The organism is Prosthecobacter gellanilyticus (genome assembly GCF_007992435.1).
GTDB lineage: Bacteria > Verrucomicrobiota > Verrucomicrobiia > Verrucomicrobiales > Verrucomicrobiaceae > Prosthecobacter > Prosthecobacter gellanilyticus.
In genome coordinates, this window is sequence record NZ_BKAG01000001.1 from 284540 (window position 1) to 342210 (window position 57671).

Genomic DNA, 57671 nt, shown 5'->3' on the forward strand with positions numbered 1-57671 from the left:
AAGCTGAACGCCTTTACCATTGGCAGCCGGTTGCAGTGTGTCGACAGCCACACGGACGATCTCCGTGAGATTAACGGCTCGAATCGTAAGCCGAAGTTTGCCGCTCACGATGCGACTCATGTCCAAGATATCTTCAATGATCTGGGTTTGGGCGCGCGCATTTCGGGAGATGATTTCCAAGCCCTCTGTAAGTTCTCCCGATGGATCTGGAATCATCTGAAGGAGTTGTGTCCAACCGACGATGGCATTGAGGGGAGTGCGAAGTTCGTGTGATAGCGTGGCAAGGAACTCATCCTTCATGCGGCTGGCCTGCTCAGCCTCCATTCGCGCCGCTCGTTCTGCATCAAGGAGGGACTGCCTATCAGACAACGCCTGCTCTAGTAGTGCCTGGCTCTTCTCCAATGCCTGCCTTGCCAAGACACGGCTGGTGACATCGACAGCATGATCATACACGCCATAGGGGTGACCTTCGGGATCGCATACTTGAAGATAGGTGAAGTCGAAATAGCGGTCTTCGACGGAATCCGTGCCTTCACGCGTAAAGCGTGCTAGCATTTCCGTGCCTGTGAAGGGATTTCCGCTGTGGAGGACTTGCCTCAGCATTTCATCAAATTCTTGACCTGCCAGTTCGGGCACCGCCTCTAAAAGAGACTTGCCCACCAGCGTCCTCTGGCCAAACCATCTTTGATACTCCGGATTAACGCGCTCGAAGATGAGATCGTCGCCACGCCACAACGCCATGGCGGCAGGAGACTCCCGAAAAATCAGTTCAAGTTGATGGCGCTGAAAAGCCAGCTCATCTTCCGCCTTTTTCTTCCCGGTGATGTCGATGACAGTGCCGTCAAAGCTGGCGAGATGCCTGTCCGTTCCATGGCCTTCATACGCCGCCCTACCCCGCGCAGTGACCCAGTGAACTGATCCATCGGCATGTACCACCCTGTACTCACAGGCATAGGGCTGGGGATCCAAGGGATCAATGGCGGCGGCAACTTTGTTACGCACCAGTTGACGGTCGTCTGGATGGATGATGGCAAAAGCCTGCTCATAACTCAGGATGTCATCCGCCACCCCAAAAATGGCGCGGAAGCGCTCGTCGGACTCGAGCGCAAGGGTCCGAAGATCAATGTTGAATGCACCAATACCTGCAGCATCGAGGGCAGCCTTGCGCTGACGCTCACTGGTGACGATAGCCTCACGCGCGAGCACTGCTTCGGTCACATCTACTCCATGCACGAACACACCATTAATATTCCCGTCGGGAGCCCGGAGAGCTTGGTAAACAAAGTTAACGAAGCGTTGTCTGTCATCACCCAAATGTTCAGGTCCGAGCAGGGCAGGCACCTCTGTCCCGCTGATCGGCCTGCCAGTTGAGTAGACTTCGTCCAGCATTTCAAAAAAACCTTGTCCAACAACTTCAGGCAAGGCTTCCCGAACTCGAAGACCGATCAGATTGCGCCGACCGACCAGACGATAGTAGCCGTCATTGGCCAGTTCGAATATGTGGTCTGGGCCGCGCAGAATGCAGATAAACGCAGGTGCCTGCTCTACGACGGCCGCCAGATTCGCCTTCTCGGTTTCGATGGTGCGGATGAATTGCTCACGCTCTTTCGCCACCTGCCTGCGATTTGTCACATCACCGAACACGCCGTATATTCGCTCGGGCATGCCATCTGCACCCATCGCAATGTTTCCCATGCTAATGACGGTGCGAATTTCTCCATTGGGATGGCAGACGTCATATTCAACCTCCAGTCTTTGTCTGCGCTTTTGTAGGACCTTTGTCACCTCGTCGCGGACGGTTTGCATCATGGATGGCACAATGCGCCCGAAAACATCCGTTGAAGAGATGGGCTGTTCTGCGTCAAAGCCAAACAACTCGCGGCTGTGGATATCCATTGTTACCTGATCAGACAACATGTCCCAGTCAAAGGTGCCCATGTCTGCTAATGTAAGGGCAGAGCCCAGACGGGCCTCATTGCGGAAACTTGCCTCCGCCAACATTTTCTGGTCGTGGATGTCAGTGAGAGTTCCATACCATCGGCTTCCCGAGCCACCTGCGTCTGAAACAGGCAGGCCGCGATTGATAAACCATCGGTAACTTCCATCGTGTCCACGTCGCAGCCGCACCTCATGTTCGAATTGTTTTCCAGTCATCAGCGCTCGCTCCCATGCTTCGCTCATGCGCAGTACATCCTCTTTATGGAAAGGAAGTTCGTGGCCGGGCTGCCTCGCCGCCAGTTCCGATGGCAGGCCAGTGTACTCTAGCCACTTGCCATTGTAGTAATCAATCACACCGTCCGCTCCCGCCGTCCAGACGATCTGAGGCATGGAATCGGCCATTTGTCGGAATCTAAGTTCGCTGGCTTGGACCTCACGCAGCGCCCTGGCTCGCCTTACTTCGGCCGCTGTACGGTCCGCCACTTGCTGGACCAGCGAAATCTCGCCCTGTGTCCAGTCTCGTGCGCCACACTGATGAACAACAAAAAGCATGCAGAACTTACCTTCGATAAGAACGGGAACATCGATGGCAGCAAGCGCCCCGATTTCTGTAAGAGCGTTCAACTCCGCACCAGCCGGATACTCGGCAGAGGCATCGCGGCGCACATGCGTGCGGCCTAACCGGTAGTCAGCAAGCAGACGCTCACCGTAATCTGAGAGTCTGTGAGTTGTCGCTTGCAGCTTGGGCATCCCCTCAGTCTCCCATGTTTGCGGGACAGAAACGGTTTCACCGTCTGGTGATGCTTCGGCTACCAAAACACGGGACACCCCCAGGTGCTCTCCCAGCATCTTTTCGACTATTCCAATAATTTCTTCAGGGGATGAGCGACCCAGAACCGCTTGAGTCAGACGATTCAGGAATGAAAGAGTTTCGGCTTCGCTGTGAGAAACGTTTGCGGCACGCATCTCGTGCAAGGAGTCGGCAAGGGGCATACGCGAAACAGATTAGAGATATCTGACGTCAAAATAAAGCATATCATCGCCAAATGTACAGGGATGATCCTGCGCTACGCTGCGTGCACTCTTCGCAATCCATCTTCCGCACTTGGCACGAGCAGAATCGGCACCAGAAGCGATATCCAAACAAACGATGCGCTTCTATACTTCATTTATGGGCTATTTTGCAGCGTTGTGCACGTCTTGCACTACTCTGCCGCGTAAGCCCCTCACCCCCGCTGCTCGTGTCGATCTTCAACGGTACATGGGACCCTGGCGGGTGATTGCGTGCATGGATAACAAGCTGGAGCGTGACTTTGTGGACGCTGTCGAGACCTACACGTTAAAGGGAGATAGCCGGGTTGATGTTCACTTCGCCTGGCGTGAAAAGAGCTTCGACGCTCCGGTTAAGACCCACGATTTCTCAGGTCGTGTGCGATCTGATGGGAGCAACGCACGGTGGAAGATGCGGCTCTTTCCCTTATTCAGCGCGAGCTACGTTATTCTTCATATTGCGCCTGATTATTCGCGGGTCGCTATCGCACATCCCTCGCGCAAATTTGGATGGGTGCTTGCGCGCGAGCGCACGCTTCCCGAAAACCAGTATCAAGAACTGATGGAGGTCTTCAAGCGGGCAGGATATGACACGTCCAAGTTTATCCGTGTGCCCCAGGTCGCGAAGGCACCTGAAGATCCTTCACAGCAGCGAAAGTAGCGTGACTGATAAAGGCTTGAGACTGAGGCCGCACGGCAGTTGCGCCCGACGCCGGAGTTGGAGAACCTGCTGCTCATCGTGATGAGCGGCTATAGGTAGCGCGGATTATCAAGAGACCGCCAGGCAGGCTGGGTTTGATGAATATCTCGTTAAACCCCATCGGTCTTGAGAAGTTATGCATCATCCTAAGACAGCGCTTTTGAAGCCCCCTCAACGAATGAGATGGCGCAAATCATTGCCAGGGAACGCTAACTCTTGTGACTTCGGGGCTTTCCAACTCTTAAGACCTCCAGCGTATAGCCTCGCCCATTTTCAAATGGTTTCACTTCACCTGTGATCTGCACGACGGGATAGCGGATAGTGTTCAGCCCGTGCATACGGTAGGCGGCAGCGAAAATCTCGCACTCCACTATACCGCTGCGGTCGCAGATGGAGATGAACTTCATGGGCTGACCGTTCTGCTGCGTGTGGTGGCGGCTTACAATGATGAGGCCGCACACCGTCACCCGCTGGCCATGGTAGCGGTGCAGGTCGGCAATGGGACAATACGTGTGCCAGGCAATCTGCGCATGAAGGTCGAGGGGATGGCCGGTGACGGTGTAGCCGAATAGTTCTAGCTCATCGTGGAGCTTCTGCTGGGGGGTGGGTTCTTCTCGGAAGGTAGCACGAATGTCGGCTTCGGTGGCACCGTGGAAAAGCCACTGGGCCCCTGTATGGGCATCGCGTGAGGCATGGAGACAACGCCAGAACTGCTCTGTCCGATTGCTGCCAAGGCTGTCGAATGCAGCAGCGCGAATCAGGTTCAAGGCTTCAGGCCCTTCCGGGCGCACGCGTTCGCAGAAATCACGCACGCTGTTGAAGGGGGCACGGGCCCTTTCACCCCGGCAGCGCGTCAGCGTGGCCTCAGAGAGGTCTTTGATGCAGCGAAGGGGCACGCGTATAGCTTTCCCCAGCGGAAGACCTGGCGTGCCGGTGGGGCTTTCGGAACGCGCGACGGTGAAAGCATCGCTGAGGTGGTTTACGTCGGGAGGAAGAAAGCCGATGCCGATGCGGCGGCACTCCAACGTGTAGACCAGCGGCGAGTAGAAGCCCTTCCCGTTCGTGAGCACTCCGGCCATGAACTCAGCAGGATGGTAGTGTTTAGCATAAGCTCCCTGATAAGCCTCGACTCCGTAGGCTGTAGAGTGAGCCCGGCAGAATGCATAGCCCTGAAAGCCCGCCACAAGATCCCAAACCTTGGCAATGGTCGTTTCCTCGTGAGCACGAGCGATAGCGGCAGCGATGAACTCGTGACGGACTTCCTCGACCTTCTTCATATCCTGCTTCACCAGGGCACGGCGGAGGACATCGGCCCGGCCTGGCGGCAGTCCGGCAAAGGCCTCGCAGATTTGCAGGATGTGCTCCTCATAGGCCACGACGCCAAAGGTGGAGCGCAAAACAGTGGTAAGGCTTTCGTGCGTGTAGTCCACGGGTTCGAGACCTTGCGCACGCCGAGCGAACTGAGCTTTCTTGAGACCATTGGCTGCGCCAGGACGAATGACTGAAACAATGGCGATGAGACGGTCAATATCACGCACGTCTGCCATGCAGGCGAGGCTTGTCATGGCTGGGCTTTCGATATGATGAACGCCGCGTGCATTACCAGTGGCGATCATGTTCCAGACACCAGGATCACTCCACGGCTCGACTTCGCCTGCTCGTGGTGGGTTTTCTGTGTCACCCGCGAGACCGACTTCAAGAGAGTGGAGATTCAAAGCCGGGACCAATGCCTGCGTGTCTCGCAGCACAGCGAGGCCTCCTTGCGCGAGGATGTCGAGCTTGATCAGCCCCACGGCCTCGACGGCGTCCATGTCAAAGTGTGTCGTCTGCCAGCCTTTGGTGCTGATGAAGGTGGGGGTGAGGCTGTGGATGGGATCACGGGACAGCACGACGCCGCAGGGATGCATCTTCGCGTAGCGTGGGAAGCCGTCGAGCATTTCGGCCATGAGCAGCGCCGTGCGCAGCGGCTCTTCTTTCCAGGTGGTGTTATCGCACTCGCGAGACATTGCGACGGCATCGGCGGCGTGGCGCGCATCCGTCCATGGCATGTGTTCGGTTAGGCGGCGGATCTCGTTCTCGGCAACACCGAGCACCTTGGCGACATCACCAAAGGCGGAACGTGCCTGGAAGGTGTTGAAGCCTCCAACGATGGCGGCGTGCTCAGGGCCGTAGCGGTCGAGCAACAGTCGCACAACGTCGTCTTTACGATCGTGCGCGAAATCAATGTCGATGTCCGGGAGCTTTTGCAGGGCCATGCGATCACGATTCAGGAAGCGCTTGAAATACAGCTCGAACCGGATGGGGCACACGTTGCTGATGCCAAGAGCGTAGCAAACGAGTGAGTCGGCAGCGCTACCACGAGTGATCCAACCAATGCCAAGCTCGGCGCATTCCTGAAGCAGATGCCAGACGGTGAGAAAATATTCCTCATAACCAACTTCGCCGATGATGGATAGTTCTTCGGATAACTGCGCCTCGTGCAACTTTGCCTTGCGGCCATAGCGCTGGCGTAAGCCCTCCTGCGAGAGACGCCGGAGCATCGCAGCAGGTGTAGAACCATCTGTCGGCGTATAGCGTGGGAAGCGCAGGGTTTTGAAGTCGAAGGTGAACTCGCACCTCTCGACAATGTCCTCGGCAGGCTGCCCCTCGCGGAAGAGAAAACTGCCCTTCCTTTTTTGCGGGTGCGGCTCATGCAGGAGAGTGAGCGTCTTCATGCTCTGGAGAATGTCGAAGAACACCTTATCTTCGCCGGAGCGATATCGAACCTCGGGCTGTGAAGCGGCAGGAACAAATATCAGCCCCTCCTGACGTTCGTAGAGCAGTGGATGGGTTATCTTCGGGGCTGACAACAAGTGACATAGGTTTGCGTAGCCACATTGATTCTGCACATACGCGAGCAGCTGCTTTTGATCACAGCGGAGCTCAGCGCCGATGATGGGCTTGATTCCGGCAGCGGTGGCCGCCTGGAAGAACGGGACAGCAGCGTGTAGATTTGAGTCGGTGATGGCAACCGCAGGCATGTCGAGCTCCACGGCTGCCTCAATGATGGCAGGAATCGTGAGCGTGGAGTCGAGGAAGCTAAAACAACTCTTCACGTTGAGTGCAGACGCTGCTTTTGGGGTGCTCTGGGGGATGAAGATCAGCGACTCGCCGGGACGTTCGCGAAGAACACGATTCGTCACTGTGGCATGATCGGCAGTTTGCCGGGGTTTGGGCAAGGTCTGGCGGGGAGCGTTCTTCTGCTGGGTCAGCCATAAATCATGGCCACGCATAATGCTGCGCTGGGAACTGCGCAGGTCGTCAATGACAAGCGCCAGCGTGTGCAGTCTCTCGCGCTTTACGTCGGAGGTCTCCAGCGGAAGCATGGCGCTAAATCCCGCTTCGTAGATTTTAGTGTAACGAAGGCCAATGAGGCGCACGCTTACCCGCCGCTCCCAGGCTCGCTTGAGCAGGGGAGTAAGCAAGGGGTAGAGATCATGTTCCAGGTCGGTGGGTTCATCGAGGCTGGCGGAACGGGTCACCTCGTCCATGTCATTGTATCGCAGGCGCAAGGTGACCGTGCGAATACTCTTCCCATCCGAACGGACTCGGCGCATGAGCGCGTCGGCCATTGCCCGCAGCCTGGCTATGATGAACACGTTGTCGGTTGTGTCCTGATTGAAGGTTTCCTGCTCGCCATAACTTTTCGCCTCGGGTGCATCACACACTACGGGCCGCTGGTCGTGCCCCAAAGCATACTCCCGCAGTGCAGGCGCGCCGTTCCCAACGAGCAATGAGAGTTCATCTGTGGGTGTGTGTGCGATGTGCTCAATGCGGCGTAACCCTGCCGTGTTGAGTTTGGCGGCGAGGGCAGGGCCTACCTGCGGCAGCCATTTGTTTTCCAGGGGCCAAAGAAACCCCTGCTCGAAACCTGGCGCTACTTCAATGTAGCAGTGGGGCTTGCGAAGCTTGCTGGCGATTTGAGAAACCAGCTTGTTCGAACCGACGCCCACGGAAACGGAGAGTTTCAGGCTTTGGGCGATCGCGTTCTGCATTCTGGCGGCCGCATCGCAGGCCTTTGTTTGGCGGGCGCCATGCAGATCCAGGTAGCATTCGTCAATCGAAGCCAGTTCCACGATCGGCGTGAAGTCATAGGCATACGAGAACATGAGCCGCGAGAAGCGCTCGTAGAGCTCAAAGTCGCAGGGGAGGACGATCAGGCCGGGGCAAAGCTTGCGGGCCTTGACCGTGGGCATGGGCGTGTAAATGCCCAGCTTCCGGGCTTCGTAGCTGGCAGAAGCGATGATGCCCCGACGTTCTCCCCCCACGGCCACGGGACGTCCCCGCAGCTTTTTATCCGCTGCCTGCTCCACGGAGGCGTAGAACGCGTCGGCGTCGAAATGCAGGATCATTTGCCATTACCTCTCTAAAAGCCTCAGCAAGGCGATAAGAACGCCCTGAATCACCAGTTCCTGCGCCGGTATCAGGTCGGGATATTGGGGGTTGGAGGCGCGCAGGTATGGCACGCCTCTCTGCACCACGAAACGCTTGAGGGTGGTTTCGCCGTCGATCAGCGCGGCGACGATATCGCCGTGCGTGGCATCCCGAAATTCCATGATGACGATATCGCCTTCAAAAATTCCCGCGTTTCGCATTGAATCGCCTCGCACCTTCAGGGCAAACGTCCGGGCATTGCTGGGGAGGCGCAGCGTGGCTGGATCGATATCAATGCAGGCCTCGATCCGGCTTTCCTGAAATTCAGGTTTACCTGCAATAATACTACCCAACAACGGCACTTGGTGTCGCAGCCACGAGCGGCCTTTGGAAACCCAAAGAAGATCCAAGGCGAGCAAAGGGCGGGCAGCAAACATCCTCCAAAATTGATGTTCTTTAGAACAGTTTCAAGTCCGTCTGTTCAGTTTTTGAGGTAGCATGGCCATCCTTGTCTCCGCCCCGCTCACCAAAAGCGCCTACAGGTCGAGCGATCGCCAAGGGATCAGCTTTCATTTTCGATCCGACTAGGCTTTTTCTTGGCGTAACATGTTGGTTTATATACATTTATGCTAAAAAAGCAAAATGGCAGACGAGCAAAAGTTCGTGCTGGCGTCCGCCCCGCTCCAACCCGTGCCCATGCGGTTTTTACGGTGACCTCAAGCGCGCCTGCCGCTGCACCACTCCCATCATCCAGCGCTATCGTCAGCGCATCAGCGGTCCGCTCCTGGATCGCATCGACCTGCATGTGGACGTGCCGCTGGTGGACTACAAGGCACTGGCGGACAGCCAGCCAGGAGAGTCTTCCGAGGCCATTCGTCTGCGTGTGGAGAAAGCGCGCGCCGTTCAGACAGAGCGCTTCAAAGGTCATAAAGGCATCCACACCAACAGCGGCATGACTCCACGCCTAACCAAAAAGTATTGTGAGCTGGATGCCGAGTGCGGAAGCTTGATGGAGCATGCCATGGGAGAGATCAGCTTTTCAGCGCGGGCCCATGACCGCATCCTGAAAGTTTCCCGCACCCTTGCCGATCTCAAAGGTCTTGAGCGAATTGATGCGGACAGCGTTCTGGAAGCTGTGAACTACCGTACGTTGGACCGGAATCTGTGGAGCTAGGCTATTCCGCAAGCATCCATAAACGCGGGCGTGGATGCTTCAAAGACCACCGGAAGCGCATGGCAGTGTTTCAGCTCTGACACACAAGACGCAGTTCGCTGGTTTGCGAGATGCCGGGCATTCGCGCCACAGGGTTGAAAGCCTGCCCAACCAGGTTGTCACATATTTCCGCCTAACAAATTATTTTGATTTGCGACTAATGAGGCCGTCCGCCGCTGTTCGTGTGTGATAAAGCATTCACTTCGAACAGTTGTGATTGAAGTGCGGGCGCTGCGGGAGAATGCGAGCGCTGACTTCTTTGAGTTTCGTGCAACGTTTCTGTGACAGTCATCATCTGCGTTTGAACGCATATCGTGATCTTCAAACGTCAGTTTCGTCACGCTTATGACGTGGCTGAGAAGTGATTGGGATGCTTTGGATCACATCTTCATATGATGTGTCTTTCCCCCCGAGATCTGTCTGCTGCTGGAGTTCGTCCGTGTCTTGTGCGCGGTATGATCCTGGCGTTTGTCATGGCAGTGTTGTCGCCTTGCCTGAATGCGCAGGTGACGATTCCGCAACCCTCCTTGCAGTTCGGCACCATGCTGGTGCGGCAGAATGACGAGCTCAACACAGCCACGTCTGTCACCTTGTTTCGCGGCCCGGGCGGCACATTGCGCTGGGAGCCCATCCCTTTCTCTTCGAGCCGCGGCGACTTTGCGATCAGCTTCCTCAACGCCAATGACTTCACCTCCGGCGCGCTGATCGCGTCGATCGCGCAGAACGGGCGTAACAACAACGCTTCCGGTGACACGATCGGGCAGTTCTATGCAACGGTGTCCGTGGCTACTCCGGCGGGAGATGATCCGCCCATCTCCTATTTCATGGCCACGGAGCGCGCGGCCCAGGGATCGGAGGTCAATATCGATATCTCGTTCGCCTACTTCCCTTATGATCAATACCTGAGCGGAACAGGCTGGATCTCGGACCGGGGCAATGGCCTGCCTCTGGACCGCTTCAACGGCAGCCCCAGCCTGGCGCTGGGTTCGAACCTGATCGACATTGGTTCGGGTGTGACTCTGCTGGATCTGCGCTCTGCCGATCCGACCGCCATTCCCGCGAATGGTGTGATCCTGGTGAATCACGCCAAGAACGAGGACAACTATGGCTCCTCTGCGGTGCAGGCAGACGGCACCTGGCGTCTTCACATTCGTGACAACGGCTCCAATGGCACAGGCACGGAGCAGGATCCCGTGACCTTTGTTTATGTGCCAGTCAGCAAGGTGGGCACAGACCGCGTGCAGGCACTGGGCCGTGTGAACAGCGACGCCTCCACAGACGTGAGAGGCGGCGACTTCACGATCACCAAAGGTGGCGTCGGCCAGTGGTACCTGACCATTCCTAATGGCAGCGCGGACACCGGCACTCTGATCGTGAGTGCTGAGGGCGGCGGCACGAACAACTTTGACAACATCGTGTCCTCGCAGTGGGATGCCATCAACAACCGCTGGGTGATCGAAAGCCGCGACATCGTCAGCACCACGGCCCTGCCGGTTCTGGAGAACGGCGCCACGGCGGCTGAAGACATGTTCAGCTTTGTGTTCTTTGGCGCGCCCATCCTGCCGGACATCATTGTGACCTCGCCGACGGAAGGCCAGAGCTTCACCAGCCCGGCTTCCTTCACCGTCACGGCCGATGCATCTGACTTCAATGGCAATGTGGCCCAGGTGGAGTTCTTCAGAAACAGTTTCTTCATTGGTTCAGACAACACCGAGCCCTACTCGGTGGAGCAGACAGGCCTGGATGGTGGCCGTTACCAGTATGTGGCTCGTGCCACGGACAATGACGGTCTGGCTCCCACGAGCACGCCGGTGACAGCGATCGTCCGTCTGAACCCCGTGCATCCACCCACTCACACGGCGCTTTTCTTTGACGGTCTGGTGGAGCATGCGGCGACTGCGCCGGTGCCGCAGCTGGGCCTTGGTGGTCCGCCTACCAAGTGTTTCACGCTTGAGTGCTGGTTCCGCAAGGAAGGTCCCGGAGCCACGGCAGGTTCCGGCTCCGGAGGCATCACGGTGCAGCCCTTGTTCTCCAAAGGCCGTGGTGAGTCGGACAACAACAACACCGATACTAACTTCTTGGTAGGCGTGACGACCGACGGCTTCCTGGCCGCGGACTTTGAAGCCTATCCTTCGACGGGAGTGCCAGGTGGAACCAACTATGCGGTCTATGGATCTCATGACCCGGTCGTGAATGGAAAGTGGTACCATGCCGCTGTCGCCTATGACGGCGTGGTGGGTGAGTGGAAGCTCTACCTGGACGGGAAGCTGGTCGCCACGCGCACCACGGCTCCTGGTGCCATGCCGCGTTACGATAGCAATCATGGCTTCGCCATTGGCGCGGCTCTCAACACAGCCGGCCTGCGCGCGGGTTCCTTCTTTGGAGCCATCGATGAGGTGCGTGCGTGGAACTATGCTCGCAGCAAGGAAGAAATCGTCTCCACCATGGAGTCCTCGGTGGTGTCCGCGTCTGGTTTGGTGGCCCGCTTTGGTCTCGATGAGGCCACCGGAACGACCATCACCAGTTCCGTGGGTGGTATCACCGGCCAGGTGCGCGGACCCGAGGACGGTGATGGCATCCCCATCGCTGGCTGGGCACCTCTGTGGGTGCCAGGCGCCCCGCTCACGAACCAGGCTCCGTCGCTGGTGCTGAACACACCGAAGGAAGGCCAGATTTTCCGCAGCGCCACGCCCATGCTCATCTCAGCATCCGCGAGCGATGTGGACGGCACCTTGACCAAGGTGGAGTTCTTTGACGGCACTACGAAGCTTGCGGAGTTCACCGCAGAACCCTATCGCTTCTTGTGGACGGGAGCATCATCGGGTGCGCATGTGATTCGCGCCGTGGCCACGGATGACAAAGGCGCTCTGGCTGTCCAGACAGCGAACATCACCGTGGGTGTGCTGCCTGATCTGCTGCTGACGGAACTGCATTCGAACCCTTCGGCCACGGCGCCGGCTGGTGCGGGTGACTACTGGGAGCTAACCAACTTTAGCGCAAACACGATCTCCCTCGATGGTTACACCTGGCATGACTCAGGCCGCAGCCGTGCCGCTGCGCTGGCCTGGGCGCTGCCTGCTGGCACCAGCATCGCAGCTGGCGAGTCCATCGTCTTTACCGGTGCGGATCCTGCGGTCTTCAGGGCTTGGTGGGGACTGCCGGGCACGGCACGTGTCATCCAGTCGCCAGGCTCTCCCGGCCTGGGGCAGAATGATGGTGTGGCGCTCTATGATGGCGCTGGCGCGGAGGTTTTCTACTTCAGCTATGCGTCAGGCGGTTTTACGCGCAGCAATGGTCTGCCCTCGCTCGGCGGTCACGCCGGCACTTCGGCAGGCGGTCTGGCCACGCAGGCTCTGGTCTGGGATCCGAATTCCGGCCGCGGCCTGCCGCGCTACATGGCAGCCAGCACAGGTGTAAGTGGCGGTGTTAACGCTCCTGGCGGAACGGATGTCGGCTCTCCTGGCGGCGCAGGTGGCACGGGTGCTGACCCGGCGACCTTGCTCGCCATTGATGTGGCACCGGCCTCCTTCAGTGAAGCTGGCGGCCCAACGGCTGCCGTGGGCACCGTTCGGCGCTATGGAGATGTCACGGGCGCATTGACCGTTCAGCTCGTGTCCGCGGATGTCTCGGAAACCACGGTTCCGGCCTCCGTGGTCATCGCCGCTGGGGAATCTTCCGCCACCTTTGATCTGGCCGCCGTCAACGATGTCCTCGCCGATGGCAACCAGCAGGTGCTGCTCGCCGCCGCAGGCCCGGGTGTGTCACTCGCCACCGTGGTGGTCACTGTTCAAGATGATGGCGATCTGCCAACACCCACACTGCTGCTCACGGAGATCCAGTCGAGCCAGTCTGCCGCACCCGGTGCTGCTGACTACTGGGAGCTGACCAACCATGGCAGCGCTCCAGTGAGCCTCGCGGGCTTCACTTGGGATGATGAGCGCCGCTCCTCGGTGACTGCCCAGGCATGGGCGTTCCCGGCCGGTGCCAGCATCGCCGCGGGCGAGTCCATCATCATCACCACAGCAGATCCTGCGGCCTTCCGTACTTGGTGGGGGCTTGATCCCAGCGTGCAGGTTTTGCAGACCGTGGGTGCACCTGACCTGGATCCGAACGGCGGTGTGGCTCTCTATGATGCCACGGGTCGGGAGCTGTTCTTCTTCAGCTATGCCGCGCAGGGTTTCTTGAAGCCAAACGGTACGGCTGCTGCCGGTGGTCACGCGGGTGTCTCCGGCGGTGGTGTGCAGACAGATGCGCTGGTCTGGGATGTTCCTTCTGGCATCGCGGCTCCGCGTTATGTGGCGGCCAAGGCAGGTGTGTATCAGGCCTTCCAGGCACCGGGTGCCACGGATGTTGGCTCGCCTGGCAAGGGTGCCCTCACCGTGCCGGTCTCTTTCACGCTGCAGCTCCTGCACTTCAGCGATGCCGAAGGCAGCCTGCTGACCTCGCAAACAGCACCGAATCTGGCGGCCCTGGTGGATGCTTTCGAGGACGACCACACGAACACACTGATTGTTAACGGTGGCGGCAGTTTCATCCCGGGTTCCTTCATGAGCGCCGGTGCAGATGCCCAGCTCAACGTCCTTCCTGCGATCGGTGCCACGGCTCCCGGACGCACGGAGATCGCCATCAACAATCTCATCGGTGTGGAGGCTTCCGCCATCGGTCACCATGAGTGGGACCTGGGTTCTGCCGTCTTCGCCAATGCCCTCCGCTCCTCCGGTGCCTGGACGGGAGCTCAATTCCCGCTCCTGGCTCTGAACCTGGACTTCAGCGGAGATGGTGAACTCGCCAGCCAGATCACCACCGTGCCACGGGACACGGATGACACTCCAGTGCCCGCAGCCACGACTCTCAAAGGTCGCTTGGTGCCCACCGCGGTGGTCGTGAAGGGTGGAGAGAAGATCGGCCTGGTCGGTGTGACCACGCAGTTGCTCGCTTCCTTGACCACGCTTGAAGGCACGACGGTCAGAGGCGGCAATGCCGTGAACCTCGACGTGCTGGCCGGACAGATTCAGCCCTATGTGAATGAGCTCGCTTCTGAAGGCATCAACAAGATCGTGCTTCTCTCCCACCTGCGTGATCTCGGCCTCGAGACCGCGCTGGCCAACAAGCTCGCAGGCGTGGACGTGATCGTGGCCGCCGGGTCAAACTCCCGGTTAGGCGATGGCAACGATGTGCCGGTGGAGTTTGACGGTCACGAAGCCAGCTTTGACGGTAGCTATCCGCGGGTCACGGAAGACCGGAATGGCACACCGCTGCTGATCGTGAGCACTGACAGCGAGCACACCTACCTCGGCCGTCTGGTGGTGGACTTTGATCTCGATGGAACCATCATCTCCCAGTCTCTGGCAGACCACGCCGCGGAAAGCGGTGCCTATGCCTCCACGGAGGCCAATGTGGCCGCAGCCTGGGGCGCGACGGAAGAGACTCTGGAGACCACGGCCTTTGCCGCAGGCACCAAGGGCGCGCAGGTGCGCGGAGTGACCGGCGCGGTGCAGGCGGTGATCGATGCCAAGGACAGCATCATTCATGGTTATACCGCCGTCTACCTGGAAGGCGCCGCTCCCTTCACACGCAACCAGGAAACGAACCTGGGCAATCTCGCAGCTGATGCCAGCCAGCAGGCGCTGCGCCAGATCCTGGGCGGCACGGAGCCGATTGTCTCACTGCGCAACGCGGCCAGCATCACGGGCCAGATTGGCGCGGTGGTGGACAAGGACGGACTGGTTCAGAAGCAGTCCACCCAGGGTAATCCAGCTCTCGACAAGCCGGTGGGGGGCATTTCCCAGCTCGACGTCGAAAACGCTCTGCGCGGCAATCAGCCCCTGATGGTGTTTGAAACCACGCCGGCGGGTCTGAAGGCCATTCTTGAGCACGGCGTGGCGCAGGGCGGCAATCAAGCACGTTACCCGCAGATCGGCGGTGTGCAGTTTGCCTGGGATCCGGATCTGCCGGTGGGATCCAGAGTGGTCTCGATCGCCCTGTTGAAGGAAGACGGCTCTTCCATCCCGGTTTATAAAACGGGTAATGTGGGCACAGGCCCGCTGAGCAGCGCGCCAGCCCTGATTCGTGTGGTGACGCTGAACGGTCTCGCCAACGGCGGCGAGGGCTATCCGATCAAGACACACGGCGACAACTTCCGCTACTTGCTGGCCAATGGCACGCTGAGCTCTGTGGTCAGCGAGGCCACCGACTTCACCGCGGCTCCGCAACTGCCTAACAATGCCGAGAGCGAGCAGGACGCGCTGGTGCACCACATTCAAAATCGTCATGGCAGCCTGGCCCTCGCGTATCGCTCGATCGATGTCAGCCAGGATCTCGACACTCGAAATCAAAACCTAAATCTCCGCTCCGACTCGGTGCCGCCTGTTCTGGGCCAGGACACAGATGGTGACGGCATGTCCGACCTCACTGAGATGATTCTCGGCAGCGATCCGAGGTCCCGCTTCCGCGTCGGTGAGCGCGTGGACATGAACTTCACGCTGTATCTCCTGCCTGGGCAGACTCTGAAGCTGGTCGGCAAGATCCCGGCAGGATTGAAGTTCGATATCAAGACGGGTCGCCTGACCGGCATCCTGACCGGACTCGAGGCCTTCTATGATCTGCAGGTGCAGATCCTGAGCGGCAAGACTGTCGTGAAGGCCATCAAGATCCCGATCGCGGTGGATGCCTTCCCATCTCGTTTGTTAGGCAATTACGAGGCCCTTCTGGAAAATGCTTCCGCGCAGCCTCTCGGCATCGTCCGCGTGGCGGTGACCAAGGCAGGCTCCTGGTCGGCGAACCTCGATGTGCTGGGCGCCGCACGCCGCACCGCGACGGGCACGTTTGTGCTGCAGCCTGGCAGCCGCAAAGTGACTTTGCCCATGCTCTTCAAGTCTGCCAAGAACGTTCCGCAGGTCGACTTGCAGGTCGTGCTCGACGTCGACACTCCGCTGATCACCGGCACCCATGCGGGCACGCCTTCTGGCAGCAATCTCCGCGGCATGCGTGTCGCCACTACCGGTGGCAGTGTTCCCGTCGCACGCCCGATGACAGCGGTGTTGGATGCAGGAGCTCAGGACGGCGTGGCCTATCCCGCCGGCTTTGGCTGGGCCAAGGGATCCGTGACCACTACCGGTGCCATCAACCTGGCAGGCGAGCTGGGTGACGGGCAGAAGGTGACCCTCTCCCTGCGTCTCGGTGTCACCGGCCAGTCGCTGGTCTGGGTGCAGCCCTATCTGAACAAAGTGGCCTCCTACTTCGGCGGTGTGCTGCCAGTTCCAAATCTCGGCCAGCCAGCTGCCTTGAGCCCGGCGGTTGTCACCGGTGCCTTCTGGTTCAAAGCCGCAGATGCCAAGGAGCTGAGTTATGATGCTGGCTTCGCGCTCCCGCTGCCGGTCAACGCGATCACGACCCCATTAGGTGTGATCAAAACCTCGGCCGACATGAGCACTGCCCTGGGTCTCACGGCTGACACGTTCAATGTGGAGATCGATGGCGGAGCTTTGAGCACCGAAGCGGGTTCCACTCACATCCTGCCAACGGCCCTCAAGCTTGCGACCACCTTCGCGCTGACGAACTCCCCACCTGCGGGAGTCACAACGGTGGCCTGGACGGGCAAGATCAACAAGGCGGATGGAGCCCTCACAGGCACGCTGAATCTGCCTGCGACCTCTCTGAACCTTGTGACCAAGTCCGCTGCTGTGAGCGGAGTCGTGCTCCGCGGTTTGTCTGACGGCACCGTCGGCGCCGGTCTCATCCGTGTGCCGGTCCCCGGTAAAAAGGGGCTGTTCCGCACCTCCTCCATTCTGCTCCAGCGCTGATCCCTTTCCTGCTGCCCACCTCTTTTTGATTCCCCCCGATGATGAAACTTCGTTCCCTCCCCCTGGCGCTGCTCAGCCTTGCCGCGCCGTGGCTCGCCTCCGCGCAGACCACCCAGGTCGGCACCATTCTGGCGAAGCAAAACGATGCGCTCAACAACGCCACCTCGGTGGTGTTGACACGCTCCGTGGGCAGCTCCGACTTTGTGACTGCGCTAGGCGGCAACCGTGGTGACTTCGACGTGACCTTTGGCAATGCCGAGGACCTCAACACCGGTGTCATGGTGACCTGCGTGTCGGAGAATGTCCGTGATAACACAGCATTTGGAGACACGATCGGCCGTTTCATTGGCACGTCCTGCATGGACATCTCAGGTCTTCGCTACTTCATTCCCGTCAATGACAGCCCCAGGCTGGGCGAGGTGAACGTCAATGTGGCGGCGGGCTTCTTTCCATATAATCGTTGGTTAGGTGGATTTGCCCGCAATGCGGCCGGAACCAACGGTGGCGTCACGGACCAGCTTCGCTCCAGCCCCGGCATTGTCCTGGGTACGCAGTTCCGCACCCTGGGCAGCGGTGTGTTCCTGCTCAATCTCAAGTCGCTCGGAGACTACACCGCGCAAAACGGCGTGCTGCTGGTCACCCACGGCAAGAACGAGGCGAACTATGCCACCTCCCGCGCCAACACCGACGGCACCTTCAACATGTTTGTGCGGGACAACGCCGCCACCGGCGCCGCCAACGAACAGGACCCCGTGGCCTTCGTCTATCTGCCAACCTCAGCGCTGAACACAGACGGTCTTGTGGCCCTCGGCCGGGTGAAGAGCAATGCCACGACTGCGGTCGTGGCCGGACCTGTCACCATCACGAAAGGCGGCACGGGCCAGTGGTACATCAAGGTCACCGGTCACAACCCTGACACGGGAACACTGATGGTTAGTCCTGAGGGTGGCGGCGCGAACAACTTCGACAACGTGGTCACCTATCAGTGGGATCCGGCCAACAGCCGGTACGTGGTGGAAAGCCGTGACATCGTTGATGACACGGCGCTGCCTGCGCTGCAGAACGGCGCGGCCACGGAGGACATGTTCAGCTTCGCCTTCTTCCGCGCACTGAAGGCTCCCACGGTGACCATCACCTCTCCGGTGAATGGTGACGCGCCTGTGGCTCCGGCCAGCTTCACCGTCAGTGCCACCGCTGCGGATGCGGACGGCATCGTTAGCAAAGTGGAGTTCCTGCTCAACGGCGTGGTCGTCGCGACTGACACCGAAGCTCCTTATGAGCTGCCGCAAAACGCGTTGCAGGCCGGCACCTATCGCTACATCGCCCGTGTGACGGATGACAACGGCATGGCTGTCTCCAGCACGCCGGTGCAGATCACGGTGAACATCGATCCCGCGGCCCCGATCGCGAACTCCGCGCTGTGGTTTGATGGCGTGAATGACTACGTCACCCTGGGTGCGGCACCTGAGCTGCGTGTGGCCGCTCCGCCCGCCAACGGATTCACCCTGGAGTGCTGGTTCCGCAAGGAAGGTGAAGGTGTGCTGGCCGCAGGTGCAGGCAACATGCTGCCGCTGATCAGCAAGGGTCGTGATCAGGCGGAGAACAGCAACGTGGACTACAACTATGTGCTCGGTCTGACCGCAGGCGGACTTCTGAAAGCACAGTTTGAAGCCTTCGCGGGCACGGGCATCACGGCGGGTGCAGACTTCAGCGCCACTGCCACTCACGCGCCTGTCACGGATAATCTGTGGCATCACGCTGCGGTGACCTACATCACCGCTCAGGGAGCCTGGGCCTTCTACCTCGATGGCGTGCCCGCTGGCACCGCCAGCAGCACCATTGGTGCCCTGCCCCGCCATGACAGCATCATGCCGGTCGGCATCGGCACGGCGCTCAACTCCACCGGTGTGCCCCAGGGCGCTTTCCCGGGCGTGATTGATGAGGTCCGCATCTGGAACTACGCCCGATCCGCCACGGATATCCTGAGCCAGCGTGATGCGGTGGTGCTGGACGCTGGTGGTCTTGTGGGCCGCCTGGGCCTCGATGAAGGTCGTGGTCTTCAGACTTCCAGCAGCGCAGGTCGCCAGACCAAGGGCACGCTGATCAACGGACCTGTGTGGGTTCCTGGCGCGCCTCTCACCAAGCAGGCCCCGCAGGTGGCCCTGACCCAGCCTCTTGCAGGTGATCGTTTTCTGCCAGGCACGAATGTGTTTCTGGCCGCCACCGCCGCTGCTGCCACGGGCAGCACCATCGCCAAGGTCGAGTTCTTCGACGGGATCACCAAACTTGGCGAAGCGGTTGCTGCGCCGTTCGTCTTCGATTGGGCTGGTGCAGCCACTGGCGCTCACTCCCTTACCGCCGTGGTCACGGATTCCGCTGGCTTGATCACCACCTCGGAAGCTGTGAGCATTCAGGTGGCTGTGGCGCCAACGCTGATCATTTCCGAAGTGCAGTCCAGCCAGTCTCTGACGGCACCGGTCGGCACCGCAGACTTCTGGGAGCTGACGAACGTGGGTGCCACTCCCGTGTCGCTGGCGGGCTATCGCTGGGATGACTCCCGCCGCAGCTATTCCGCTGCTGCTTCCTGGGCTGCTCCTGCCGGTGCTACCATCGCTGCCGGTGAGTCCGTGATCTTCACGAAGGCTGACCCAACCGCCTTCCGCAATTGGTGGGGCATCGCGCCTACGGTCCAGGTTTTCCAGAGCGTCGGCTCGCCCGAGCTGGATGCGAACGACAGCATCACTCTTTTCAACAACACCGGCACGGCGGTGACCACGCTGTCTTATGCGCAGGCTGGCTTCAATCGTGTGGACGGCCTTTCCTCCCTCGGTGGTCATGCGGGTGAGTCCGCAGGCGGTCCTGCTTTCTCTTCCCTGGTTTGGGAAGCCGCTTCAGGCGTGGTGCATCCGCGCTACACTTTCTCAGGCACCGGAGTCCATGGCGGCACCACGGCCGTCACGGGCACTGATGTGGGATCTCCAGGCCATGGCGGCGGCGCCATCGCCGAACCAACTTTTGCACTTTCACTGGCCATCGCTCCGAAACTGTTTTCAGAGAGCGCGGTGAATCCCGCCGCCATTGGCACGTTGATCCGCTCGGGTGATGCCACTGCGGCTCTGGAAGTGCACCTGTTCTCCAGTGATGTGACAGAAGTCTCAGTGCCAGTGACGGTCACCATTCCTGCCACGCAGACTTCGGTCAGCTTCGACGTGACGGCGCTGAACGACTTCTTTGTTGATGGCGCGCAGAGAGTCCAGGTATCGGCCACCGCCCCTGCGGCCATTCCAGCACGCCAGGATCTGATCGTGCTGGACGACAGCGACCTGCCGCCGCCCGATCTCCGAGTGACGGAGATCCAGTCTGCCCAGTCCAGCGGTGCTCCTGCAGGCGCCGCCGACTATTGGGAGGTCACCAACTTCACGACCAAGGAAGTCTCCTTGGAAGGCTTCACCTGGGACGACAGCCGCCGCGATGTGGTGGCAGCCCAGGCCTGGAAACTGCCAGCGGGTGCTTCCCTGGCTGCCGGGGAATCCGCCGTGCTGACGACCGCTGATCCGGCGGCCTTCCGCGCCTGGTGGGGGCTCACAAGCCAGGTGAAGGTGTTCCAGACCACAGGCGCTCCTTCGCTGGATGCGGATGACAGCATCACGCTCTACACCAACAACGGCGTTGAAGTCTTTACTTTTAGTTATGCCGCTGGCGCCTTCCTGCGCCCCTTCAACCTCGCCTCGCTTGGCGGTCACGCCGGACTTTCGGCGGCTGCGACGAATGACTTCATCGCCCTCGTCTATGACCCGGCTTCGGCCGTGGGCGCGCCGCGCTATCTGGCTGCGAATGCCTTCCGTCTCGGCGGTCGCGCTGCCGTGGTCGGCGCGGATGTCGGTTCCCCTGGCGTGCTCAACGGAGCCGCCACTGTCCCGCCTGCTCGCACCATCGTCACACGTGCACCTCTGCAGTTCTCCCACGTGTCCACGGTGGCCCTGGCCGGTTCTGAAATCTCCGCCTACGATCCCGCCAGCAAGCGCATGTTCGTCACCAGCAGCAGCGGCCTGCAGATCCTGGCGATGAATGATCCGGTGTTCCCGGCGCAGCTGCCTATCATCAATTTCACCCAGGCTCCCTTCAGCCTGAACTCCACGGACATCACCAGCGTGGCGGTTCGCAATGGCGTCGTCGCTGTGGCCGTGCCGGATCTCGTCAAGGACCAGCCGGGCAAGGTGGTCTTCCTCAATGCCGCTGATGGCGCTCTTCTGAGCATTGTGACGGTAGGCGTGCTGCCAGACATGATCACCTTCTCCCCAAGCGGCACCAAGGTGCTGACGGCCAATGAAGGTGAGATGCAAAATGCGGGCGCGGACACAGCGCCAGGCTCGGTTTCCATCATCGACGTGATCTCCGGCTTCGCGGCACCCGTCGTCACCACGGTTGGCTTCACTGCTTTCGATGTTCAGGCTGCGACGCTGAAGGCCCAGGGAGTGCGCATCTTTGAGAACCCTCCTGGATCCGGTATTCTGCGCGCGCCGTCTCTGGACTTCGAGCCTGAGTACATCGCGGTTTCTCCGGACAGCCTGACCGCCATGGTCACGCTTCAGGAAGCCAACGCCGTGGCCATTCTGGACCTGACCACCAAGGCCTTCACCTCCATCGTGCCTCTGGGTGAAAAGGACTTCAGCACTCTGCTGGCTGACTTCAGCGACCGTGACAACGCGGCAGGCACGGCAGGCATCACCAACCTGACCACGGGCAATCCTGTGTTCGGCCTCTACATGCCAGATGCCATCGCCGCCTTCCAGGCCAACGGCCAAACCTATTATGTGACTGCGAATGAGGGCGATGACCGCAACGACTTCCAGCAGGAGTCCATCCAGGTGGGCAATGCGGCTTACGTGCTGGATCCCACGGTGTTTCCGAATGCTGCTGACCTGAAGGCGAATGGCAAACTGGGCCGTCTCGCGGCGTCCAACTCCGCCGGTCTGCGCGGTGATATCGACAACGATGGAGATGTGGATCGCATCCTTGCCTATGGCGGGCGCTCCATCTCCATCCTCAACTCCGCGGGCGTCAGGGTCTATGACAGTGCCGACCTTATCGAGCGCATGGCCGCCAGCATCGGTGGATCGAACTTTGATGATGGTCGCAGTGACAACAAAGGACCTGAGCCCGAAGGTGTGGTGATCGGTCAGGTGGAAGGACGCACCTATGCGTTTGCCGGTCTGGAGCGCTCACATGGCGTGATGGTCTTTGATGTGACGGATCCACTGCACGTGACGCGTGCGGGCTTTGTTGCCGTGCCGGGAGACATGAACCCCGAAGGCCTCACCTTCATCACGGCCGCGCAGTCCCCCAACGGCCAGCCGATGATCGCGGTGACCAACGAGGCGAGCAACACCGTGAGCTTCTTCAATGTCAGCCGCTATACCCTGCAGCTCCTGCACTTCTCAGATGCCCAGGGCGGTCTCATCTCGACCCAGAGCGCGCCGAACCTGGCCGCCATGGTGGATACCTTCGAGGACGACTACGCGAACACGCTTATTGTTAGCGGTGGCGACAGCTTTGTGCCAGGCCCGTTCATGAGCGCCGGCACGGCGCCCCAGCTCAGCGCCCTCTCCGCCGTCGGAGTCACAGCTCCTGGCCGCCCTGACTTTGCCATCCACAATCTCATCGGCGTGGAGGCTTCTGCCATCGGCCATCATGAGTGGGATCTTGGCTCGACTGTCTTCGCCAATGCCATCCGCCCTGAAGGTGCCTGGACGGGTGCCAAGTTCCCGCTGCTGGCGCTGAACCTGGACTTCACCGCTGACACCGAACTCTCCGCTCTGGCGACCAACGTGCCGCTGAATGCGAATGCCACTGCCGTGCCTGATGCCGCGACTCTGAAGGGCCGTCTGGTGCCTGTGTCCGTGGTGGTCAAAGGCGGTCAGAAAATCGGTCTGGTCGGTGTGACCACTCAACTGCTGGCCTCTCTGACCATGCTGGAAGGCACAACGGTTAACGGTGGCAATACCGTGAACCTGGATCTCCTCGCCGGACAGATCCAGCCCTATGTGAATGAGCTGCTCGCGGAAGGCATCAACAAGATCGTGCTGCTCTCCCACCTGGGTAACCTGGCTTCGGAAAACGCGCTGGCCGCGAAGGTGGCCGGTGTCGATGTCATCGTGGCGGCTGGGTCGAACACCCGGTTAGGCGATGGTGACGATGTGGCTGCTAACTTTGCAGGTCATGCGGCCAGCTTTGCCGGCACCTATCCAGTGCGCGCCGTGAACAAGGACGGCAAGCCGTTGCTGATCGTGAACACCGACAGTGAGTACACCTACCTCGGCCGTCTGGTGGTGGACTTCGATGTGAATGGCGATGTCATCACCGATTCGCTGACCGAGCACGAATACGAGAGCGGTGCTTATGCCTCCACCGCGGCCAATGTGGCTGCGGCGTGGGGCGTGGCTGAAACCTCCCTCGCGACCACAGCTTTTGCCACCAGCACTAAAGGTGGTCAGGTGAAGGCAGTGACCAACGCACTGCAGGCGCAGATCGCAGCCAAGGACAAGATCGTGTATGGCTACTCCGCAGTGTATCTGGAAGGCGCGGCTCCATGGGTGCGCAGCCAGGAATCCAATCTCGGCAACTTGACGGCGGACGCAGGTCAGCAGGCACTGCGGACCATCGTGGGAGGCAGCGTGCCGATCGTCTCCTTGCGTCACGCCGGCAGCATCACCGGCCAGATCGGCGCCGTCACGGGCAGCGGCAACAGCGTGCAGAAGAGCGCCCCTCTGGCAAACCCGTCCCTGTCCAAAGCAGTGGGCGCCATCTCCCAGCTCGACATTGAAAACGCTCTCCGCGGCAACCAGCGTCTCATGGTGTTTGACACCACACCTGCAGGTCTGAAGGCGATCCTCGAACACGGTGTGGCGCAAGGTGTGAGCCAGGACCGTTTCCCGCAGATCGGCGGTGTGCAGTTCGCCTGGGATCCGAGCCTGGCTCCGGGATCACGCATCCTTTCCATCGCGCTGTTGAACGAAGATGGAGTCACCGTGACACCGGTTTACAAGCTGGGCGGACTGGGCACCGGCCTGATCCCCGGAGCACCGGCGCAGATCCGCGTCGTGACTCTCAACGCACTGGCAAACGGCGCGGCTGGTTACCCGATGAAAGCTCATGGCGAGAACTTCCGCTATCTTCTGGCGGATGGCACTCTCGGACCGGTGCTTGCCGACGAAGGACTGGACTTCACCGTGAGTCCGCAGCTGCCTGTCAATGGTCTCGGCGAGCAAGATGCGCTGGCGGCCTATCTGCTGCAGAAGCACGGCAGCCTGGCGCTGGCCTACCGCGCAGCGGAAGTGGCTGAGGCTTTGGACACAAGAATCCAGAACCTGAGCAAGCGTGGCGACACGGTCCCGCCGGTGACAGGTCAGGACAGTGATGGTGACGGCTTCACCGATCTGGAAGAACTCATCCTCGGCGCCAGCCGTGACTCCGTGCTCCGCGTGGGTGACAAGGTGGATCTCAATCTGAACGTCTTTGCCTCAGGCACGCAAACGCTGAAGCTGGTCGGCAAGCTGCCTGCGGGTTTGAAGTTTGACCCTGTGACGAACCGCCTCTCGGGCATCATCAGCGGCAATGCGGCGCTGTACGACTTGCAGTTAGTCGTGATGGAAGGCACTGAGCCCGTGAAGGCCATCAATCTGCAGTTTGATGTCGAAGCCTTCCCGGTGCGTCTGCTGGCGGGTTACGAGGCGCTTCTGGAAGATGCCAGCGGTCGTCCGCAAGGCATTGTGCGGATCAACCTGACGCGTCCGAATCTGTGGACCGGATCTCTGGACATCATCGGCCAGGCCCGCATCTCTGGCACCGGGAGTTATGAGCTGACTCCAGGCCGCCCGCGCGCTGAACTGCGCATGACCTTCAAGGGCAAGACCCCGGCGCCGGACGTGGTCGTCAGCGTGAATGTGAGCACGGAGTCCGCCTTGCTGAGCGGCACCTACACCGCCGGTACTTCCGCAGGCAGCCTGCGCGGCTTCCGCCTGGCCAACATGGGCAGCAGCCCGCCCACCACGCGCAAGCTGAACCTGGTGTGGGATGCGGGTGAGCAGGATGGCATCGCCTACCCAGCTGGCTTCGGCTGGGCCAAGGGCTCCGTCAGCAATGTCGGTGCCATCGCCTTCAAAGGCCAGCTCGGTGACGGACAGGCGATCACCCTGGCCGCCTACATGGGTGTCACCGGACAGTCCATCCTCTGGAACCAGCCTTATGCGAACAAGACGGGGTCCTACTTCGGCGGTGTGATCGTGCTGCCAGATGTGGGCCAGCCGGAAACCACGGTTGAGCAGCTCCTTCCTGGCTGCACCTGGAACAAAGCGGCTGACGCAAAGGAGCTGAGCTACGATGCAGGCTTTGCCGCCCCGCTGCAGGTCACCTCGATCGTCGCCCCCCTTCCGCTGGAGGCAGTGAAGACCTCCACGGACTTGGCGACCGCGCTCGGCCTCACGGCTTCCACACTGCAGGTGGAGATTGAAGGCGCTGGTCTGAGCAACGGTCCGGAAGCTGCCTTCCTCCTGCCGACGGCTTTCGGTCTGGATTCTAAATTTGCCCTGACCCTCTCGGCACCTGCCAGCGGTTCCGCTGCGTGGACCGGTACGGTGGCCAAAGCGGACGAAGGTTTCAGCGGCACGCTGACCCTGCCCGCCACGGGCGAGATCCTTGCCGGGAAAACCGCTGTCAGTGGTGTGCTGCTCCGTGGTCTGCCGAATGGCAGCGTCGGTGCCGGCTGCATCCGTGTCCCTGTGACTGGCAAGAAGGGCCAGTTCCGAACTTCGTCCCTGCTACTTGAAAAATAACCCCTGATGTTGATCCCCCCCCAGACCGATTCCCACCGCAGCCACGCAAAGCCTGAAGGACTGCAGACACTCACAGGCACGGCATCCATGCGTCCGCAAGACGGGCGCCGCCTAACAAAAAACGGGTTCACACTGGTCGTGACCCTCGTCATCCTGGCAGCGGTGACCATTCTGGTGGTGGGGCTCTTCGGCATCGTGTCACGTGAGCGGCAGACCTCTGCCAGCTATGATGCGGTGGATCAGGCGGACCTGGCCGTGCAGGCGGGTTTGGACCGTGCCGGTGTCATGCTGAAGGGGGCGCTGGCAGATGAGCTGGGGGTCATGTTCTCCGTGCCCCTCACACCTGCGCTGGATGACAAGCAGCGTCCGCGTGAGATGCTCATGGCGGCGAATTATGATGCCACGGCCAAACTGTGGAAGTACCAGCCCCTGGCCTCAGGCGTGGCACGTCCGGTCGATGGTGCCAACCTGGAGATGCCGGCGGTGGCTTTTGAATCCAAGCCTGCCACGGACAAGATGGTGGGCCCGGCCGTGGATGCCAACGCGATCGAGGCCAGGCGGCTTCCCACACCCACTCCCTGGGCGGCGCGCGTGCCCCGCTTCTGGATGCAGATGCGCCTGTCAGGCAAGAAAGTGGGCGGGCAGGAGGACGAAGGCGAGCAGGAGGAGGAAGAGCAGCCTGAACAAGACAAGGTCGTGGCCCGCTACAGCTTCTATGTCGAAGACCTGCAGGGAAAGCTCAACCTGGCCAACGTGGGTGTCCACGATAGCGACAAGAATCTGCCGTATCGTGAGATGGACATGACCCAGACGGTCATTCCACCTGCGGTTCCTTTTATCCCGGGCTTCAAAATTGACAAGGCCGCCCGCTGGCGTCGCAGCCCAGCCTCTGTCTGGACGCTTCTGCGCCCTGACCTGGAGCCGCTCACCAGCAATTCCATCCCGGCTGATCTCAACACCATGCATCACCGCCTGACGGCCGTGAACTCCAAGCGTCTCGCCTTCAGCCCGGAAATGTGGAGGGAGCTGCTGCTGGCGCCTGATCCTCTCACGGACTGGCCCGGTCTGGAGCTGGTGCGGCTGAACGGTCCTGCCGCTCGGCTGCCCAACGGCTCGCTCGCCGATGTACAGCTGCGGGCTTTGGAGGAAAACACCACCGGTTACCTCGCGCCTTATGATGAGCTGGCGCTGGTTCCTCATGGACCCGGCCTTGAGTTTGGCGGTGAACGCAAACTGAACCTCAACAAGATCCTCGTCGACACAGGTGGGGCGGCGGGCCCTGCGGACCATCAGAAGATGACCGCCGCGGTGAATGAGATGGCCACGCACATCAACCGTCACCTGCCTAACTTTAAGTTGCGTGCGGGTGGCTATCCGCTGCCGCGCACTGCCGGCAACCGGGAGATCCGCCAAATGGCCTATCTCAAAAACCTGGCGGCCGGCATGCTGGACTACGCTGACAAGGACGGCCTGCCCTCGGTCAACATTCCGTCGGGCGGCGCAGCCTCCCCCGGCGATGAGGCAAACATCGAGTACCGCGGCGGAGACTCCTATCCCATTGTGAACGAGTACTGGCAGCGCTACCGCTTTGATGAGTTCCTCGGCCGTCATGTCAAGGTGTCCATCACGGACTACGTGGAGCTCTACAATCCCACGAACCATGTCGTCACTGGTGATGTCACCTGCTGCTTCGAGGCCAAGGGGCGCTTCAGCCTGGGCTCCCGCAGCTATCCGGTGATGTCCTCCCTCCACATGGTGGATGAAGAGGATCCGGACTGCAAGAAGCCGCAGCCCATTGACGGCCTTCTGGGGTACTGGTTCCAGCCGCAGTCGGTCACTCTTCAGCCTAACGAAATCAAGGTTCTGGCATTTGCTCCCGTGATCTTCAAGCTCGACGGCGGTGAGCTGGGGAATGTGACCGGTGTGGCCTACTACGGAACGGCGGTGAACAACAACTACCAGGATGATCGGGACAGCCGCTACCGCCTGGCCTTCCGTCCCACGGATGAATCCGGTGGCGCCGTGCTGCCGACTTACACGGTGGTGGACCTGCCGTTCACTCCCCTGGAGCGCTACGAAAAGAAGGTCAACACCAGCTCACCCAAGCAGCTCTTCAACGTCAACGAGCCTGGACTGGCCTATCGTCTCCGCCAGAAGGGCTTTGCCTGGAATGTCGGTGACTCCAGGGCCGCCTATTACATCGACTACCATCAGGAGGAGATCTCCTACACCGCCGGCTCCAGCCCTGGCGGCCGAAATTTCCGGAGCAACATGGACTCCTACCTCCCGGGTGAGTCCAGAACCTACCTGTGGCCGGATGGCGGTCACAACACCGTTCCGTGCACTGATCACATCAACAACCGCAACCTGGACCCGGACAGCCTCGATCTGGCACCCACGGTCAACCCAACCAATAGTCTGGCAGAGCGGCAGAAGTTTGTGCAGCGCATCTCGAATGCCGGACGCTACTACAGCATGACCGAGCTGGGGCACATCTTTGACCCCATCATGTGGAATCCCAATGGAGACACCTGGTTTGACAAGGCGGTGACGTATACCCAGCACGCCGACCTCGATGCGGCCACCCTCAAACTCAATCCGAGCCAGCAGGAGCTGGATGCGCACAAGCTCTTCTGCGGCGGCAACACTCTGCGCATCGGTCGCGTGGAGCACAGCCTGTTCCGTCCTGACTATCGGATCCGGCCGGACGCCGGGCGCCCGAAGAACCGCGGGGTCGCCGCCTCCACTCTGCTGGACCTGTTTCACTGCGGTGATGCGAACGCCGTGGAGGCCGCGAGCTACACGGGACCGCTCGTGCGGATCGACGGCCATGTGAACATCAACACCGCCAGCCGTGAAACACTGCGTGCCCTGATTGCCGGCAGGCTCTCGGCCGACCCGAGGCTGAAGCGCCAGAGCGGCGATGCTGAACCGGATGCCGCGACACCCGTCGTCATGCTGCCGGCCAGCCGGAGCCGCACGGAGGCCCAGGCAGATGTCATGGCGTCCGCCATCATTCAGAACCGCCCGTATGTCACTCCGGCCGAGGTGGCGGAGAAGGCCGTGCTGTCTCGCGCGGACGCGGACAAGATGACCAAGGAACCGGCGCTGCTGCCGCTGGCGGAAAATATTCCTGTTTTTGGTTATACCAAGCGTGATCCCTCCGATGACCGCAAGGTCACGCCGGAGTGGAGTGATGCCGGGGCCGAGGAGCTCTTCGCCCGCCTCTGGAACAACAGCACGGTACGCAGCCGGCACTTCCAGGTGGTGGTGTGCGGCCAGGCGCTCAAGACCGACCGTGACGGCACGACCCACGTGACCGCCACACGCTCACGCATTTTCCATGTTTTTGTTAGGCCGGTGCGTCGTGCAGACGGCACGATCGAGCGCCAGGATGTGGAGATCACCTATTCGCGGGCGCTCTAAGCGCGTTTTCGGAGGAGAGAAATCATTTTCAGGGCCAGGTCGGGCATCCTTATCTAACAAGGTTGACACACAGCATGAGTTGCCGTTTCACGTGTTGAAGCCGACTTGGTGCCCTCGCGAAAAGCGAGCATGTCAACAATGCAAACAAAGCATCATTTGTTAGGCGATAAAACCTCCATCCGGCTTGTGAAGCTGCCACGCGGCGGCTACACACTGGTGGAGATTCTTGTCGTTGTCGGCATCATCGCCTTCATGATCGCGCTTGTGGGCAGCAGCACCGGCGTGATCGGCAAGACCCAGGGCCTGACCGCGGTGACGGAGATCACCGCGCTGTGTGATCTCGCCCGCAGTCGTTCCATGGACGGGGAAGGCCCTGTCATGGTGGCCTTTGCCACCAGCGGTGATTTCGTCACGGGCGAGCCTTATCGCTCCGCCATCCTTTGTGCGGAGGACACCTCCACCGAGGCCCCGGACGACTACATGGCCATCGCCGAGTGGTTCTATCTCCCCACCGGTTACGTCTTCAGCAACATCGCCGCAGCCACATCGACCGCCGGTGGCAATGTGCTGACGGCCCCGAATTCAATCCGAAGGGTGAAGCTGCCGGGGAGTGATGAGACGGTGGAGCTTCCCTGCCTGGGCTTTGGTTCCCTCGGCGAGGTCGTCTTTCCTGAACCTGACACCACCTCCCAGGACACGCTGCTGATCGCCATCGCGGAAGGTACTGCGAGCTCCAACGGACCTGTTTCTCAGCGTGGCGGAGCCCACCAGCCGGGTGAGTGCCGCTGGGTGGCTGTGCGCAGGAACTCCGGCACGCCCATGATTTTGCCATGAAAACATCCCCCCCCAAACAACACACCTCCGCGGCACGCCGCACCAAGCACTCACGACGATGCCAGCAGGGCTTCAGTTTAGTGGAGTGCATTCTCTCCATCGCCATCACCGCCACCAGTCTCCTGGGCATCATCGGCATGCTGGCCGGCTCTTTGAGCATGGCCAAGGACTCGAAGGAAGTAACCATCTCCGGCGTGCTGATCCGCCAGCTGGCCGGAGAGCTGCGTGATCTGCCGCGGCCTGCTGAACCCGGCGCCCAGGCGCAGCCCCTGGTCGTGCTGCTGGATGAGTCCATGCGGATTCTCAAGCACAGCAGCGTGCCTGCGGACAACGTCCTGGCCATGTATGACTCCGGGACGAGCCTGCCCAGCGCGACTTACTTTGCGCGTGTGGATCGCGTGGTCGATCCAAACGACCCGTTGATGGACAGCGTCGTCATCCGTGTGGAGTCCCCTGCCTCGGGTCCCGCTGGCGGACGCACGGTGCGCCGGTACGCCTCCTTGATCCCGAAATGATGCCGGCATGCAAGGAACTCTGACATATCATTCTGGTCGTTCGCCGCAGTGCTTGCACCGTCAGGCGGGCTTTTCCCTGGTCGAGCTCATCGTCACCATGGCGGTGGCGCTGATCTTGATGACCGCGCTCATGCAGAGCATGGTCTCATCCCTGGACTCCTGGACAAAGCAGGACAAGCAGTTCTCCAGCCAGCGTGAAGCCCGCGCGGCTTTGCGTCTTCTCGCGGATGATCTCGCGTCCATCGTGGTGATTCCTGGTGGCGGGCCTCTTGAGCTTGATCCTCAGGCGGTGTCCGGCCTTCAGCCCACGCGCTTCCTGGTCCAGCCCGGCACCGCCAATTCGGTGTCCACCTGCCGGCTGGCCTTCCTCCGCTCTGCCAAGCGTGTGGCCACGGGTTCGGGCAGCGGCCGGGGAGACCTCCAGCTGGTGCTCTACGGCGTGGCCCTGACCCAGGATGGTGGTGCGAGCGGGCTGGAGCTCGATGCCCGCAGCCAGAAGCTCGTCCGCCGGGAGTTCACCCCTGCGGAGACCTACCTCAGGCTCCAGGGACACCGAGTCACCGGGCAGCCCCTCGTCTTTGAGGACGACTGGGTGAAGCTGGAGACTCCGCCTGAAAGCGCCCCCGCGAGCTCCTCCGGGGCACCTCCTGGAGCCCGCAACTCCATCCTGGCCCATGACGTCATGCGCTTTGACTGCAAGGCGCTGGAGAGTCTGGCCCCGAATCAGACGCCCTTGCCCACCTGGCCGCAGCATCGCCTGCCCAACTGGGTGGAGGTGACTCTGCGCGTGACCAACCGCGCGACTGGACGTCAGCTCAAGACAGCCCTGGACTGGCGTGGTGAAGGCATCCTGGCCCGTGAGTTAAACAACGGCACTCCGGATGACTATGAAGATGACCGGGAGGTCCGCACCTTCTCCATGCGCCTGCGCCTGCCCACCATGGCTCTGTAGCTTTCGCCACTCGTTCCATTTTTTCCTGCTGCTTTCCGTTTCCCATGACCCCTTCTGCTCAAAGCTCCCCTTCCCTGCCACGCCGCCGTTTCCTAACCAATAGTCTGGCTTTGGCCGCCTCGGCCCTGGCGCCTCTGCCGCTGCGTGCCTTGGAGGTTCCCACGGACTTCGCCTTTCTCCGTCTGGTGGATGCGGTGGAACTGCCCGGTCTTCTGTTCATGCGCGTTGATGGCATTGAGGCGGATCCAGCAGGCTTCAAGCAGGGCTTCGCCACGGAGGGCATCGCCCTCGCCCCCAAGACTTACCAGGTGGAGCTGGAGCATGAAACGCTGGGCAAGGAAAAGCTCACCGTGACGCTGGAGACTGGAAGGATCAGCACCATCGTCGCTTACAAGACCGAGAAGCCGCCGGAGGAGCCGAAGGTGGCCAAGGCGGCCGCCAAAGCCGAGCCGAAAAAGGACGGCCCGCGCCTCGTCTGGCATCTCGATGAGTCACCGGCCAGCATTGCGCGCTCGAAGGATGTCAGTGTCACCATCGTGCAGCTCACCGCCAATGATGTGATGGAATTTCAAGTCGCCGGCACCCCTGCGACTGCCCGGGCTGGCGAACCCGTCCGTGTCCCGATCACCCGCTCCATGGGCACTTTTCCCACGATCAATCATCAGGGCAAGGAGGTCTGCGTGCTCAACTTCGATGTTCGTGCTGACAAGTTCGTCGTCTTCTTCACCGGCACGGATGGCAGCCTCAAGTTCGCGCAGCTGCGCAACGACGTGCAGTAAGGTCAGGCGAGACGCACCAAGATTGGAGTTGGTATCAAAGGAAAAGGGGCGGATCTGCGATTGGCAGTCCGCCCCTTCTTCATGCTCACATTCACTCCGTCACACTGAGCCGGAAGAACACTTTTCCAGGCAGCGGGCCTCCGCCGGTGGTCGTGGCGGTGCCGCGCATCACCTGGGGATCATCGGATGGCAATGACTGAGTGCTGACTTGAATGTCGAGCGTCACGGCCCCGTTGCTCTGACCGCCGCGGAACCAATGAACGAGATCCGTGGACCACTCCACCTCTCCCGTGACGTCTTCGCGGTTCAAGGCGCGCTTGAAGGTGAAGACGGCACTGGACCCCGTGGTGGTGACAGACATCCCTCCGCCGTTGTTGCCATCCTCAGGCGGCGTTCCCATGAAATACTCCAGAAGGTTCGAGAGGCCGTCACCATCGGCATCGGCGGAAGGGCTGCGTTTGTCTGGATTGCTGATATTGGCAAGAGACCAGTCTTGGGCGGGGTTGTCGGCAATGCTGGCGGAGGCGATGGCGGTCGCGCCTAACGAATAGTTTGCATCGCTGGCGATGTTGATTTGAACCGTCTCCGTGCCCTCGGCGATGTCATCCGCAAGCACGGTGAGGGGAAGGCTGGCGGAAGACTGGCCTGTGGGAATCACAAGACTGCTGCTAAAGCCGGTGTAGTCAGCCTCAGGGCTGGCGGTGCCGCCTGCGGCGAGAGCGACTGTGAGTGCCGCGCCTGTGCTGCCACTGCGGGAGACGGTGAAGCTGAGGGACTTGTCGGAACCATGCTCACCTGCGGTCGCATCTGGAGCACTGATGGTGACCGTGTTCGCAGGCGGGGAGACAGGTGGCGCGAATGGAATGACCAGGATGCGAACATCAATCGCCTGATGCGTGCCGCTGACCTGCGGCAGGTCCTGGCTGAAGATGCGGAACTTGCTGCCGTTGGCGGACCAGGCCACGAGGTTGTCCAGGGCATTGGTGGCGCGCGTGGAGTCTGCGGTCACAAAAAGCGCGGCAGTGCTTGGATTGATCACCGAGCCATCACCGAACTGCAGGTCCAGTCCGTCAGTGCCAGGAGTGGCTGTCAGCGTGCCGAAGCTGGTGAGGCCGGCATTCATCCGCGAAACCACTCCCGCGCTGCTGACGGCTGCGGCAAACACCCCTGGAGTCGTCGCGGGGATGTAGACAAAGCAGAAGTCACCGTCTTGCTCGGAGGCACCGTTGTCACGGACCTCCACCAGCCATCGGCCCTCCTGGATGCGAACGGAGCAGACGTTGTCACCGGAAGTGCCGCCATTGCCATTTGGCACCGCCAGCAAGTTTCCAGCCGTGGAAAGCCCGTCGATGGAGTAGATGCCTGCTTCTCCGAGTTTGGAAATCGTGACGCCGGCAGGAAGATTCCCGCTCAACACGACTCCAGCACCGCTCACGCTCGCTCCTGTCCAGCCTGCGGCGTAGGGGAGATGGGCCACGCTGACGCCGGAGGTCTGCTCGGACGTGGTGGGATTGTCGTCACTGGCGTTGTTGTTGCTGTTGTCCAGCACGCTGATGTTCGCGTTGCCATCCGCACCGGCAAAGGGCAGCGAGAGGTTGTCATAAGAGTCCACATTCCCCGCGATGCTGGCCGGGCTGTTCCAGCTCGCTGCCAGAGTGATGCCGCCACTGAAAGGCACAGCGGCTCCGGCGATCTTGAGCGCGACATCACCATCGTTGCTGCCAGGCAGATTGAAATGATAAGGCGCCGGACTGGTGGCCACCACGGTCCATGCAGGCGGGTCAAACAGACCGACGGATCGCCTGGAAACATCGGACGGTGCGGTGGCCTCGACAAAGACGGAAACGATGACAGGATCCGAGGTGACCACCTGGCCGATGCTGTCCGTGACCTTTGCGGTGAAGGTGTAGGTGCCCGGAGCCAGGTTAGTCACATTGCGGCTGAAGGGAGCCTGAGTATCCACGCCGAGCAAGGTGCCGCCGGAAAAGAACTCCACCTTGTCCACCGGACCTTCCGCATCGGTGGCCGTGGCAGTGAGGGTGATGCTGGCTGGAGCGGGAAGAGCCGTCCCGTTCGTGGGCGCGGTGATGGCAATGACCGGAGGCTCATCACCCACCACCACAGTGATCTTGGCGATGTTGGACATGGTGACCGCCTTGTCGTTGTCCACGGCCACGGCCACGATGTTATGGGTGCCCACGGTGGCGTTGCTCCAGGTGTGAGAATACGGAGTGGAGGTGTCCTCGCCAAGTTTGGTGCCGTCCCGGTAGAACTCCACGCGCTGGATGCTGCCGTCCGAATCTGCCGCCGTGGCTGTCATGTCGATGTTCACCGGCGTGCCAAACACAGCCTGGTGGGCGGGAGTGACGAGGCTCACCGTGGGCGCGGCGTTGGGAGCGCGGGTGAAGCGGCGTGCTGCGGAACTGCTGGTTAGGCTGCCGTCTGACACCGCCGCATACCACTCGTAGTTTTTGCCGTCCTCCAGGCCGGTCCAGTTCAGGGCGGCGTTGTGACCGCCTGCCGCCACACTGACGGTTCCCAGCGGCAGCCAGCCCATCACCGGGGTCTGCATGTTGTAAGGCAGGTTCACCGTGTTTTCCCAGGATGGGATCGAGTCGCTCGCATTCACAGCACGGTCTAGAGTCGGTGAATAGCTTTCGAGTTTGATGGAGTTGGTGGACGGGGAGAAGGTCAGCGTGCGGAGGAAACCATTGCCGCCATTGGTGGCGCCCTGGTAGTCGGAGAGCACGGAGTAGACTGTGCGGCCCTGATACACATCCGCTCTGCGGCCTTCCGCGTGGATGTGGCCGCAGAGCATGAGGAAGAAGTTCGGATTGTTTTTCAGTGCATCATAGATGCCGCGGCCCTGGGCGCTGAAGCTGGCCGGATTTCCGCCGCCGATGATGGAGTGGCTGGTGGCGATGGCCCGGCGGTGCGGATGTGCCTTCAACAACGCATCGGCCCAGTTCAGGATGGCCGCGTTGGGCGTGGTGTCATACGCGAAATGAATGGCGATGAAGTCCAGTCCGCTGGCGGTGAAGAGCTGGTAGTTGTTCGTGTTGTCGCTGCCGTAGTTGCCGCCCCAGTAGCTGCGCTTGGCAAAGCGGCTCGTGCCAAAGAACTGGTTATAAAACGAGGTGGAACCGTCATCATAATCTCCGATGGGCGAGATGTCATGATTGCCCGGTGCCACGCCAAAGGGCACACCGTGCCCGAGCAAGGTGGTGATGGGGTTCTCCAGCTTCGCCATCGCCGCGGAAGCGCGGGTCCATTCGATGTTGTTGCCGCCGTTGTTGCCCTTTTGCACGATGTCACCCATGTGACTGACAAAGGCGATGTTTCGCGTCTTCCGGTTCTCCACGACCCATTCAGTCTGGGCGCCAAAGGTGGCGATGAGCTGCTGCACGGAGATCGTGTCAGCATGTCCTGCGGCGCCTTCCGAATAGAACTGCGTGTCCGGGATCTGGACGATCTTGAAATCCGGCCCCGGTGTCGCCGGCACGGTATGGCGGCCGTAGAAGGTCACGGTCATGGCATCGCCATTCGGATCAAACACCTGCGCCTGAAGATTCGCGGTGCCACCTGTCACTGAGCCACCATCCGCCGGAGATGTCAGAGACACAGCGGGATGGTTGGCCGTCGGCATCACATAAAGTGTCGCAGCATCACTTTCCTTGCTGCCGCCCAGGTCATCCAGAGCTCGGGCGCGAAGCGTGTATTGCCCGGTCGCCGGCGGTGTCCAGGTGAAGCTATACGGAGAGCTCGAGTCCTCGCCGACCTCGACTCCATCCACCAGGAACTCGACATTGACCACCAGACCATCAGCGTCCGTCGCGGCCGCCTGCAGTGTGACGGGGGCAGACACCGCGCTGCTGGAAACCGCCGCAGGCGCAGTGAGCGCGACTGTTGGCAGGGTGTTGGCGGCGCCGAAAGGCATGCCCTCCACCCAAAGCGGTCCGTTGGTGAGTGTGCCGGTGTGGGAACCTGTGGAACTGGTGGTGGAGGTGCCAGTGCCTTCATTCAAACCGAAGCGGCCGATCAGCCCTGGCGCCGTGCTCACAGGTTGATCCTTGCTTGCCACGATCTGGGACGCGCTGCGAGCATAGTTCCACACACGCGCTTCATCGATGCGTCCACGGAACGCACCATCGGTAACACCCGTGGAGTTCAAGGCCGTGCCGATCGCAAAATGCTGAATGCTGTCCAAACGCGGACGTGCATTCGCCGTGACGGTGATGCTGCCGGCTGGAACACCATCCAGATACATCTTCCAGGTGCTGGTTGCGTGATCGTAAGTCACGGCGGCATGGTGCCAGGCGTTGTTGGTCACCGGGTCATGCGTGGCGGTGATGGGGAAGTTGTCTCCAGCAGTCACACCCGTGGCAGGCTGGGCTTCAAAGTCTGCCACAAGCCGGCCTTCGGCGTTGATGCCGAAGAAGATGTTGCAGTCCACATTGCTGCCATCGCTTTCGCCACGGCCTTTGCCAAACAGAGGCGTTCCATTGACACCTCCTGAGCCGGACCCTGAGGTGATACCCGCGCCTTCGCGGTTGAACCAGCACTCCAGAGTGAACCCCGCATCACTCATCTGTCCCACGTTAAGTGTCGGCGCGGCTCCCATGGTCACGTAGTCATTCGTGCCATCGAAGGACAGGGCGGTGTTCGCCGGGATGCTGGCGGGTGCGAGGGTCACCCGGACTTGGTTCACGGCGGTCGTGGCCATGTTGCCTTCATTGTCGGTGGCACGCGCCTGATAGTCGTGATGACCTGCCCGGAGGTTGTTATCCTGAAAGGTGTAAGGGGCCGTAGCGTCGGTGGCGATGACCAGTCCGTTGCGCAGAAACTCCACCTGGGTCACGCTGCCATCTGCATCTGTGGCCGTGGCTTCTAATGTGACACCAGCCGGGGCTGCGCCAGCGCTGCCAGCAGCAGGAGAGGTCAGCGTGACGACCGGCAGCACCGGCGCGGTGAAGAACGCGAAGCTGAAGACATCATCCGCAGCTGCCGAGGCATTCTGCAAGCCCGGCGTGGCACCCGGCAGATCGCGTGTTTCGATGACCCACCGGCTGCCTGCTTGGTCCCAACCGCAGGTGACGATGTTGTCCGTGGTGTTGCCGACTCCACCTTCCGGACTCACCAGCATCGTGCCGGTGGCCGGTGACTCACCACTGATCTGCAGATACCAGATTCCGGTGGCACCCTTGGTCACCGTCGTCGTTTTGCCAGGGATCTTCGCGGAGACATCCATGCTGGCGTCATTGTTCACGCGACCGATGGCGGTGAGATGCTCCGTGCCCACCTTCGCCGTTGGCACATACACAAAGCCGACGCCGTCATTCTCATAGGTGGCGCCGTCCACTCCGTTGTCGTGGCAGTAGATCGTGAAGCTGCCGTTCGCGTTCGCCTGTGACAGCGCATAGTTGTCCTCATTGCGCGCGCCGGTGACGAGCAGAATGCCGTTCTGCGAGGCATTGTTTCCGGTCAGGGTGTTGATGCTCAGCGTGTACTGGCCGCCTGGAGTGGCCAGATCCGTGAAGTGTGTGTTCAGCACCAGTCCGGAGCTGCCTGAGAGCTCGGTCAGCTCGCCATTGTTCGCCGCATTGCGTGCGTTGCCGCCGATCCACTTGCTGTACGGGAAGAAGCCAAAGTTCACATCGATGTTCACCTCATCCCCGGCAGGCGCGCTGAAAAGAGCGATGGTATAATCTGACAGACCATCGTTGGGCCCGGTGGCTGCTGTGGCAAAGAAGCGTCCGACCGTGTCCCCCTGGGCGGTGTTGTCTCGGGACAATTGCGATACATACGGAATGAGCACGCCAGCCTGCGTGTCCACTCCCGTGCCGAAGTCCAGACCATAGTCCCCGCGGTTGCCGCCCGTGAGGGTGAAGTACGGCGAGCTGCCTGGAGCCTTCGTGAGGGTGACGGAGGCTTCCGTGTTCTCGGAATTGTTCTGGATGACGGTGATGCCGCCAAACTCGGTGGTCTGGGCGCGGATGCCCGCAGGCATAACCAAAAGAAAGGAAACGGAGGCCAGGAGGCTGGACAAACGGTGCATGGAATCGGGAGGGATGTGGGCGAGCCGGTCTTGGATCCGGCTAAAGTGCCGAAGCTGAGAGTGAGCTGCCCTGAAGGGCACGCGCAGCGTTCACGACCACCACGCACAGAGTCTCACGCCATCATAAGTGACCCGCTTCACGCCTTCGTCACATCCTGCGTCTCAACGATTTCGGCAGTGAACATTTTGTCACACGAATGGACTGCGCACCTTGTGCGCAGTCCATTTCGCCACCTGCCGCTGCTGCTCGGCGAGAACCTTCTGGAGGTCTGCGATCCGCAAGCGTCGAGAGTTCCAACTCAAGTAAGTCCTTCTCTTCGATCCACCGGCGTGACCCTCACCGTCCCATCACCCAGGCGGAGACACATCCGTCGTGCGCTTGCTGCGCGGTCGCGGCGAAGTCCGCCAGATAACCACGCTGATAGTTAGGCTTCGGCCAGGAGGTTGAGCGTGCATCAAGATCCGCGTGCACCTGCACGGTGCCTGCCATCACATCGAACTCGATCTCATCACCATCCTGCACGGCGGCGATGGGTCCGCCCACCACGGCTTCCGGCGAGCAATGAATGCCCATGACACCATGCGAGACACCGGACACACGGCCATCCGAGAGGAAGGCCACCTTGCCATCCAGCTCCGGCACGGCCAGAGCAGCACTGGCGACGAGAAGCTCCGGCATGCCGGCCGCGATGGGACCCACGCCACGCAGCACCACGACGTGTCCAGGCTGGATGCGCTTCTCAGCCGCCGCATCAGACACTTCCTTCACGCTGGTGAAGCAGATGGCACGACCGCGGAACTTCGGATCCGAGCGCGAGGACACTTTGAAGACCATGCCGTGCGGCGCGAGATTGCCGAAGCAGATCTGCAGATCTGCATAACCTTTGAAGGGCTGTCCCAATGGTGCGACGAGATCCTGATCCGCAGGCACATCGGGGCAATGCGCCACGTTTTCCGCCAGGGTCTGTCCGGTGACGGTGATGCATGAGCCATCCAGCACACCGGCTTTGAGGAAATGCTTCAGCAGCATGGCCGTGCCGCCGATGCGATGCAGGTCTGCCATGGTCCCCTTGCCACGCGGAGCAAAGTTGCAATACACCGGCGTCCTGCGGCAGATGACCTGCACATCACGCAGTGTGAAGTCCAGCCCCACCTCATGCGCGAGCGCGAGGATGTGCAGCACACCATTGGTGGAGCCGCCCATGGCGGCGATCGCTGCCATGGCATTGGTTAGGGCAGCTTTGGTCAAAATGTCGCGAGGACGCAGGTTCAGCTCTAGCAGGCGGCGCATGGCCGCGCCGACACGTGCGCAATCATCCAGCTTGCCAGCATCCACCGCAGGAATGCTGGAGGTGTCTGGCAGGCTCAGGCCCATGGCTTCGAGAGCCACACCCCAGGTATTGAAAGAAGCTGCGATGCCGCAGCCACCCGCTCCAGGACAGGCATGACGGATGACGGTTTCAGATTCCTCGATGGTGATCTGGCCGCTGTTCGCCTGCGCCTGTGAATCATAGGCATCCAGGATGGTCAGCGAGCGGCCCTGATGACATCCGGGGAGGATGCTGCCGCCATTCACGATGAGGCCCGGGCAGTTCATGCGTGCCAGCGCCATGGCAAAGGCAGGCCCGTTCTTGTCACAATGATGCAGGCCGATCATGCCATCATAGCGATGCGCGCTGCACACCATCTCCGCACCGTTGGCCATGAGATTGCGCGAGACTAGAGATGAGGCACCGCCCTCATGGCCCTGGGTGATGTTGTCACTCACCGGGCTGACGCCGAAAGGAAACGCGATCAGTCCCGTCTCCGCGCAACTTTGCTGCAGAGCCTTGGCCAGCTCATGCGCGCGCAGATTGCACAGGTTCCCGTCCAGCAACGGTGTGGCGATGCCGATCTGCGGCTTGTCGAAGTCCGCCTCGCTAAAGCCAAGCCCCCAGTAGAAGGATTTGACCCCACGCTGCCAGCCGTGGGTGAGAGAGGAGGAGTTCCAGTTGAGAGGTTGGGACATGACGTTGGGTGGGTAAGTCCCTTCATAGTCATGCACAGGCCCGGGCTCAAGCTCGGGAAGCTGTCTGTCCACCTCCGACCAAGGTCCTAGAGCCATGGTCGGATACCGCGATGCGGGGTTCAGGCGCAGAATGAGGTCATCAAGTTAACAAACCTCCATCGCGACACGCTCATGAAGACGACCCACCTCCCTTACGCACTACGGACGCTCCGTCTCAGCATCAGCCTGTTGCTGGGGCTGCTCATGGCCACCAGTTCCCATGCGCAAGTGCCGCCTTTTTTGCTCCGGGAGTCTCTGCTGCCACCGCCTGGCCTTCAGACTGGCCGATACCTGGGCTATGGGGTCGCCATGGACGGCGCGCTCATGGCTGTGGCAGTGCCTGCATTCACCACCGTCGTCCCCGGGCCGGGTTCAGTTAGAGTTCTGAACAGGAGCACCGGTGAATTACTGCATGTCATTCCCAATCCCAACCCGACCGCTAATGACGCGTTCGGATTTTGCATCGCCCTCGTCGGCACGCGCCTGGTCGTGGGAGCCTCAGGCGAGGCCTCCAGCGCGGGTGCGGTCTATGTGTATGATCTGGCAGGTGCCACCCCGACAGTGCCGGCGCTGACGATCAACAACCCAGCGCCAGCGAACCTGGACAACTTCGGCAATGCGGTCGCGCTCTCCAGCACGCACCTGGTGGTGGGCGCCTTCAATGATGATACCGCGGCCACGGATGCTGGCTCGGCCTATGTGTTTGATCTGGGCAGCGGCACGCCCGCCGTGCCCGTCCTGACGCTGGCCGACCCGGCTGCCGTGGCCAGCGACCAGTTCGGCTATGCCGTGGCGATCTCAGGCTCACGTGTGGTCGTCGGCGCCCGGTTGGACGACACCGGGGCGAGCAGCTCTGGCACGACCTATGTGTATGACATGACCAGCGGCACCCCCACGGTGCCGGTGACCACCCTGAACAACCCCGCCCCTGGATCCGGCGACCAATTTGGATTCGCGGTGGCCATCTTGGGAGATCGTGTGGCCGTGGGTGCCGCAGGGGACAGCAGTGCCGTCAACAATGGTGGCAATGTCTTCGTCTATGATCTGGCCAGCGGTACGCCCACCGTGCCGGTCCACACGCTCACCACTCCAGCCACCAGCCAGGGGGCCTTCGGTTCCTCTCTTTCTCTCCACGGCAGCCGGCTTCTGGCCGGAGCATACGTCAACAGCGTCGGTGCCATGGCGGCGGGCAGTGCCTTCTTGTACGATCTCAGCGGCGGCACGCCCACCGTGCCCGTGCGTGCTTTTCATAACCCGACACCGCAGGTTCAGGACCGCTTTGGGCATGCCTGTGTCCTTTCTGGTGACCAGATTCTCATCGGGGCACCTTATGACAATACCGGTGCGCCGGACGCCGGCAGTGCCTATCTCTATGATCTGACCTCCGCCACACCCACGACACCGGTCTCTAGCATTAATGCCCCGGAGGTCGAGACGGACCTCCGCTCCGGATCGGCGGTAGCAGTGTCCGGCAGTCTCGTGGCGGTCGGCACCCCGCGCCAGCGTCTGGCGGTGGACAATGTCTACTCAGGCTGCGTGAAGATCTATGACCGGAACAGCTCCACGCCCACCGTGCCTGTCTTCACTCTCGTCAATCCCCTCCCGGCCAATAACGGCCTCTTTGGTACCTCCATCTCTTTCTCGGGCAGCAAGCTGGTGATCGGCACTCCGGGTGACTTCACTGGCGCACCCTCCGCCGGTATCGCCTATGTGTATGATTTGAGCAGTGGCACGCCCACGGTGCCGGCCTTCACTCTTACCAATCCTAATCCTACCCAGGGAGACAATTTCGGAACTACGGTCGCCATCTCCGGCATGCGCGTTGTCGTGGGCACTCCGAATGAGGATGTGGGCCAGACCAACTCCGGTTCCGCCTATGTCTATGACCTGGCTGGTGGCACGCCCACCGTGCCCATGGCGACCCTGAACAACCCGGACGCAGGCCTGAGTGACCTCTTTGGCGCGGCCGTCGCCATCTCAGGCACGCGGGTGGTGATCGGTGCTCACAACGATGACACCGGGGGCACAGACGCAGGCAGCGTTTATGTGTATGACATGACCAGCGGCACGCCCACCGTGCCGGTGACCACGCTCAGCAACCCCGGCTCCGGGTCTCTCGCGTCCGATCACTTTGGCACATCGTTGGCCATTGAGGGCGCTCGCGTGGTCGTCAGCTCCCCGTCGGATGACACGGGTGCGACGGATGCCGGCTGCGTGTATGTCTATGATGTCAGCGGTGGAACACCCAGTGTGCCGGTGCTTACCCTCACCCACCCAAGCCCCGCAAGCAGTCATGCCTTTGGCACGATGATCGCGCTCTCCGGCAACCGCCTGGTGGTGGGCACTCCCAACAATGACAGCGGTGCGACGGATGCTGGCAACGTCCACATCTATGATCTGAGCAGCGGTACCCCCGGCACTCCCATCGCCACGCTCCTCAATCCCACACCCGTGGCTGCGGACAAGTTCGGCACGGCGGTCGGCCTGGACGGAACCACCGTCGCGGTTGGCGCGCCCCTCGCCGAGGCCGCCGGTGCTGACCAGGGCGCGGCCTATGTCTATACCCCGCCGAAGACGAACGCGGATCTCTCGGCGCTGACACTCAGCTCCGGTGGGCTCACGCCTGGCTTTGACGCGGCTACCACCAGCTACACGGCGGACATCCCTGCCGGCACAGTCTCCATGACCGTCACCCCGACGAAGGCGGACTCCGGCGCGACCATCAAGGTCAATGACAACGCGGTGGCCTCCGGCAGTGCCAGCGGCAGCATCACCCTTCAGGTGGGCGACAACGCGATCAACATCCTGGTCACTGCCGAAGATGGCGTGACGACGAAATCCTACACAGTCACCGCGCACCTGCCTGGAAGCGGCATGCTCGCTTTTGCCAGCCCGGTCTACATCGTCGCCAGCAGTGCCGCAGGCAGCGCGGCGGACATCATCATCAGTCGCAGCGTCAGCAACGCCGGAGCCATCAGCTGCACCCTCAGCAGTAGTGATGGCAGCGCCACGGCACCCGCGCTGTACACCGCGCAGAGCGGCACCGCCGTTCCTCTGGCGGACACCGTCAGCGAAGCGCATGTGATGATCCCCATTGCCGCCGGAGCCACCACGACCACCGCGAAAGTCTTCACCATCTCGCTGGCCAATCCCAGCGCAGGAGCATCACTCGGCGCAGCCACCACTGCTACGGTCATCATTCTTCCACCGGCTTCAGCGACGGAGACCACCAAGCCTGCGGTCGCGATCACTTCCCCAACCAATAATGCAACCATTGTGGACACGCTGCCTGTCATCATCTCAGGCACCGCCACGGACAACATCGGCGTGGCAAAGGTGCAGGTGTCCGTCAACAACGGCGTGAGTTTCACGGATGCCACGCTTGCCAGCATCGGTGGCACAAGCACGACCTGGACGATCAACGTCACTCCTCTGAACGGCCCGAATGCCGTCAAAGCCCGTGCTCTGGACTTCAAAGGCAATGTCTCCGCGCCGGCCACGCGCTCGTTCACGCATCTGCGTACCCTCACTGTGGGAGTGAGCGGCCCGGTGAATTCGGGTGGAGTCGATGCCGGCTTCGTGCCCACGTCCGCACGTCAGAGCGGCAAGAGCTACTCGATCACGGCCAAGGCCAAGGCTGGCCACGTCTTTGACGGCTGGACCGTGAACAACATGGCCGGCACGTGCATCACTCCCGCCAGCGCGGAATTGCCGAAGCTGACCTTCATCATGCAGCCGGGCCTCACGCTCACCGCGAAGTTCATCATCAATCCCTTCAAACCGGAGCTCACGGGTGATTTCAGCGGTCTCATCCTTGCCTCCGGCACCCAGCCTGCGGGCGGCACCGTGATGAGTCATGCCAGCACCGGTCTCTGCACTGCCAAGCTGACCACCACCGGTGCGCTGAGCGGCAATGTGAAGCTGGATGGCCTCACCCTTCCATTCACTGCCCAGAGTGATAACACCGGCGTGGCTCGCTTCGGCCCCACCCGGGCCACGACCATGACTCTGGTCCGCCCCGGCAAGCTGCCTCTGCTGCTCGCGCTGCAGGCTGATCTGACCGGCGCGACCAAGACGATCACGGGCACACTGACTGAGATGTATCGCGGAGACATCACTGCCGAGTTCAAGGTCACCGCCGACCGTCACGCCTACAATGGCAAGAACGCCAGCGTGCCCGTCAGCTACGTGAAAAGCTACACAGGACGGCTCAAGGCACGCGCCAGCCAGGGCGCGGGTTTCACCCAGCATGATTATCCGGCTGGCGATGGCTTCGTCTCTTTCAAAGTGCAGGCCAACGGCCTCGTGAGCATGGCCGGCAAACTCGCGGATGACACCCCCGTGACCTTCAGTGGCAATCTCTCCCAGGCCAACCACTGGCCTGTGTACCAGTCCCTGTATTCTAACAAAGGTTGCATCGCCGTGGATGCCGTCCTCGATGAAAGCCAGACGGACAGTGATGCGACTGCGATGAACATGCTGTGGTTCCGCCCTTACCAGCCTGCCCAGTGGTATCCGTATGGCTGGAGCGAGGGCATCTTCGTGGACATGCTGGCCAGCAAATACACCCCGCCGCCTGCTTCTGTCTTCACCGGTCTGGGTGCGGTGGATGCGACCCTGGGCAACACCAACCTCATCTTCACCGGCGGCCTGCTCAGCAATGGCATCACCAAGTTCGTCAACCTCACCCCGGACGACAAGACCTCCAATGCCCCGCTCAGTGACAAGAGCTTCAGCCTGAAGCTGGTCCCCGCCACCGGCCTCATCAGCGGTGACTTCACCCATACCGACGGCAGCAAGCCCAAGTGGCAGGGCGTACTCCTGCAGAAAGGCGCGAACAAAGGTGGTCATGGTTACTTCATGAGCTCCAAGCCTGCCACGCTGAACTACCTCGGTGAGAGCGGCCTGGTAAGCTGGCAGGCGAAGTGAGTTGAATGCAAAAGACTCGAGGCTTGATTCCGGCACTCTCTGTCTGCACCATCCCGCGGTCAGAGTGTCAGCCGGATCAACCTCTCTCTTTTCGCATCGTGAAATATAAGATCAAAAACGCCGACGCGAGCGGCTCCGAGTTCATCAACACGAACCTCCAAGGATCCAGATTCCATGACGTGAATCTCTCCAGCGCCGAGTTCGTGGACGTCAACCTCTCCAACACCAACTTTGAGGATGTCGCGCTCACGAATGTGACCATCCGCAACGCCAACTGCTCCCACATGGTCCTTGAGGACGCCTGCTACGAAGGCATGCTTATTGATGGCATTCCGGTCACGGAGTTGCTGCGGGTGTATCAGAACCAGCAAGCTTGAGTCTGACCATTACATGATGCGCCCGACAGACTGACTCCCATTTGATCGATCACCCATCCATGAAGCACTCCATCTTTGCTGCCATCCTTCTCGCTGGAACCACCGGCCTCACCCTTGCCGAAGACAAGGTCAAAAAGCATCCCGAACGGGAAGACGTGGCAGGGATTGATTCGAAGGACCCGGAGATGATCGCAGCTCAAAAGAAAGCACGCGATACTCTGATGACCTTTGTCCGCGCCATCCAGAGGCCAGAGGCCAACAAACGCTACCTGTTGAAGGTGAAGATCACCGAGGGCGGCGAGACAGAGCATGTCTGGCTGGAGCCCGTGAAATGGAATGATCCCGGACTGCTGGGCCGTCTGGCCGTGGAACCAGTGGCCATCAAAAAGCACAAGAAGGGAGACATCATCGCTCCCCTGCCAGATGAGGTCAGTGACTGGGTGATCCTCTCCAAGGACGGCGCCAAGCAAGGAGGCTACACCACAGATGTGGTGGAAAAGCGTGAGACTGAGTCTGCGAAAGAGAAGTGAGCTCTTTGCTTTCGCGGAAAGGGTGCTTGCCCCACATTGTATGAAAAGCTCGCTGAACTCGGACGACATCAGAATCAGTCACCTCTATCTTGGCCCCGGAAAAGGTTCCACTATGGAAGCCACCCATGTGCCCACCGGCATCTCAGTCGCAGAGCATGTGGCAAAGGATTCTGCTGAATCCAAGACGGTCATCCAAAGTCGGTTGCTTGTGGCTTTGGAAGCCAAGATTCAGCGACAAGGCAGCCACTGCGACAGCGATCTGCCGGCCCATCACTACCTGAAGGTTTATAGGGGACGTGTGAGCTTGGCCGAGCGGGGAATCTCGAAACCTCATCCGGAAGTGGTCGACTACATGCGCCGGTTGGTGGCAGCTTTTCAAGCCATGGACCCGCAGGCAAAGGTAAAGCTGGAAACAAGAGGAAGTTGGGTCCGCTTCAGCGTGGCCGCCACGGATGCCTTGATTGCGGAGATTGATTTCGCTCCCTATCAGGAGTGATTCTCTGCATGTCCCAGATCCAGCAATCTCTCGGCTTGGTGTCCCTCGTTGTTCGTGACTATGACGAGGCGCTGGCGTTCTTTGTGGGCAAGCTGGGGTTTCAGCTCATCGAAGATTCGTATGTGCCGCAGCAGGACAAGCGCTGGGTGGTGGTCTCACCTCCAGGGGCGGTGGAGTCGCGCTTGTTGCTCGCCAGAGCTTCCACGTCTGATCAAGAGGCTCGTGTCGGCACGCAGACAGGCGGGCGGGTGTTCCTGTTTCTCTACACGAATGACTTCCGGCGCGACTATGAGCGCTACAAGGCACAGGGCATCACTTTTGTGCGCGATCCCGTGGAGCATTCGTATGGTACGGTGGCGGTGTTTCAGGACCTTTATGGCAATCTCTGGGACCTGCTGGAACCGAAGTGCTCCAAAGCCTAACGAATAACATTTTCATACCCATGAAACCACGCATCACCGTCATCACCCTGGCCGTGGAGGACCTCGAGCGTTCGCTGCGCTTTTATCGCGACGGCCTCGGTTTGCCCACGCCGGGCATCATCGGGCAGGAGTTTGAGTATGGCGCGGTGGCGTTTCTGGATCTGCAGGCTCATGTGAAGCTGGCCCTCTGGCCACGCGACAGCCTGAGTCATGACACGGGCATACCAGTCAGCCAGACGATCTCGGTCAATGGTTCGCTCGGTCACAACGTGGCCAGCAAGGCTGAGGTGGACGAGGTGATGGCGCAGGCCAGTGCGGCGGGTGCCACCATTGTAAAGCCTGCCCAGGACACTTTCTGGGGCGGCTACTCTGGCTACTTCCAAGATCCCGACCAGCATCTCTGGGAGATCGTCTGGAATCCGCAGCTTCTGCCAGAAGAGTAAGTTGACGGCCATACTCTGCTCCCGAAATGAAGTGTGCAGCCTTGCTTATGATCACCGTTCTTCTCGGTGCTCTCCCATCATGTGACGACAAAGCTACGAATCGCCAAGACACCAAGACGGCCATGGAACAAGAATGGAACGACACTGACAAATACATCCTGAATGCCATCCATAGCTGGGTATGGTCAGGTTTTTACGATCGCGACGAGGTCGACTCAATGATCGACGACATTCTCGAAGAAGATGCCCACGAGGAACAGCTACGTGGAGCAGTCGGCCCCGAATTCGCAAAGAAACAGGAGGCCGAGAAAACGTGGCCTGCACAGACAGACTGCGATCGCCTGGATGCCGCCTTCCGGGCCTTGGAACAGCGCGGTGTTCTGGGTTTGCAGAATGCGGGGTACACCATGTCAGACGGCCATCAGGATGCGTTCGAGATTTTATCAGCCAGGCCGGGGCACAAATATATCGGCTACTGTTTTTACCATGGTCAGGACCTTGAGAGAGCTGTCTGCGGTGGCGGCCTCATGATTGCGTTTGACCACCTGGACAAGGCAAGTCCTGAGAAGATCAAGATTGGCATGGCTCTCAAAGAAGAACTGGAGCGGGTGGGATTCGTGCTGGAGTGGAGCGGCTCATCAGAACAGCGGATCCACATTCCCGCGATCGAGTGGAGGCGACGATATCGCGGAGGCCGGTGAGGCTGGAGGCTGCCGATATAGCCGACAGGACTTCCTTCACTCCGTCCTTTCTTTTCGGAGAACTCTTTCGAGAGTCGACGTCTACCTTACCACTATGCGTTTGCCGCTCGCCGCTTGTCTTGTCCTCACCGCCCACTTTGCCTCTGCTGCTGACTGGCCGCAGTTTTTTGGGCCGCAGCGCAATGGCCATGCGGACGCGAAAGAGAAAGCGCTGCCAGATAGTTTGTCAGGCGACTTGAAGCCGCTGTGGGAGAAGTCCGCAGGCTCAGGCTTCGCGGGACCTGTGGTTGTGGGTGGCAAGGTGATCCTGTTTCACCGCGAGGGCAGTGACATGACCGCCGAGGCTCTGGATGCAGCCACCGGCAAGCCGCTCTGGCGCACCGTCTACATCACCGATTATGTGGATAGCTTTGGCTTCGACAACGGTCCGCGTGCGGTGCCTGCGGTGGCTGGAGATCGCGTGTTCACCTTCGGTCCCGAAGGCCGTGTGACGGCGATGAGCTTGAACGATGGCAAGGAGCTTTGGATTTTTGACACCGCCTCAGCACTGCAGTCTGGCCAGGGTTTCTTTGGCCGTGCGCCATCACCGTTGGTGGTGGGAGACAAGGTGATCATCGCGGCTGGTGGCACCAAGGATGGCAAACCCGCCGGGCTGGTGGCATTGGACACTGCGAGTGGCAAGGTGGCCTGGACGAGTGTGGAGGATGAGGCGGGCTATGCCTCTCCGGTGATGGTGGATGACAAGCGTCTGCTGGCCTGGATGCGTAACCAACTTTGGTTAGTAGACACGACAGACGGCAAGGTGATCACCTCACGCAAGCTGCGCTCCAGCATGGATGCCTCTGTCAATGCGGCCACGCCGGTGGCTTGTGGCGATGACCGCTGGCTGGTGTCCGCAGGCTATGGAGTCGGCGCGCATCTGCTCGGGGTCATGCAGAGCAGCTTTGCCGAGATCTGGCAAAAGGAGGACACGCTGGACTGCCACTATGCCACCCCGGTGCGAGTCGGAGACTATCTCTACGGTTTCCACGGCCGCCAGGAGAGCGGCATGAAGCTGCGCTGCATTGAAATCGCCACCGGCAAAGTTGCCTGGGAAGATGAGGAAGAAGTGCGCGGTGGAACGATGATCGTGGTGAATGACAAGCTGCTTGTGTTTACCGAAATGGGCGAGCTCTGGCTGGTGCGCGCCAACCCGGCAAAGTATGAAAAACTTGCGGCGGTGCAGGTCACGCGTGCGGGGCATCGCTGCCATGCAGCCCTTGCGGATGGTGTGCTGTATTTGCGCGATGCCGAGAAGCTGGTGGCACTGAAGCTGAACTGATCTATAGCGCTCAGAGAATGATCACGATCGATACCCTGAACCAGCATGTGGGTGAGGAAAAACTCCGCGCCACCGTGGCCGCGTTTTATCGTCGTGTGCGTGAGGATGCGCTGATTGGTCGCATGTATCCGCAGGATGACTGGGCAGGTGCGGAGAAGCGTCTGGCGGACTTCATCGTCTATCGCTTCGGCGGACCGCAGACCTACATCGAGGAGCGCGGTCATCCACGCCTGCGCATGCGGCATATTCCTTTCTCCATCGGTATGGCGGAGCGTGACCAATGGCTGAAGCTCATGGGCGAGTCCATGCGCGAGACCGGCATCTCTGAAGAGGCCGCGGAGGTGATGATTCCTTTCTTCACGCAGGTGGCGGACATGATGCGTAACCGGCCGGAGTAGGTGTTAGAGTTCTCCTGGCGTGGAAATCGCGGAGCGTCCCGGAGTGCGGTGGCAGAGATGCAAGGGCACCCTTGCATCGTCGACACCGCTCTTGTGCGCACACAATGCCACCTAACTACAAAGACTTTTCTGCGCAGACAGCGGTGTCGCGCTTGAGCGTCCCACCGCTTTCCACGACGCTTCGCGCAGATCGTAGCATCACTCCCACTGGCTGCCCTTGCTGCCGACATACGTCATGCTGAGGCCGATGATGATGTGGGCCAGGAGCACAAACGCAGCGAGTTCCGATGAGACGAGGCTCGTTTCCGTGACACGCTTCACGGCATCGTAAAAAGCCGTGTCACTCATGCTGCGGAGACTGCCGGACCACGCCCAGAACGCGGCGATGAAGGGATTCACCGCTCCCTCGATCCAATCCGGAAGACTCAGCACAGCCCCGGAAAGCGGAAGCTGAAAACCGACGAGGTAGATGCTGAGGATGGTGGCCTTCTCCGGCGTGCGGCACATGGCGCTGATGCCAAGGCAGACACTGGTCATGGCCGCGGAGACGAGCACGAGCAGCACGAGCTTTGTCAGCAGGTGCCCGGGCAAACCACCGGTGACCATGTCGACAAAGATCCCCATCCACACACTCTGCGCGAGCACGAAAACCCCGAGAAAGAACACCTTGCTGATCACATACGCCGTGGTGCTGAGCCCTCCGAGTTTTTCGCGCTCAAGGATCAGGCGCTCACCGGCAATCTCACGCGCGGCATTGTTGCTGGCCATCAAGGTCACGAGGACCACCTGCAGCATCACGAGACCGCTGACGAGGCCGCCAGCATTGAGCTGCTGCACCATGTGTTCACTCTTCTGCTGCAGCTCATAGAGCATGTTGCTGTCCTGACGCTGGCTGAGCTGTTTTAAAGGCTTGATGCCATCGAGCGCAAAGATCACCACCAGCAGCGGGAAGCCAAACAGCATGGCCAGATGCAGCCATACCTGGCCTGAGTCACGGCGGAAGATCGTCCAGCGGCGATGCAAAAGGGTGAAGACCTGGCTGAACAAACCGGGGAGTTCTTCCGGCGAGATGGTTTCATCTTCAGGCTCTCCGTCATCCCTTCGCTTTGGCTGCTCGGGCGCGCTCTCGAGCAGCATCTTTTCATAGTATTCACGCTTCTTCTGCCAGGACTCATGCCAGGCCTGGGTGTCACGCTGTGTGAGGCGCAGATACACCTCCTCCGGATGATCGACCGTGAAGTAATGCGTCAGCAGTTTTGGCGGGCCGTGATACACAAGCCGGCCCTTGTACATTACGAGGACGCTATCAAAGGCCTCAAGGCTGGCGAGGCTGTGCGTGACGTTGATCACGAGACGGCGCGGGTTCTCACGTGACAGCACCTTCAGCAGATCCGTGATCTCGCGCTCTGATTTGGGATCGAGGCCGCTGGTGACCTCGTCACAGAGCAGCAGGCAGGGATTCGTGACGAGTTCCAGTGCCAGACCCAGCCTTCGCTTCTGACCGCCGGAGAGCACCTTGACACGTCTTTCGGCTAACTCGGTTAGGCCGGTCAGCTCCAGAACCTTGTCCAGCTTCGGCTCAAACTCATCCGTGCCGGGAAGCTGCGTGCGGAGGGACATGCTGTTCGCCACGCACTCCTCCACCGTGAGCAGATCATGGGCGACACTGAACTGCGGCACGTAGCCAAGCTCTCCCGGATGCAGGTCTTCCTCTTCCTTCAGGTCCCTGCCCTCCCACTTCAGCTCACCGTTCGTCTGCTCCACGATGCCGGCAATGACCTTCAGCAACGTGGTCTTGCCGCAACCGGATGGACCCACGATGGCCATGAGATGCCCCTGCGGCACGCTGAAGGCCACCTCCTGCAAAAGATGCAGACTCTCCTCCTCGGATCCGGGAGGAGCATCCACTTCGAGACCGACATTGTTCGCTTCGAGCATGAGGTGATCTTAGGCCAGAAGGCCAATTCAGAGGCAAGCACGATTGTTGCGGATCGTTGCTGGGATGATCGCAATCCTGATCCGGCCAAGGTCGGATGGCATGTGGGACGAGGAAGCGCAGATTGAAAGGGTTCCACCTCACCCTGTCTTTTCCGCCCGTCATGAAATCCACTTCACCTCCGCCCCGCTGGATGCGCCCCTTCTTCGGCACCCTGCTCCTGCTCTGCGGCCTGGGCTGCATCGCGTCATTAGTCAGCAAGGAAGGCAGGCTGCTGGCCTCCGGACAGCGCACGGAAGGCGTGGTGGAGGAGGTGATCGAGAAACACAGCCGCACCACCACGGACCGGGTCTATGACAGCAAGACGGGCACCACGCGCTATGTGAAGAGAGGCGGCGGCGTGACCTATGACATGATGATGCGCTTCACCACGGCAGGGGGGAAATCCGAGCTGACCAAGATCTCCGCCATGTTTTACAACGTACCGAAGGTAGGGGACAAGCACCCCATTCTCTATCTGGCCTCCAACCCCAAAGTGGCCAAGGTGGAATCCTTTCGTCAGCTCTGGGCGCCGATGTTGGTGGGCCTGACCGTGACGACGCTTTCTCTGGGAGGTGCCTTCTGGCTCCTGCGTCGGCGCAAAAAGCCAAGGTGATACCCGGAATACTGAGGAATGGCAGGTCTCTCATTCACCGAAACCTCTTTCATCTGAAAGGATGGTGACCTTCGTAACGGTTGTGTTGTCGTCTGAACGGTGAACAACCTCCCCCCTCGCGACCATGAAAAAGCTCCTTACCCTCTTCTCCGCCATGTCCCTCCTTGCCTCGTCCGCTCTAGCCGCAGATGCCCCTTCCTCGGGCAAAACCGAGTCTGCCATCATCGGTGGCGGCTGCTTCTGGTGCACAGAAGGCCAGTACAAGATGCTGAAAGGGGTGAAAAAGGTCATCAGCGGCTATGCCGGCGGCAACGTGGACAACCCGACCTACAAGCAGGTCTGCACCGGCGAAACTGGCCACGCGGAAGTGATCGAGATCCAGTACGATCCGGACATCATCAGCTACAAGGACATCATCGACCTCTTCTGGCTCGCCCATGATCCGACCACGCTGAACCGCCAGGGTAATGATGAAGGCACGCAGTACCGCTCCACCATCATGTACACCAGTGAGGAGCAGAAGAAGATTGCCGAGGCGTCCATGGCCGAAGCGGCAAAGGATGCCCCCGGCAAGATCGTCACGGAGATTGTGCCGCTGAAGAAGTTTTATCCTGCCGAAGACTACCACCAGGACTACTTCGCCAACAATCCCAACGCCGGTTACTGCCGCGTGGTCGTGGGCCCGAAGGTGGCCAAGTTCAAGAAGAAGCTCGAAGAGAAAGCCAAGCTGAACGAAGCGGCGAAAACACACTGAGAGCAGCCCGCATAACCTTCTTTGCGGAACGAGCGCAGATCTAAAACAAGAAACCCCAAAGTGCCGAGATCGGACTTTGGGGTTTCTCTTTATAGGGGTGTCGCCTGGATCACTTCTTCCACTGCCAGGCCTCATCAAAGAAGCCCGCATCAGGAACGCCACCCGGAGCACGGCTGCTCTTCGGCTGGGTGAAGTCCACCACCGCCCAATCTGGCAGCTTGGCCACCTGGCGCGCGTTGTTCAGGTAGTCATATTCGCGATACGTGAAGCTGCTGTTGATGACGACATAGCGCTTCGGATTCAGCGGGTTCGGATACACCAGCACAGGCGCATGCGTGGTGGCGTCATAGCTTTTGCCATTCGCCTCGAGCTTGCCGTCCGCCCACTTGATAGGCAGTTTGGCGATGACCTTGGCCAGCACGGCATTGCTCTGCGGATCGCCCCAGAGAATGAGGTTGTTCGCGGCGATGTCGGCATCGGTGATGGCCTTGTCATCCTTCGCAGGAGCATCGCCACGGAACTGGCGGCGCCATTCGAAGCTCGCGCGTTCCATCTCAGCCTTGGTCCAGGCACCCACCTTGTCATTGATCGCTGCGCCCGTGGGCTTCACGAAAAGGAAGCTGTCCATGAAGGCATCATCGATCGGGCCGGAGAGACCGTGCTGTTTGACGAGTTTGCCTTCTTCATGAGCCGTGAGTGCCTGCTGCCACTTGCCACCGACGCGGCGGAGATGAACGGTCCAGGAGCGATCCGTTTTCGGGCGCACGACTTCCAGAGTGGCACCGTCAATCTTCACGCTGGGCTTCTCACGCACGCTGAAGGGGCAGTGACCGGGAGCCATGTCGATGGTGATGGCGGTGACGTTCTGCGTCTTGAGGGTCACTTCGTTTTCACCGGTGATCTCGGCATGCACACGAGTGCGCTCCCAGTGCTTCTCCAGCTCATCCACGGTGATCCAATGCATTTTGTTATACCGGAGGAACCAGGTGGCGAAGTGGATCTCCTTCGGTGTCCGATCACGACCCACCGCAGCAATGGCTGCGAGACGCTTTTCGATCTCGATCAGCGAGTCCGGATGGATCTTGTGCGCGGTCTGCGGGCCGATGATGTGCTCGAGCTCGATGTTCTCCATGCGGAGATACTTCTCCATGATGTCCGCCGCCTGCTTCTGGCGGTCGATCTCACCACTGTAAGCCACGGTGGGCAGGTTGAAGAGGTTCAGCGCGCTGTCGGTGGCATTGTACCAATGCCAGAGCGTCTTCTCATACACCGGGATTTTTGACACGTCCTCGCTCTGGAAGACATTGAGGAACTCCGGTGTCTCGGCAAAGCCGGCACCAGGGTTCGCGGCACACCATTTGTCCGCATGGTTCACGGCGAACTGCCATGCGGCAGCACCGCCCATGCTGAAGCCGCGGATGATGGTGCGGTCTTCATCAATAGCGTAGAACTTTTTCGCGTGATCGATGGCCTCAATGAGGTCCACTTCACCAGCAAACTTGTTCGCGCAGCAGTAGCGACCATAGGGATGCAGCACGAGCGCATTCGCCGGAGCCACATTGCCCACCTGCTTGCGACGCTGGTCGAGAAAGCTGAGCTCGCTCAAAGTCTCGCCACGGCCATGGCACCAGGCATCGAGACGTGAGGGAGCGCCGCTGTAGCTCTCGGGAATGACCATGCCATAAGGCTGCACAGAGCCATCGACCTTCGAGCGATAGCCGCGCACGACGAGGCCCTTCTGAGTGGTCCACGGATGCTGGCCGTTCTTGAGCTGCTCGGCACGCAGCTTGCCTTCGGCGATGATTTCCTGCGCGGACTTTACCTCGGGCAGTTTATGCACTTCGTTGTACTTCAGCGCCCAATCGACAGCCTTGTGATACACTTCCACGTCCGGCAGCAGATCCGCGAGCTTCGGGTTCTTCGCCTGCGCTTTGACCGCCGCATCGATGGCAGTGCGCAGTTCGCTCAAGCCCTGCTGCAGGGCCTTGGCATCGGCTTCGGGAACCGCGACTCCTGGAGGCGGAATGGGGCGGACATTATCGGTGGCGTTGTCTTTGGGACCGTCAGCGAGAGCGGTCGAAACGATGAGCAAGGGTAGGATTCGGAAGGTCATGAACGGAAGCGCTAGTATACGCAGATGAATCCGAATCATTCGGGATTTGTGCGGTGAGGTGGAATCCTGCCCGCCTCATGCCTTCACCACGTTGAGCTTGCCACGCACCGGCTTTTTCAGGCAGTCTACCGTTCACATGAACGCGACCCTCATCCAGCAGCCCGCCTTGCGTCTGATCACCGCGAGATCCAAGCAGTTCCCGGAAGGCAATCGCGAGGCTTTCACGTCGATCGAATCACACCTCAAAACCCTCAAAGGCCGCCGCTTTTACGGTCTGGTGTATGAGAAGGACGGGGCTCTGGACTACCACGCTGGTCTCCTGCCTGACAGCGAGATCGAGGAGCGCAGATTCGCCGCGCTGGGCTTCACCATCACCGAGATCGCCGCCGGCCCCTGCGCACGCCTCAAGATGCTCGACTGGACCAGCAAGACCGACCAGATCGGCCCCAGCTTCGGCGCCATGATCCGCCAATACGGCATCGACCCCTCGCGCCCCCAAATGGAATACTACCGCAGCCTCACCGAGCTCCACCTCCTGCTGCCCGTGCCAGCATCCAGCGAAACAAAACCTTGTTAACCGCTGATGGGCACTAATGACCAAGCATCAGAGGGTTTGGACCATTAGTGTAAATCAGTGTCCATTAGTGGTTAAAAGATCTGGGGGTCACCCACCCACCCGCGAACAAAAAAGCGGACCCGAAACCGGATCCGCTTTTTAAAATGCTATTGAGCGAGGCGAATTAAGCCTCAAGCACAGCTTCGTCCACGTTCACGCGGCGACCGTCCTGGTCGAAGCGCACGCGGCCTTCCACGAGGGAGAAGATGGTGTGGTCCTTGCCGATGCCGACATTGCGACCTGGGGTCCACTTCGTGCCACGCTGGCGGATGATGATGTTGCCGCCGATGACGACTTCACCACCGAATTTCTTCACGCCGAGACGCTTGCTGTTGCTATCGCGACCGTTTTTGACGGAACCTTGACCTTTCTTATGAGCCATGAGTGTGTTCTCCTGAGTAAGTGTTGAATTGAAAAAGGATTACGCGTTGATCGCGGTGACCTGCACCTTCGTCAGCGGCTGGCGGTGGCCCTTGGTCTTGTGGTAGCCCTTGCGCTTCTTGAACTTGAAGGCGGTGACCTTCTCGCCCTTGAACTGGCTCAGCACCTTCGCCTGCACGGTGGCACCAGCGATGATCGGAGCGCCGATCGTGAGGGAGGCGCCTTCGCCTGCGGCGAGGACCTGATCGAAGGAGGCGATTTCGCCCTCGGCAACTTCGAGCTTTTCCACGTCGAGCTTGTCGCCCACGGAGACTTTATACTGCTTGCCGCCGGTCTTGATGATTGCGTATGCCATAAACTGTGACTTTTAGAAGGGTGAAAAAGCCGCAGAGCAGGGGGGAACGAGTGCCCAGGCGGCAGGGGGCGCGCATAGTGCCATCAAAGATGGTTACGGCAACCAGTTTTTTACGTACAAGGCTTCCTCCCCTCTTGCCAGCCCCTCCGGACCACTCCAAAGGAGGGCGAAATCATGCTCCGTGGCGCTCAACAGTGGCTGCTTCCTTACCTGCGTTTTCGCAGGCATCCCGTCCGCATCTCCCCGGACCGGCCCCTGCACGCCTGCATCGCCGTCTGCGATCACTACGAGCCTCTGCACGATACCGATCTCGCCGGGGCTCAAAAAGCGGTCGCCCACTGGCAGGCCACCTGGCCCGGACTGGTGAGCAGTCACCAGGACAGCTCCGGGCGCGGCCCCCGGCACTCCTTTTTCTACCCGATCGAGAAGTACGAGCCCTCTCTGCTCGCCCCCCTGGCGGATCTTTGCCACCAAACCGGCAGCGAGGTGGAGATCCACCTCCACCACGACAACGACACGGAGGCCACCCTCATCGCGAAGCTGGAAAAAGGCATCGCCGACTTCGCCAGCCACGGTCTCCTGAGCCGGGATGCCGCCTCGGGCCGGGCCAAATACGCCTTCATTCATGGGAACTGGGCCCTGGACCACTCCCACCCCAGCGGCCGGAAGTGCGGCGTGCCCAATGAGCT

General features: G+C 60.5%; 31 protein-coding genes (2 of these 31 running past the window's edge). 22 read left to right on the forward strand and 9 right to left on the reverse strand.

What is annotated here, in order from left to right:
- Window positions 1-2931 carry the 5' portion of a PAS domain-containing protein gene (locus BGE01nite_RS01155; RefSeq protein ID WP_146848414.1) on the reverse strand. 855 nt of this gene lie to the left of the window's left edge, so the window shows 2931 of its 3786 coding nt (coding positions 1-2931); it begins with the start codon at window positions 2929-2931; its stop codon lies off the left edge, out of view.
- Window positions 2932-3109: 178 nt separating this feature from the next.
- On the opposite strand from BGE01nite_RS01155, the gene BGE01nite_RS01160 reads away from it, so the two are divergent.
- Window positions 3110-3649 (forward strand): lipocalin family protein, encoded by a 540-nt coding sequence (locus BGE01nite_RS01160; RefSeq protein ID WP_281292021.1) that lies wholly within the window; start codon window positions 3110-3112, stop codon window positions 3647-3649.
- A 248-nt stretch (window positions 3650-3897) separates the two neighbouring features.
- On the opposite strand, the gene dnaE is transcribed toward BGE01nite_RS01160, so the two are convergent.
- Both dnaE and BGE01nite_RS01170 read right to left on the reverse strand, forming a co-directional pair.
- Entirely contained in the window at window positions 3898-8079 is a 4182-nt protein-coding gene (dnaE, locus tag BGE01nite_RS01165; protein ID WP_146848416.1) for a DNA polymerase III subunit alpha, read from the reverse strand.
- A gap of 6 nt (window positions 8080-8085) precedes the next feature.
- Window positions 8086-8538 (reverse strand): LexA family protein, encoded by a 453-nt coding sequence (locus BGE01nite_RS01170; protein WP_146848417.1) that lies wholly within the window; start codon window positions 8536-8538, stop codon window positions 8086-8088.
- A gap of 71 nt (window positions 8539-8609) precedes the next feature.
- Here BGE01nite_RS01170 and BGE01nite_RS01175 point away from each other — a divergent pair, with 71 nt between their 5' ends.
- The 8 genes from BGE01nite_RS01175 to BGE01nite_RS01210 all read left to right on the forward strand — a co-directional run bounded on the left by BGE01nite_RS01175 (window position 8610) and on the right by BGE01nite_RS01210 (window position 32453).
- On the forward strand, window positions 8610-9275 hold the full coding sequence (locus BGE01nite_RS01175; RefSeq protein ID WP_146848418.1) for a magnesium chelatase subunit ChlI family protein: 666 nt from the start codon (window positions 8610-8612) through the stop codon (window positions 9273-9275).
- A gap of 512 nt (window positions 9276-9787) precedes the next feature.
- Window positions 9788-17116, forward strand: a complete 7329-nt coding sequence (locus tag BGE01nite_RS01180; RefSeq protein ID WP_170266512.1) for an Ig-like domain-containing protein — start codon at window positions 9788-9790, stop codon at window positions 17114-17116.
- Between the two features lie 38 nt (window positions 17117-17154).
- Entirely contained in the window at window positions 17155-25947 is an 8793-nt protein-coding gene (locus BGE01nite_RS01185; RefSeq protein ID WP_146848420.1) for a choice-of-anchor I family protein, read from the forward strand.
- A 6-nt stretch (window positions 25948-25953) separates the two neighbouring features.
- On the forward strand, window positions 25954-29373 hold the full coding sequence (locus BGE01nite_RS01190) for a pilus assembly PilX N-terminal domain-containing protein (RefSeq protein ID WP_146848421.1): 3420 nt from the start codon (window positions 25954-25956) through the stop codon (window positions 29371-29373).
- Between the two features lie 138 nt (window positions 29374-29511).
- Window positions 29512-30207: a pilus assembly FimT family protein gene (locus BGE01nite_RS01195; RefSeq protein WP_218032866.1), complete on the forward strand. Its 696-nt coding sequence runs from the start codon at window positions 29512-29514 to the stop codon at window positions 30205-30207.
- Complete coding sequence (locus BGE01nite_RS01200) at window positions 30204-30722, forward strand: type IV pilus modification PilV family protein (RefSeq protein ID WP_146848423.1); 519 nt, start codon at window positions 30204-30206, stop codon at window positions 30720-30722. Before BGE01nite_RS01195 ends, BGE01nite_RS01200 begins: the two co-directional genes overlap by 4 nt.
- Window positions 30723-30774: 52 nt before the next feature.
- Complete coding sequence (locus tag BGE01nite_RS01205; protein ID WP_170266513.1) at window positions 30775-31674, forward strand: PilW family protein; 900 nt, start codon at window positions 30775-30777, stop codon at window positions 31672-31674.
- Window positions 31675-31718: 44 nt separating this feature from the next.
- Window positions 31719-32453, forward strand: a complete 735-nt coding sequence (locus tag BGE01nite_RS01210) for a hypothetical protein (protein ID WP_146848425.1) — start codon at window positions 31719-31721, stop codon at window positions 32451-32453.
- 91 nt (window positions 32454-32544) lie between these two features.
- Here the strand turns inward: BGE01nite_RS01210 and BGE01nite_RS01215 are convergent, their stop codons facing one another.
- Both BGE01nite_RS01215 and BGE01nite_RS01220 read right to left on the reverse strand, forming a co-directional pair.
- A complete protein-coding gene (locus BGE01nite_RS01215; protein ID WP_146848426.1) occupies window positions 32545-38508 on the reverse strand; it encodes an Ig-like domain-containing protein in 5964 nt (1987 codons plus the stop codon).
- Between the two features lie 337 nt (window positions 38509-38845).
- Window positions 38846-40516: a dihydroxy-acid dehydratase domain-containing protein gene (locus BGE01nite_RS01220; RefSeq protein WP_146848427.1), complete on the reverse strand. Its 1671-nt coding sequence runs from the start codon at window positions 40514-40516 to the stop codon at window positions 38846-38848.
- Between the two features lie 171 nt (window positions 40517-40687).
- Between BGE01nite_RS01220 and BGE01nite_RS01225 the strand changes: the two genes are divergently transcribed.
- The 9 genes from BGE01nite_RS01225 to BGE01nite_RS01265 all read left to right on the forward strand — a co-directional run bounded on the left by BGE01nite_RS01225 (window position 40688) and on the right by BGE01nite_RS01265 (window position 50172).
- Window positions 40688-45484, forward strand: coding sequence for a cadherin-like beta sandwich domain-containing protein (locus BGE01nite_RS01225; RefSeq protein ID WP_146848428.1), 4797 nt, complete (start codon window positions 40688-40690; stop codon window positions 45482-45484).
- 98 nt (window positions 45485-45582) lie between these two features.
- On the forward strand, window positions 45583-45861 hold the full coding sequence (locus tag BGE01nite_RS01230) for a pentapeptide repeat-containing protein (protein WP_170266514.1): 279 nt from the start codon (window positions 45583-45585) through the stop codon (window positions 45859-45861).
- 59 nt (window positions 45862-45920) lie between these two features.
- Window positions 45921-46391 (forward strand): DUF2314 domain-containing protein, encoded by a 471-nt coding sequence (locus BGE01nite_RS01235; protein ID WP_146848430.1) that lies wholly within the window; start codon window positions 45921-45923, stop codon window positions 46389-46391.
- A 40-nt stretch (window positions 46392-46431) separates the two neighbouring features.
- Entirely contained in the window at window positions 46432-46887 is a 456-nt protein-coding gene (locus tag BGE01nite_RS01240) for a hypothetical protein (protein WP_146848431.1), read from the forward strand.
- Window positions 46888-46895: 8 nt separating this feature from the next.
- Window positions 46896-47309 (forward strand): VOC family protein, encoded by a 414-nt coding sequence (locus tag BGE01nite_RS01245; protein ID WP_218032867.1) that lies wholly within the window; start codon window positions 46896-46898, stop codon window positions 47307-47309.
- 20 nt (window positions 47310-47329) lie between these two features.
- On the forward strand, window positions 47330-47752 hold the full coding sequence (locus BGE01nite_RS01250) for a VOC family protein (protein ID WP_146848432.1): 423 nt from the start codon (window positions 47330-47332) through the stop codon (window positions 47750-47752).
- Window positions 47753-47799: 47 nt separating this feature from the next.
- Window positions 47800-48453 (forward strand): DUF6891 domain-containing protein, encoded by a 654-nt coding sequence (locus BGE01nite_RS01255; protein ID WP_146848433.1) that lies wholly within the window; start codon window positions 47800-47802, stop codon window positions 48451-48453.
- A 94-nt stretch (window positions 48454-48547) separates the two neighbouring features.
- Window positions 48548-49774: an outer membrane protein assembly factor BamB family protein gene (locus BGE01nite_RS01260; RefSeq protein WP_146848434.1), complete on the forward strand. Its 1227-nt coding sequence runs from the start codon at window positions 48548-48550 to the stop codon at window positions 49772-49774.
- Window positions 49775-49791: 17 nt separating this feature from the next.
- Window positions 49792-50172: a globin domain-containing protein gene (locus BGE01nite_RS01265; RefSeq protein WP_146848435.1), complete on the forward strand. Its 381-nt coding sequence runs from the start codon at window positions 49792-49794 to the stop codon at window positions 50170-50172.
- A gap of 198 nt (window positions 50173-50370) precedes the next feature.
- On the opposite strand, the gene BGE01nite_RS01270 is transcribed toward BGE01nite_RS01265, so the two are convergent.
- Window positions 50371-52110 (reverse strand): ATP-binding cassette domain-containing protein, encoded by a 1740-nt coding sequence (locus BGE01nite_RS01270; RefSeq protein ID WP_146848436.1) that lies wholly within the window; start codon window positions 52108-52110, stop codon window positions 50371-50373.
- Window positions 52111-52271: 161 nt separating this feature from the next.
- Here BGE01nite_RS01270 and BGE01nite_RS01275 point away from each other — a divergent pair, with 161 nt between their 5' ends.
- Window positions 52272-52763, forward strand: a complete 492-nt coding sequence (locus BGE01nite_RS01275; RefSeq protein ID WP_146848437.1) for a DUF3592 domain-containing protein — start codon at window positions 52272-52274, stop codon at window positions 52761-52763.
- Between the two features lie 124 nt (window positions 52764-52887).
- Window positions 52888-53517 carry a peptide-methionine (S)-S-oxide reductase MsrA gene (gene msrA / locus BGE01nite_RS01280; protein ID WP_146848438.1) on the forward strand — a complete coding sequence of 210 codons (630 nt, stop codon included), beginning with the start codon at window positions 52888-52890 and terminating at the stop codon, window positions 53515-53517.
- A 109-nt stretch (window positions 53518-53626) separates the two neighbouring features.
- Here the strand turns inward: msrA and BGE01nite_RS01285 are convergent, their stop codons facing one another.
- The gene (locus BGE01nite_RS01285) at window positions 53627-55630 is read right to left on the reverse strand and encodes a prolyl oligopeptidase family serine peptidase (RefSeq protein ID WP_146848439.1); all 2004 of its coding nucleotides are present in this window, start codon (window positions 55628-55630) and stop codon (window positions 53627-53629) included.
- Between the two features lie 136 nt (window positions 55631-55766).
- Here BGE01nite_RS01285 and BGE01nite_RS01290 point away from each other — a divergent pair, with 136 nt between their 5' ends.
- Window positions 55767-56207, forward strand: a complete 441-nt coding sequence (locus BGE01nite_RS01290; RefSeq protein ID WP_146848440.1) for a hypothetical protein — start codon at window positions 55767-55769, stop codon at window positions 56205-56207.
- Window positions 56208-56370: 163 nt separating this feature from the next.
- On the opposite strand, the gene rpmA is transcribed toward BGE01nite_RS01290, so the two are convergent.
- Window positions 56371-56628 (reverse strand): 50S ribosomal protein L27, encoded by a 258-nt coding sequence (rpmA, locus tag BGE01nite_RS01295; RefSeq protein WP_146848441.1) that lies wholly within the window; start codon window positions 56626-56628, stop codon window positions 56371-56373.
- Window positions 56629-56667: 39 nt separating this feature from the next.
- On the reverse strand, window positions 56668-56982 hold the full coding sequence (gene rplU, locus BGE01nite_RS01300) for a 50S ribosomal protein L21 (RefSeq protein WP_146848442.1): 315 nt from the start codon (window positions 56980-56982) through the stop codon (window positions 56668-56670).
- 174 nt (window positions 56983-57156) lie between these two features.
- On the opposite strand from rplU, the gene BGE01nite_RS01305 reads away from it, so the two are divergent.
- A protein-coding gene (locus tag BGE01nite_RS01305) for a hypothetical protein (protein ID WP_146848443.1) crosses the window boundary here: on the forward strand, window positions 57157-57671 show its start. It continues 592 nt past the right edge of the window; only the first 515 of its 1107 coding nucleotides appear in the window; its start codon is at window positions 57157-57159; its stop codon lies beyond the right edge, outside the window.

What these genes read in the sequence shown, in the direction of transcription:
- BGE01nite_RS01250 (WP_146848432.1), top strand. Translation starts at nt 47,330, where the DNA reads ATGAAACCACGCATCACCGTCATCACCCTGGCCGTGGAGGACCTCGAG.
- BGE01nite_RS01210 (WP_146848425.1), top strand. Translation starts at nt 31,719, where the DNA reads ATGACCCCTTCTGCTCAAAGCTCCCCTTCCCTGCCACGCCGCCGTTTC.
- BGE01nite_RS01220 (WP_146848427.1), bottom strand. Translation starts at nt 40,516, where the DNA reads ATGTCCCAACCTCTCAACTGGAACTCCTCCTCTCTCACCCACGGCTGG.
- BGE01nite_RS01195 (WP_218032866.1), top strand. Translation starts at nt 29,512, where the DNA reads ATGCAAACAAAGCATCATTTGTTAGGCGATAAAACCTCCATCCGGCTT.
- BGE01nite_RS01190 (WP_146848421.1), top strand. Translation starts at nt 25,954, where the DNA reads ATGTTGATCCCCCCCCAGACCGATTCCCACCGCAGCCACGCAAAGCCT.
- rpmA (WP_146848441.1), bottom strand. Translation starts at nt 56,628, where the DNA reads ATGGCTCATAAGAAAGGTCAAGGTTCCGTCAAAAACGGTCGCGATAGC.
- BGE01nite_RS01290 (WP_146848440.1), top strand. Translation starts at nt 55,767, where the DNA reads ATGAACGCGACCCTCATCCAGCAGCCCGCCTTGCGTCTGATCACCGCG.
- BGE01nite_RS01285 (WP_146848439.1), bottom strand. Translation starts at nt 55,630, where the DNA reads ATGACCTTCCGAATCCTACCCTTGCTCATCGTTTCGACCGCTCTCGCT.
- BGE01nite_RS01260 (WP_146848434.1), top strand. Translation starts at nt 48,548, where the DNA reads ATGCGTTTGCCGCTCGCCGCTTGTCTTGTCCTCACCGCCCACTTTGCC.
- BGE01nite_RS01160 (WP_281292021.1), top strand. Translation starts at nt 3,110, where the DNA reads ATGGGCTATTTTGCAGCGTTGTGCACGTCTTGCACTACTCTGCCGCGT.
- BGE01nite_RS01180 (WP_170266512.1), top strand. Translation starts at nt 9,788, where the DNA reads ATGGCAGTGTTGTCGCCTTGCCTGAATGCGCAGGTGACGATTCCGCAA.
- BGE01nite_RS01265 (WP_146848435.1), top strand. Translation starts at nt 49,792, where the DNA reads ATGATCACGATCGATACCCTGAACCAGCATGTGGGTGAGGAAAAACTC.
- msrA (WP_146848438.1), top strand. Translation starts at nt 52,888, where the DNA reads ATGAAAAAGCTCCTTACCCTCTTCTCCGCCATGTCCCTCCTTGCCTCG.
- rplU (WP_146848442.1), bottom strand. Translation starts at nt 56,982, where the DNA reads ATGGCATACGCAATCATCAAGACCGGCGGCAAGCAGTATAAAGTCTCC.
- BGE01nite_RS01245 (WP_218032867.1), top strand. Translation starts at nt 46,896, where the DNA reads ATGTCCCAGATCCAGCAATCTCTCGGCTTGGTGTCCCTCGTTGTTCGT.
- BGE01nite_RS01200 (WP_146848423.1), top strand. Translation starts at nt 30,204, where the DNA reads ATGAAAACATCCCCCCCCAAACAACACACCTCCGCGGCACGCCGCACC.
- BGE01nite_RS01270 (WP_146848436.1), bottom strand. Translation starts at nt 52,110, where the DNA reads ATGCTCGAAGCGAACAATGTCGGTCTCGAAGTGGATGCTCCTCCCGGA.
- BGE01nite_RS01275 (WP_146848437.1), top strand. Translation starts at nt 52,272, where the DNA reads ATGAAATCCACTTCACCTCCGCCCCGCTGGATGCGCCCCTTCTTCGGC.
- BGE01nite_RS01240 (WP_146848431.1), top strand. Translation starts at nt 46,432, where the DNA reads ATGAAAAGCTCGCTGAACTCGGACGACATCAGAATCAGTCACCTCTAT.
- dnaE (WP_146848416.1), bottom strand. Translation starts at nt 8,079, where the DNA reads ATGATCCTGCATTTCGACGCCGACGCGTTCTACGCCTCCGTGGAGCAG.
- BGE01nite_RS01255 (WP_146848433.1), top strand. Translation starts at nt 47,800, where the DNA reads ATGATCACCGTTCTTCTCGGTGCTCTCCCATCATGTGACGACAAAGCT.
- BGE01nite_RS01170 (WP_146848417.1), bottom strand. Translation starts at nt 8,538, where the DNA reads ATGTTTGCTGCCCGCCCTTTGCTCGCCTTGGATCTTCTTTGGGTTTCC.
- BGE01nite_RS01225 (WP_146848428.1), top strand. Translation starts at nt 40,688, where the DNA reads ATGAAGACGACCCACCTCCCTTACGCACTACGGACGCTCCGTCTCAGC.
- BGE01nite_RS01215 (WP_146848426.1), bottom strand. Translation starts at nt 38,508, where the DNA reads ATGCACCGTTTGTCCAGCCTCCTGGCCTCCGTTTCCTTTCTTTTGGTT.
- BGE01nite_RS01235 (WP_146848430.1), top strand. Translation starts at nt 45,921, where the DNA reads ATGAAGCACTCCATCTTTGCTGCCATCCTTCTCGCTGGAACCACCGGC.
- BGE01nite_RS01185 (WP_146848420.1), top strand. Translation starts at nt 17,155, where the DNA reads ATGATGAAACTTCGTTCCCTCCCCCTGGCGCTGCTCAGCCTTGCCGCG.